At 67.0% G+C, this 54692-nt stretch carries 53 protein-coding genes and 1 tRNA gene; 32 read left to right on the top strand and 22 right to left on the bottom strand.

The annotated features are described in order from the left end of the window. Nucleotides 1-169: 169 nt before the first annotated feature. The 3 genes from H610_RS0115855 to H610_RS0115845 are packed head-to-tail and all read right to left on the bottom strand — an operon-like array spanning nucleotide 170 to nucleotide 3551. Entirely contained in the window at nucleotides 170-2017 is a 1848-nt protein-coding gene (locus H610_RS0115855; RefSeq protein WP_028240588.1) for an ABC transporter ATP-binding protein, read from the bottom strand. Between the two features lie 46 nt (nucleotides 2018-2063). Next, nucleotides 2064-2618, bottom strand: a complete 555-nt coding sequence (locus H610_RS0115850) for a peptidylprolyl isomerase (RefSeq protein ID WP_028240587.1) — start codon at nucleotides 2616-2618, stop codon at nucleotides 2064-2066. 24 nt (nucleotides 2619-2642) lie between these two features. Continuing rightward, nucleotides 2643-3551 carry a LysR family transcriptional regulator gene (locus tag H610_RS0115845; protein ID WP_028240586.1) on the bottom strand — a complete coding sequence of 303 codons (909 nt, stop codon included), beginning with the start codon at nucleotides 3549-3551 and terminating at the stop codon, nucleotides 2643-2645. Nucleotides 3552-3626: 75 nt separating this feature from the next. Here H610_RS0115845 and H610_RS0115840 point away from each other — a divergent pair, with 75 nt between their 5' ends. Continuing rightward, a complete protein-coding gene (locus H610_RS0115840) occupies nucleotides 3627-3950 on the top strand; it encodes a hypothetical protein (protein WP_028240585.1) in 324 nt (107 codons plus the stop codon). A gap of 126 nt (nucleotides 3951-4076) precedes the next feature. Then, nucleotides 4077-5399 carry a DEAD/DEAH box helicase gene (locus H610_RS0115835; RefSeq protein ID WP_028240584.1) on the top strand — a complete coding sequence of 441 codons (1323 nt, stop codon included), beginning with the start codon at nucleotides 4077-4079 and terminating at the stop codon, nucleotides 5397-5399. A 28-nt stretch (nucleotides 5400-5427) separates the two neighbouring features. Here H610_RS0115835 and H610_RS0115830 read toward each other — a convergent pair whose 3' ends face one another. After that, the gene (locus H610_RS0115830) at nucleotides 5428-5748 is read right to left on the bottom strand and encodes a hypothetical protein (protein WP_028240583.1); all 321 of its coding nucleotides are present in this window, start codon (nucleotides 5746-5748) and stop codon (nucleotides 5428-5430) included. 157 nt (nucleotides 5749-5905) lie between these two features. On the opposite strand from H610_RS0115830, the gene H610_RS0115825 reads away from it, so the two are divergent. Further along, nucleotides 5906-6286: a hypothetical protein gene (locus H610_RS0115825; RefSeq protein ID WP_028240582.1), complete on the top strand. Its 381-nt coding sequence runs from the start codon at nucleotides 5906-5908 to the stop codon at nucleotides 6284-6286. Nucleotides 6287-6295: 9 nt separating this feature from the next. On the opposite strand, the gene H610_RS0115820 is transcribed toward H610_RS0115825, so the two are convergent. From H610_RS0115820 to H610_RS0115800, 5 genes are all read right to left on the bottom strand, one after another. Beyond that, nucleotides 6296-7981 carry a S8/S53 family peptidase gene (locus tag H610_RS0115820; RefSeq protein WP_051231816.1) on the bottom strand — a complete coding sequence of 562 codons (1686 nt, stop codon included), beginning with the start codon at nucleotides 7979-7981 and terminating at the stop codon, nucleotides 6296-6298. 62 nt (nucleotides 7982-8043) lie between these two features. Beyond that, a complete protein-coding gene (gene egtD / locus H610_RS0115815) occupies nucleotides 8044-9015 on the bottom strand; it encodes an L-histidine N(alpha)-methyltransferase (RefSeq protein ID WP_028240580.1) in 972 nt (323 codons plus the stop codon). Between the two features lies 1 nt (nucleotide 9016). Then, complete coding sequence (gene egtB / locus H610_RS0115810) at nucleotides 9017-10282, bottom strand: ergothioneine biosynthesis protein EgtB (RefSeq protein WP_051231802.1); 1266 nt, start codon at nucleotides 10280-10282, stop codon at nucleotides 9017-9019. Nucleotides 10283-10438: 156 nt separating this feature from the next. Next, nucleotides 10439-10747 (bottom strand): hypothetical protein, encoded by a 309-nt coding sequence (locus H610_RS0115805; protein WP_028240578.1) that lies wholly within the window; start codon nucleotides 10745-10747, stop codon nucleotides 10439-10441. A 109-nt stretch (nucleotides 10748-10856) separates the two neighbouring features. Beyond that, nucleotides 10857-11732, bottom strand: coding sequence for a DUF6279 family lipoprotein (locus H610_RS0115800; protein WP_028240577.1), 876 nt, complete (start codon nucleotides 11730-11732; stop codon nucleotides 10857-10859). Nucleotides 11733-11883: 151 nt separating this feature from the next. On the opposite strand from H610_RS0115800, the gene H610_RS0115795 reads away from it, so the two are divergent. Continuing rightward, nucleotides 11884-12072 (top strand): hypothetical protein, encoded by a 189-nt coding sequence (locus H610_RS0115795; protein ID WP_028240576.1) that lies wholly within the window; start codon nucleotides 11884-11886, stop codon nucleotides 12070-12072. Between the two features lie 15 nt (nucleotides 12073-12087). On the opposite strand, the gene H610_RS0115790 is transcribed toward H610_RS0115795, so the two are convergent. Next, nucleotides 12088-12633 (bottom strand): hypothetical protein, encoded by a 546-nt coding sequence (locus tag H610_RS0115790; protein WP_028240575.1) that lies wholly within the window; start codon nucleotides 12631-12633, stop codon nucleotides 12088-12090. 206 nt (nucleotides 12634-12839) lie between these two features. Between H610_RS0115790 and H610_RS0115785 the strand changes: the two genes are divergently transcribed. The 8 genes from H610_RS0115785 (at nucleotide 12840) to H610_RS0115750 (ending at nucleotide 24098) form a co-directional block, all read left to right on the top strand. Further along, a complete protein-coding gene (locus tag H610_RS0115785) occupies nucleotides 12840-13982 on the top strand; it encodes a PQQ-dependent sugar dehydrogenase (protein WP_028240574.1) in 1143 nt (380 codons plus the stop codon). 76 nt (nucleotides 13983-14058) lie between these two features. Then, the gene (locus H610_RS0115780; protein ID WP_028240573.1) at nucleotides 14059-14895 is read left to right on the top strand and encodes a CvfB family protein; all 837 of its coding nucleotides are present in this window, start codon (nucleotides 14059-14061) and stop codon (nucleotides 14893-14895) included. 549 nt (nucleotides 14896-15444) lie between these two features. Next, the gene (locus H610_RS24040) at nucleotides 15445-17940 is read left to right on the top strand and encodes a cellulase family glycosylhydrolase (protein WP_028240572.1); all 2496 of its coding nucleotides are present in this window, start codon (nucleotides 15445-15447) and stop codon (nucleotides 17938-17940) included. A gap of 1293 nt (nucleotides 17941-19233) precedes the next feature. Then, nucleotides 19234-21438, top strand: coding sequence for a glycoside hydrolase family 5 protein (locus H610_RS0115770; protein WP_028240571.1), 2205 nt, complete (start codon nucleotides 19234-19236; stop codon nucleotides 21436-21438). Nucleotides 21439-21925: 487 nt separating this feature from the next. Then, complete coding sequence (locus H610_RS0115765) at nucleotides 21926-22699, top strand: hypothetical protein (RefSeq protein ID WP_028240570.1); 774 nt, start codon at nucleotides 21926-21928, stop codon at nucleotides 22697-22699. Next, the gene (locus H610_RS0115760; RefSeq protein WP_028240569.1) at nucleotides 22696-23130 is read left to right on the top strand and encodes a phage holin family protein; all 435 of its coding nucleotides are present in this window, start codon (nucleotides 22696-22698) and stop codon (nucleotides 23128-23130) included. Before H610_RS0115765 ends, H610_RS0115760 begins: the two co-directional genes overlap by 4 nt. Beyond that, nucleotides 23127-23906 (top strand): DUF3618 domain-containing protein, encoded by a 780-nt coding sequence (locus H610_RS0115755; RefSeq protein WP_028240568.1) that lies wholly within the window; start codon nucleotides 23127-23129, stop codon nucleotides 23904-23906. The genes H610_RS0115760 and H610_RS0115755 overlap by 4 nt, the downstream gene beginning before the upstream one ends. A 116-nt stretch (nucleotides 23907-24022) precedes the next feature. After that, nucleotides 24023-24098: transfer RNA gene (locus H610_RS0115750), tRNA-Thr, on the top strand. A 174-nt stretch (nucleotides 24099-24272) separates the two neighbouring features. On the opposite strand, the gene H610_RS0115745 is transcribed toward H610_RS0115750, so the two are convergent. Further along, nucleotides 24273-24587 (bottom strand): type II toxin-antitoxin system RelE family toxin, encoded by a 315-nt coding sequence (locus tag H610_RS0115745; RefSeq protein WP_043238767.1) that lies wholly within the window; start codon nucleotides 24585-24587, stop codon nucleotides 24273-24275. Then, nucleotides 24553-24825 carry a type II toxin-antitoxin system Phd/YefM family antitoxin gene (locus tag H610_RS25055; protein ID WP_201768374.1) on the bottom strand — a complete coding sequence of 91 codons (273 nt, stop codon included), beginning with the start codon at nucleotides 24823-24825 and terminating at the stop codon, nucleotides 24553-24555. The genes H610_RS0115745 and H610_RS25055 overlap by 35 nt, the downstream gene beginning before the upstream one ends. Nucleotides 24826-25639: 814 nt before the next feature. On the opposite strand from H610_RS25055, the gene H610_RS25535 reads away from it, so the two are divergent. The 3 genes from H610_RS25535 to H610_RS0115735 all read left to right on the top strand — a co-directional run bounded on the left by H610_RS25535 (nucleotide 25640) and on the right by H610_RS0115735 (nucleotide 29065). Further along, nucleotides 25640-25963, top strand: coding sequence for a hypothetical protein (locus H610_RS25535; RefSeq protein ID WP_152529112.1), 324 nt, complete (start codon nucleotides 25640-25642; stop codon nucleotides 25961-25963). A 113-nt stretch (nucleotides 25964-26076) separates the two neighbouring features. Further along, nucleotides 26077-27546, top strand: coding sequence for an OprD family outer membrane porin (locus tag H610_RS0115740; RefSeq protein WP_236614312.1), 1470 nt, complete (start codon nucleotides 26077-26079; stop codon nucleotides 27544-27546). A gap of 226 nt (nucleotides 27547-27772) precedes the next feature. Next, on the top strand, nucleotides 27773-29065 hold the full coding sequence (locus tag H610_RS0115735; protein ID WP_236614311.1) for a lipase family protein: 1293 nt from the start codon (nucleotides 27773-27775) through the stop codon (nucleotides 29063-29065). 53 nt (nucleotides 29066-29118) lie between these two features. Here the strand turns inward: H610_RS0115735 and H610_RS0115730 are convergent, their stop codons facing one another. Next, nucleotides 29119-30327, bottom strand: a complete 1209-nt coding sequence (locus H610_RS0115730) for a citrate synthase (protein WP_028240564.1) — start codon at nucleotides 30325-30327, stop codon at nucleotides 29119-29121. A 136-nt stretch (nucleotides 30328-30463) separates the two neighbouring features. Between H610_RS0115730 and H610_RS26085 the strand changes: the two genes are divergently transcribed. From H610_RS26085 to H610_RS24030, 7 genes are all read left to right on the top strand, one after another. Continuing rightward, on the top strand, nucleotides 30464-30919 hold the full coding sequence (locus tag H610_RS26085) for a MipA/OmpV family protein (protein ID WP_256380905.1): 456 nt from the start codon (nucleotides 30464-30466) through the stop codon (nucleotides 30917-30919). After that, a complete protein-coding gene (locus H610_RS26080; RefSeq protein WP_256380904.1) occupies nucleotides 30865-31245 on the top strand; it encodes a MipA/OmpV family protein in 381 nt (126 codons plus the stop codon). Before H610_RS26085 ends, H610_RS26080 begins: the two co-directional genes overlap by 55 nt. Nucleotides 31246-31379: 134 nt before the next feature. After that, a complete protein-coding gene (locus H610_RS0115720) occupies nucleotides 31380-32666 on the top strand; it encodes a CitMHS family transporter (protein ID WP_028240563.1) in 1287 nt (428 codons plus the stop codon). Between the two features lie 121 nt (nucleotides 32667-32787). Next, the gene (locus H610_RS0115715) at nucleotides 32788-33810 is read left to right on the top strand and encodes a phosphoglycerate dehydrogenase (protein WP_028240562.1); all 1023 of its coding nucleotides are present in this window, start codon (nucleotides 32788-32790) and stop codon (nucleotides 33808-33810) included. 2 nt (nucleotides 33811-33812) lie between these two features. Further along, entirely contained in the window at nucleotides 33813-35180 is a 1368-nt protein-coding gene (locus H610_RS0115710) for an acyclic terpene utilization AtuA family protein (protein ID WP_028240561.1), read from the top strand. Between the two features lie 2 nt (nucleotides 35181-35182). Continuing rightward, the gene (locus H610_RS0115705; RefSeq protein WP_043238763.1) at nucleotides 35183-35494 is read left to right on the top strand and encodes a DUF4387 family protein; all 312 of its coding nucleotides are present in this window, start codon (nucleotides 35183-35185) and stop codon (nucleotides 35492-35494) included. 108 nt (nucleotides 35495-35602) lie between these two features. Continuing rightward, on the top strand, nucleotides 35603-36970 hold the full coding sequence (locus H610_RS24030) for an MmgE/PrpD family protein (RefSeq protein ID WP_084166470.1): 1368 nt from the start codon (nucleotides 35603-35605) through the stop codon (nucleotides 36968-36970). A 28-nt stretch (nucleotides 36971-36998) separates the two neighbouring features. Here H610_RS24030 and H610_RS0115695 read toward each other — a convergent pair whose 3' ends face one another. Further along, on the bottom strand, nucleotides 36999-37925 hold the full coding sequence (locus tag H610_RS0115695) for a DMT family transporter (RefSeq protein ID WP_028240560.1): 927 nt from the start codon (nucleotides 37923-37925) through the stop codon (nucleotides 36999-37001). Nucleotides 37926-38012: 87 nt separating this feature from the next. Here H610_RS0115695 and H610_RS0115690 point away from each other — a divergent pair, with 87 nt between their 5' ends. Then, complete coding sequence (locus tag H610_RS0115690) at nucleotides 38013-38882, top strand: LysR family transcriptional regulator (protein ID WP_028240559.1); 870 nt, start codon at nucleotides 38013-38015, stop codon at nucleotides 38880-38882. Between the two features lie 88 nt (nucleotides 38883-38970). Here the strand turns inward: H610_RS0115690 and H610_RS0115685 are convergent, their stop codons facing one another. The 3 genes from H610_RS0115685 to H610_RS0115675 all read right to left on the bottom strand — a co-directional run bounded on the left by H610_RS0115685 (nucleotide 38971) and on the right by H610_RS0115675 (nucleotide 41778). Continuing rightward, on the bottom strand, nucleotides 38971-39360 hold the full coding sequence (locus H610_RS0115685) for a hypothetical protein (RefSeq protein WP_028240558.1): 390 nt from the start codon (nucleotides 39358-39360) through the stop codon (nucleotides 38971-38973). Beyond that, nucleotides 39357-40382, bottom strand: a complete 1026-nt coding sequence (locus H610_RS24025) for a hypothetical protein (RefSeq protein WP_236614310.1) — start codon at nucleotides 40380-40382, stop codon at nucleotides 39357-39359. The genes H610_RS0115685 and H610_RS24025 overlap by 4 nt, the downstream gene beginning before the upstream one ends. A gap of 481 nt (nucleotides 40383-40863) precedes the next feature. Further along, nucleotides 40864-41778, bottom strand: coding sequence for a LysR family transcriptional regulator (locus H610_RS0115675; RefSeq protein WP_028240557.1), 915 nt, complete (start codon nucleotides 41776-41778; stop codon nucleotides 40864-40866). Between the two features lie 103 nt (nucleotides 41779-41881). On the opposite strand from H610_RS0115675, the gene H610_RS0115670 reads away from it, so the two are divergent. Beyond that, entirely contained in the window at nucleotides 41882-42601 is a 720-nt protein-coding gene (locus H610_RS0115670) for a sulfite exporter TauE/SafE family protein (RefSeq protein WP_028240556.1), read from the top strand. Nucleotides 42602-42724: 123 nt separating this feature from the next. On the opposite strand, the gene H610_RS24020 is transcribed toward H610_RS0115670, so the two are convergent. Next, complete coding sequence (locus H610_RS24020) at nucleotides 42725-43000, bottom strand: hypothetical protein (protein ID WP_043238757.1); 276 nt, start codon at nucleotides 42998-43000, stop codon at nucleotides 42725-42727. A 225-nt stretch (nucleotides 43001-43225) separates the two neighbouring features. Between H610_RS24020 and H610_RS0115660 the strand changes: the two genes are divergently transcribed. The 5 genes from H610_RS0115660 to H610_RS0115640 all read left to right on the top strand — a co-directional run bounded on the left by H610_RS0115660 (nucleotide 43226) and on the right by H610_RS0115640 (nucleotide 47363). Further along, complete coding sequence (locus H610_RS0115660) at nucleotides 43226-44101, top strand: YihY/virulence factor BrkB family protein (protein ID WP_028240555.1); 876 nt, start codon at nucleotides 43226-43228, stop codon at nucleotides 44099-44101. A 144-nt stretch (nucleotides 44102-44245) separates the two neighbouring features. After that, a complete protein-coding gene (locus tag H610_RS0115655; protein ID WP_028240554.1) occupies nucleotides 44246-45361 on the top strand; it encodes a glycosyltransferase family 4 protein in 1116 nt (371 codons plus the stop codon). Beyond that, nucleotides 45354-46118 carry a DUF2334 domain-containing protein gene (locus H610_RS0115650; protein ID WP_028240553.1) on the top strand — a complete coding sequence of 255 codons (765 nt, stop codon included), beginning with the start codon at nucleotides 45354-45356 and terminating at the stop codon, nucleotides 46116-46118. The genes H610_RS0115655 and H610_RS0115650 overlap by 8 nt, the downstream gene beginning before the upstream one ends. Next, complete coding sequence (locus H610_RS0115645; RefSeq protein WP_028240552.1) at nucleotides 46115-47107, top strand: lysylphosphatidylglycerol synthase transmembrane domain-containing protein; 993 nt, start codon at nucleotides 46115-46117, stop codon at nucleotides 47105-47107. Before H610_RS0115650 ends, H610_RS0115645 begins: the two co-directional genes overlap by 4 nt. Nucleotides 47108-47171: 64 nt before the next feature. Further along, nucleotides 47172-47363, top strand: coding sequence for a CsbD family protein (locus H610_RS0115640; protein WP_028240551.1), 192 nt, complete (start codon nucleotides 47172-47174; stop codon nucleotides 47361-47363). Nucleotides 47364-47428: 65 nt separating this feature from the next. On the opposite strand, the gene fdxA is transcribed toward H610_RS0115640, so the two are convergent. The 4 genes from fdxA to H610_RS0115620 form a co-directional block, all read right to left on the bottom strand. Next, the gene (gene fdxA, locus H610_RS0115635; RefSeq protein ID WP_028240550.1) at nucleotides 47429-47752 is read right to left on the bottom strand and encodes a ferredoxin FdxA; all 324 of its coding nucleotides are present in this window, start codon (nucleotides 47750-47752) and stop codon (nucleotides 47429-47431) included. Between the two features lie 105 nt (nucleotides 47753-47857). Further along, nucleotides 47858-50431, bottom strand: a complete 2574-nt coding sequence (mutS, locus tag H610_RS0115630) for a DNA mismatch repair protein MutS (RefSeq protein ID WP_028240549.1) — start codon at nucleotides 50429-50431, stop codon at nucleotides 47858-47860. A gap of 167 nt (nucleotides 50432-50598) precedes the next feature. After that, nucleotides 50599-50838: a hypothetical protein gene (locus H610_RS0115625; protein ID WP_028240548.1), complete on the bottom strand. Its 240-nt coding sequence runs from the start codon at nucleotides 50836-50838 to the stop codon at nucleotides 50599-50601. 186 nt (nucleotides 50839-51024) lie between these two features. Continuing rightward, nucleotides 51025-52074: an acyltransferase family protein gene (locus H610_RS0115620; RefSeq protein ID WP_028240547.1), complete on the bottom strand. Its 1050-nt coding sequence runs from the start codon at nucleotides 52072-52074 to the stop codon at nucleotides 51025-51027. A gap of 270 nt (nucleotides 52075-52344) precedes the next feature. Here H610_RS0115620 and H610_RS0115615 point away from each other — a divergent pair, with 270 nt between their 5' ends. From H610_RS0115615 to recX, 3 genes are all read left to right on the top strand, one after another. Beyond that, nucleotides 52345-52845: a CinA family protein gene (locus tag H610_RS0115615; protein ID WP_028240546.1), complete on the top strand. Its 501-nt coding sequence runs from the start codon at nucleotides 52345-52347 to the stop codon at nucleotides 52843-52845. 85 nt (nucleotides 52846-52930) lie between these two features. Beyond that, the gene (recA, locus tag H610_RS0115610; RefSeq protein WP_028240545.1) at nucleotides 52931-53989 is read left to right on the top strand and encodes a recombinase RecA; all 1059 of its coding nucleotides are present in this window, start codon (nucleotides 52931-52933) and stop codon (nucleotides 53987-53989) included. A 4-nt stretch (nucleotides 53990-53993) separates the two neighbouring features. Continuing rightward, a complete protein-coding gene (gene recX, locus H610_RS0115605; RefSeq protein WP_028240544.1) occupies nucleotides 53994-54458 on the top strand; it encodes a recombination regulator RecX in 465 nt (154 codons plus the stop codon). Nucleotides 54459-54692: the final 234 nt, after the last annotated feature.

The following is a 54692-nucleotide window of genomic DNA, read 5'->3' as shown; positions in this document are numbered from 1 at the left end:
GGGGACTCGTTCGCGGTCGAGACCGCCCGCAAGAGCATCGCCCCGAGGGCGGGCCTCCCACGAAAGCAGACGGTGCCCACCGAATCCTATGGGAGGCGCGCCCTCGCGGCGACAGGGTCGGGCGACCTTGGCTGCGAACGGCATCGAGACTGGACCGGCCGCCCGTGGATCAGTCGACTCCGACGAACCCGCCGGTCTGGTGCTGCCAAAGCCGCGCGTAGAGGCCGCCGAGCGCCACCAGCTGGGCGTGCGTGCCGGTCTCGACGATGCGGCCGCGGTCCATCACCACCAGCCGGTCCATGCGCGCGATGGTGGACAGCCGGTGGGCGATGGCGATCACCGTCTTGCCTTCCATCAGAGTTTCCAGGCTTTCCTGGATGGCGGCCTCGATCTCCGAATCCAGCGCCGAGGTCGCTTCGTCGAGTATCAGGATCGGCGCGTTCTTCAGCAGCACCCGGGCGATGGCGATGCGCTGGCGCTGGCCGCCGGAGAGTTTCACGCCGCGTTCGCCGACCTGCGCGTCCAGCCCGGTGCGGCCGTCGGCGTCGCGCAGGGTGGCGACGAAGCCATCGGCGCGCGCCTTGCGCAGGGCCTCGAGGATGTCGGCGTCGCTCGCATACGGCCGCCCGTAGCGCAGGTTGTCACGGATCGACCGGTGCAGCAGCGAGGTGTCCTGGGTCACCACGCCGATCTGCGCGCGCAGGCTTTCCTGGGTCACCCCGGCGACGTCCTGGCCGTCGAGCAGGATGCGCCCGCCGGACAGGTCGTACAGGCGTAGCATGAGATTGACCAGCGTCGACTTGCCGGCGCCGGACGGGCCGACCAGGCCGATCTTCTCGCCCGGCGTGACCCTCAGTTCGAGCCCGTCGATCACCGCCGGCTGACCCTGCGCCGCCTCGCCGCCGTAGCGGAACCGCACCTGCTCGAAGCGCACCTCGCCGTGCCGGACCTCCAGCGGCCGGGCGTCCGGGCGATCGGTCACGTCCAGCGGTTGGACGATGCTGCGCATGCCATCCTGCACCGTGCCGACGTTGTCGAAGATGCCGCTGACCACCCACATGATCCATTCCGACATGCCGATGATGCGGATCACCAGGCCGGTGGCCAGGGCGATGGCGCCGGTGGAGATCTGCCCGATGCTCCACAGCCACAGCGCCAGGCCGACGGTGCTGGCGATCAGCAGGCCGTTGAGGCAGGTGATGCTGATGTCCATGCCGCTGATCACCCGCGACTGGCGGCGGAAGCGCTCGACCAGGTCCTGCATGGCGCCGCGGGCATAGCCTTCCTCCTCGCGGGTATGGGCGAACAGCTTGAGCGTCATGATGTTGGTGTAGCCGTCCACCACCCGCCCGGTCACTCGCGAGCGGCCTGCCGAGGCCTCGGCCGAGCGCCGCCGCACGCGCGGCACGAAGAGCCACAGCGCCAGCAGGTAGCCGAGGATCCACAGCATCAGCGGCAGCATCAGGCGCAGGTCGGCGCCGGCGAACAGCACCATCGCGCTGCCGGCGTAGACGATGACGTGCCAGAGCGCGTCGACCACCTGCACCGCCGAGTCGCGCAGCGACGGGCCGGTCTGCATCACCCGCTGGGCGATGCGCCCGGCGAAGTCGTTCTGGAAGAAGGCCAGGCTCTGGCGCAGCAGGTGGCGGTGGTTCTGCCAGCGGATCAGGCTGGTCAGGTTGGGCGTCAGCGCCTGGTGCAGCAGCAGGTCGTGCAGGGCGAAGGCCAGCGGGCGCAGCAGCAGGGTGACCACCGCCATCCAGATCAGTGCGTTGCGGTGCTCGGCGAAGAATTCGCTGGCCGGCGTCGTCTGCGCCAGATCGATCAGGCGGCCGAGGAACTCGAACAGGGCCACCTCGATCAGCGCGACGAAGAAGCCGATCACCAGCAGGCCGAGCATCACCGGCCAGACCTGCCGCAGGTAGTGCAGGTAGAAGCCGATGATCCCGGCCGGCGGCATCCCCGCCGGGCCTTCGCGGAAAGGATCGATCAGGCGTTCGAAGCGTCGGAATAGCATGCGCACGCTCGGCAGAGGCCGTCGTGGATCACGACGGCGTGAATCGTCACAGCCGCTTGGCCGAGAGGATGGTCACCGGCGTGCTCGGCACATTCTGATGCATGCCGCGGTTGCCGGTGGGCACCTGGGCGATGCGGTCGACCACGTCCATGCCGCGCACCACCTTGCCGAACACCGCGTAGCCGAAGTCGCGGCTGCCGTGGTCGAGGAAGGCGTTGTCGCGGTGGTTGATGAAGAACTGCGCGGTCGCCGAATCCTTCGCCTGGGTGCGCGCCATCGCCAGGGTGCCGCGCACGTTGTGCAGGCCGTTGTCGGCCTCGTTGCGGATGGGCGCGCGGGTGTCCTTCTGCCGCATGTCCTCGGTGAAGCCGCCGCCCTGGACCATGAAGCCCGGGATGACGCGGTGAAACACGGTGCCGTCGTAGAAGCCGCTGTCGACGTAGCCGAGGAAGTTCTCGACCGACACCGGCGCCTTGTCGGCGGCCAGCTCGATCTCGATTTCACCGAGGCTGGTGCTCAGCAGCACATGGGGGTTGTCGGCGGCCAGCAGGTGACCGGCCATCAGCAGGGAACAGGCAGCGAGAAGAAGACGTTTGAACATGGGACGTTTTCCTGGATGGGTGATTCAGCTCGCGCGGGTGACGAGCGGTTCGGCATCGTAGGCCTTGATGAGTTCGATGAGAATCCGCGTCGCCGGACCGAGCGGCTTGTCCTTGTTGCTGTAAAGGTAGAAGGTCGGCCGGCGGATGCCGCCCTGCACCAGCGGCAGCGGCTTGAGCACGCCCTCGGCGAGCTCGCGCTCGATCATGTGCCGCGGCAGCCAGGCGAAGCCCAGGCCGCTGCGCACGAAGGCCACCGAGGTCGCCAGGCTGCCGACCGTCCAGCGCTGCTCGGCGCCGAGCCAGCCGCTGTCGCGCGGCTGGCGGCGGCCGGAGTCGCGCACCACGATCTGCATCTGGTGCTGCAGGTCGTGGGCGCTGAGCTTGCGCTGCAACTGGTGCAGCGGGTGGTGGGCCTGGGCCACGGCGACGAACTCGACGCTGCCCAGCTGGGCGCCGAGGTAACCGGTGATGTCCAGGCCGCTGATCGCCAGGTCGGCGGTGCCGTCCTGTAGCACGTCCTCGACCCCGGAGAGCACCTCCTCGCGCAACAGCACGCGGCAGCCGCGGCTGTCGGGCATGAAGGCGGTGAGCGCGCGGATCAGCTTGGCGTTGGGATAGGCGGCGTCGACCACCAGGCGCACCTCGGCTTCCCAGCCCTGTTCCATGTGGTGGGCCAGGTCCTCCAGCTGGCTGGCCTGGCTGACCAGTTGCCGGGAGCGGCGCAGCAGCGCCTGGCCGGCCTCGGTGAGCACCGCCTTGCGCCCGTCGATGCGCAGCAGCGGCACGCCCAGCTGCTCCTGCATCCGCGCCACCGTGTAGCTGACCGACGACTGCGAGCGGTGCAGCGCCGCGGCGGCCTGGGCGAAGCCGCCGTGGTCGACCACCGCCTGCAGCGTTCGCCATTGATCGAGGGTGACACGAGGGGCTTTCATCGTCGCGGGCCTGCCTTCGCCGTGCATGCGGGTCTGTTAAGCTGGCCGCCGCTCTGTCGAGGAGACGCCGTCCACATGAAGAAACTCTGCTCCGTCCTGCTTGCCATGCTGCCGCTCGCTGCCTTCGCCGCGACCTATCCGGTGGAGGTGGACAAGTCGCTCAACGGCAGCGAGATCGGTGTCACCACCGAGACCATCGACCGCGACCTGGCCGGCCTGCTGCTGTACAACTACGGCGCCACCCCGGCGACCTGCACCGGGGTGTTCAGCAACGGCCCCGAGCCGGCGCGCACGCGCCGCGCGCAGATCCAGCCCGGCGAGCGCATTCCGATGACGGTGAAGTTCAAGCGCGACATCATCCGCCTGCGCGTGAAGCTCACCTGCGAGCCGCAGTCCTAGCGCAGGGCCGTGCCGCGGAGGCGCAAGCTTACCCGCGCTCCCACTTCTCCCGATAGGCCGCTTTATTTCCTATCGTGACGGGGTAACCTATGCGCCCGTTTTTTCCAGCCCTGCCGAGGTGATGCCTTGTTCGCCCAATTCAAGCTGCACGAACGCCTGCTCAAGGCCGTCGCCGAACTGGGGTTCGCCGACCCGACGCCGGTGCAGGCCGCGGCCATTCCCCCGGCGCTCGAAGGCCACGACCTGCGCGTCACCGCCCAGACCGGTAGCGGCAAGACCGCCGCCTTCGTGCTGCCCATGCTCAACCGCCTGATCGGCGACGCCCAGCCGCGGGTCGACGTGCGCGCGCTGATCCTGCTGCCGACCCGCGAACTGGCCCAGCAGACGCTCAAGGAAGTCGAGCGCTTCGCCCAGTTCACCTTCCTCAAGGCCGGGCTGATCACCGGCGGCGAGGACTTCAAGGTCCAGGCGGCCATGCTGCGGCGCGTGCCGGACGTGCTGATCGGCACGCCGGGACGGCTGATCGAGCACCTCGACGCCGGCAACCTGGTGCTCGGCGACGTCGAGATCCTGATCCTCGACGAGGCCGACCGGATGCTCGACATGGGTTTCGCCGAGAACGTCATGCGCCTGACCGAGGCCTGCGCCAGGCGCCAGCAGACCCTGCTGTTCTCCGCCACCACCGGCGGCGCCGGGCTGCGCGAGATGAGCATGCGCATCCTGCGCGAGCCGCAGCACCTGATGCTCAACCGGGTCAGCGAGCTGAACGAGAACGTCCGCCAGCAGATCATCACGGCCGACGATCCGGCGCACAAGGAACGCCTGGTGCACTGGCTGCTGGCCAACGAGACCTACGAGAAGGCGATCGTCTTCACCAACACCCGCGCCCAGGCCGACCGCCTCTACGGGCACCTGGTGGCCAGCGGCAGCAAGGTGTTCGTGCTGCACGGCGAGAAGGACCAGAAGGAGCGCAAGCTGGCCATCGAGCGGCTCAGGCAGGGTGGGGTGAAGGTGCTGGTGGCCACCGACGTGGCGGCGCGCGGGCTGGACGTCGAGGGGCTGGACCTGGTCATCAACTTCGACATGCCACGCTCGGGCGACGAATACGTGCACCGCATCGGCCGCACCGGCCGTGCCGGCGGCGAGGGCCTGGCCGTGTCGCTGATCACCCACAACGACTGGAACCTGATGTCCAGCATCGAGCGCTACCTCAAGCAGCACTTCGAGCGGCGGGTGATCAAGGGGCTAAAGGGCAGCTACCAGGGGCCGAAGCAGCTCAAGGCGTCCGGCAAGGCGGCCGGCGCCAAGAAGAAAAAGACCGACAGGAAACCCGGCGAGAAGAAGGCCAAGGCTGCGCGACCGAAGGCCCCGAAACGCTCGGAGCCGACCGTGGTGGTCAGCCAGGACGGCCTGGCGCCGCTGCGACGGCGCAAGCCGGCAGCCGAATGAAAGGCTCCGGCCGTTCGGCCGGGCGCGCTCAGCGCTGCTCGGACTTGGGCATGCCGGACTGCTGCTCGGCCTGCTCGAGATCGCGGATGCGCTGGTCGTAGGCCTCGCATTCATTGCCCAGCCTCCGCTGGGTGCGCTTGACGTTCATCTGCCGGATTTCCTCGTTCAGCTTCGCCGCCCGGTCGGGATCGCTCTTGCTGATTTCGCTCACCCGGTCGGCCAGTTCCTGGGCCTTGCGCTCCACCACGTCGGTCGTGCAGTCCTCGTTCGCGCTGGTCGGCGCCTGGGCGTAGGCGCCGGCGCTCATGGCGACCAGGACGCCGGCGATAACCGTTTGCAGTGCTTTCATGGGCGTGTTCCTCGCTCGCTGCCTTTCCCAGTGGACGGCGCCCGGCGGGCCTGAGTTCAGCCCCGGCGCCGGGCGGCCCGAACCGCGTCCGCCGCCCGGCGGTCGGAACAGTAACGGTTGCCGTCGCGGCGCCGGGCACCATTCGACGGAGGACGCCATGAGCTACAACTGGGACCTGATCCAGTACCTGCTGCACGAGGTGCAGCATTCGGCCAACGAGAATTTCAAGCCGCGCCTGGCCGCCGAAGCCTTCGCGCTGGCCCAGGAAGACGCCGGCCAGCCGCTGCCGAACATGGACCACCTGCGCGCCGAGGCGGCCGACTACGAAGATCTGCTGCTGAACGGCGGCTTCATCCAGCCGCGCCCGGAGGAAGCCGGCGGCATTGGCGAGAACTTCGTGCTCACCGAGCGCGGCGCCCGCCTGCTGGGCATGCTCGACAAGGATGCCGGCGGCGCGTCCATGCGCCGGTTGCTCGACGAGAAGGGCGAGGCGGTGCTGGTGCCGGAAGTCTTCGACCCGCTGGCCGAGGGCCGCTAGCCGGCCGGATCAGCGTGCGCGGTCGCGGCTGCGCACCGTCAGTTCCAGCGCCTGGCGCATGTCCAGCCGCGCCGAGCGGCCGACGTCGCGGTCGTCGAGCTGGTAGCCACGCTCCGACGGCAGGATCGGCGCGGTCAGGTCATCGGCGTCGGCGGCCTCGAAATCCGAATCACGGCCGATGGTCAGCGCGCTGCGACGCAACAGTTCGCGCAGTTGCTCGGGGCTCAGGGAGGGGTTGATCGAGGCCATGGCCGCCACCACGCCGGCGACCATCGGCGTGGCGTAGGAGGTGCCGCAGTGCGGCGCGCCCGGCTCGCCGGTCGGCGTCCAGGCATGCAGGCAGGCCGCGGCGGCGATGTCGACGCGGGTATCGAGGTTCGACGAGCGGCGCCGCACGCTGTAGTCCGGGTGGTCCACCGGCAGGTCGTGTCGTTCGCTGCGCTCGTGGCCACCGACCACCAGCAGCTGCTCGGTGACGAACGAGGAGGGCAGGCGGTAGTCGTCGGCGCTGGAAAAGGTCGAGCCGTTGCCCGCCGAGTTGACCACCAGCACCTGCGGATGCTCGCGGCGCAGCCAGAGAAAGAATTCCTCCAGCAGTTCCTCGTAGCCGCTCATGGCCACGCCGGAGCGGATCAGCGAATCCACCGGATCGCCCTCGACGTCGCGCATGCCGACCCGGTGGATGCCCCAGCTCCAGTTGAGGATGCGCACGCCATCCTCCACCAGGTTGACCGAGGCGGCGACGTTGGCGGTGATGCCGGCGTCCGAGTTGCGGTCGACGATCACCTCGAAGCCGGCGCCGGCCGGTTTCAGCGCGGCGAGAAAACCCGGCGTCGAGCGGTCGTCGGCCATCAGGATGCCGGCCACCAGGGTGCCGTGGCTGTCCGGCTCGGCGGCGTCGCGCGCATACAGGCAGCCGTGGTCGCGGGCGCGTTCGCAGGGCCCGAGGTAGCGGCGGAAGGCCGGCAGGTCGAAATCCAGGTCGCGTTCGATCAGGCCGATGCGCACCGGCTCGGTGGGCACCGGGTCACGCTGGGCGGGAATGCGGTGGCGGTAGTAGGCCACGGCGTCGAGAAAGCGGTTGGCGGCCCACTCGCCCTCCTGCGGCGCGTGCGGCCGCTCGCCGCCTTCGGCCGGCTCGGCGGACGAATCCTCGACCACCACGGCATCGACCGTGACCTCGTTGCCGATACGCAGCACCAGCGCGTCGCGCTCGATCAGGTCGCGCGCCGGCAGGCGCAGCTGGTAGGTATTCAGCGGGGGGATCGCCCCGACCACCTCGGCACCGTACTCGCGCGCCAGGTTGCGGGCTTCCTCGAGGCCGTCGTAGCGCTCCTCGATGACCACGCCGACCAGGTTGCGGTAGGTCTCGATGCCGTCGTCATTGCGGGCGATGCCTTCGGGCCCGGCCGCCAGCACGTGGGCGTCGCCGGCGGTGAGCCAGACCGGGTTGCTGCGCCGGCCGTCCTGTTCCAGCCAAAGCGGCGCGCCGCGGCGGTCGTCGCGACCGAAGTCGATGCGCAGGCGCTCGCCGTCGCGCCGGATGCGCGTGTCGGCCACCGGCTGGTCGCCGACGAACACTTGCAGGGGCGCGTCGGACAGGCCGCGCGCGGTCAGGCAGAACTGCACCGGTTCGCGGGCCAGCAGGTCGCCGCAACGCACCAGCCCGGCGATGCGTGGCTCGGGCGCCGCCATCGACGCCAATGGCGAGGCGGACAGGCAGCAGAGCAGGGCGGCGCGCAGGAGGTTGTGGTCGATCAAGCCCCGGGCGCCTCCCGCCGCAGCAGATGGACGCTGAACAGCCGCTGCGGGTCGGTCCAGACCGCCGCCGGGACGAAGCCGGCCCGGCGGCCGAGCGCGGTGAAGCCCTCGACGCTGTACTTGTACGAGCGTTCGGTGAGCAGGCTTTCGCCGGCCTCGAAGCGGAACGTCCGGCCTTCGAGCGTCACTTCCTGCGGCTCGCGGCTGACCAGGTGCATCTCGATGCAGGATTCGGCTTCGTCGAAGAAGGCCCGGTGCTCGAAGCGCGACGGATCGATGTCGCAGGCCAGCGTTTCGCGCAGACGCTCGAGCAGGTTCAGGTTGAAGGCCTTGGTCACCTGCGCCGCGTCGTTGTAGGCCGCCTCCAGCACGGCCTTGTCCTTCGGCAGGTCGACCCCGACCAGCAGCGCGCCGCCGGCCGGCAGCAGGGCGTGCAGGTGCTGCAGAAACGCCAGCGCCTGTTCAGGGGCGAAGTTGCCGATGCTCGAACCGGGGAAGAACAGCAGCGGGCGCGTCAGCGTGAACTCGCCCGGCAGGCGCAGGCCTTGGCTGTAGTCCAGGCAGGCCGCCGAGACCTCCAGCCAGGGATAGTCCGCGGCCAGGCGCTGGGTGCTCGACAGCAGGAAGTCGGTGGACAGGTCGATCGCCAGGTAGCGCGCCGGGCGCAGCGCGTCGAGCAGCAGACGTACCTTGCGACTGGCGCCGCTGCCGAGCTCGACCAGTTCGCCGCCCTGGCCGACCCGGCCGGCGAGGTCGTTGGCGGCGGCGGCGAGGATCGCCTCCTCGGTGCGCGTCAGGTAGTACTCCGGCTGCTGGCAGATACGCTCGAACAGTTCCGAACCGCGGCGATCGTAGAAGAACTTCGGCGCAATCGCCTTGGGCGTCGCCGCCAGGCCGGCGAGCGCGGCGTCACGCAGGGACGGCCCGGCCGGCTGCAGGTCGTCGTGGAAACGCACGCTGGTCGCCATCTCAGGCCTCCCGTGCCAGGCGCACGCCGGCGAACTGCCAGCGCATGGCCGGCTGGAAGAAGTTGCGGTAGCTGCTGCGGATGTGCGACTCGGGGGTGGCGCAACAGCCGCCGCGCAGCACCATCTGCCCGGACATGAACTTGCCGTTGTATTCGCCGAGCGTACCCTCCAGCGGCCGGAAGCCGGGATACGGGCGGTAGGCGCTGCCGGTCCATTCCCAGACGTCGCCGAACAGCTGCAGCGGGCCCTCGCCCTCGGGTTCGGCGGCGACCGGCTGCAGGTGGTCGCTCTCGAGGAAGTTGCCGCGCACCGCCAGGCCGTTGGCGGCCACTTCCCACTCGGCCTCGGTCGGCAGCCGCGCGCCGGACCAGCGGGCGTAGGCGTCGGCCTCGTAGAAGCTGAGGTGGCAGACCGGGGCGTCCAGGTCCAGCGGACGGAGCCCGCCGAGCGTCATCTCGTGCCAGGCGTCGTCGCGCCGCTGCCAGTACAGCGGGGCGTGCCAGCCGCCCTGGATGACCTGCGCCCAGCCGTCGGACAGCCACAGGTCGGAGCGGGCGTAGCCGCCGTCGGCGATGAAGGACAGGTACTCGCCGTTGGTGGCCGGGCGGCTGGCCAGCTGGAACGGCTCGACGAACTCGCGGTGGCGCGGCCGCTCGCAGTCGAAGGCGAAGCCCTCGCCACCGTGGCCGATGTTGTAGATGCCGCCGGCGTAGCCCAGCCAGCGCAGGTGCTCGTGCCCGAGCGGCGGCGGGCTCAGGTCGTCGCGGTAGACCGGGTGCAGCGGGTTCTGCGCGAGGATGTGCTTGATGTCCATCAGCAGCAGTTCCTGGTGCTGCTGCTCGTGCTGCAGGCCCAGCTCGACGCGGCGGACGATCTCGCCGGCGTGCTCGACCGGCGGCCGCGACAGCAACTGCTCCATGGCCTCGTCGACGTGTGCGCGGAACTGGTAGACCTCAAGGGTGCCGGGGCGCGAGATCAACCCGCGGCGGGCCCGCGGGAACGGCGTGCCGTGGGTTTCGTAATAGGAATTGAACAGGTGGTCGTAGGCTTCGTCGAGCGGCCGGTAGCCGTTCAGGTAGGGCCTGAGCAGGAATGCCTCGAAGAACCAGCTGACGTGCGCCAGGTGCCACTTCGGCGGGCTGACGTCGGGCATGCTCTGGACCACGTGGTCCTCGGCGCTGAGCGGGGCGCAGAGCGCCTCGCTGGTGGCGCGCACCTGGCGGTAGCAGGCGAGCAGGTGCTCGAGCTGGTCCAGTGCCGGCTGCATCCTGGGCCGGTAGGCCGGTTGACTCATGGGCGTTCTCCCTTTCATCGGATCCATCGAAGCGGCGGACGGTCGTGTCCGGCCGATGCGGTTCGGGCGTCCTGCACGGGCGGCAAGGGACGAACCCGCAGTGCCGCATCGTCCCCGTGCATCCCCCGCTCAGTAGTTCGGTGTGGTTTCCGGGATGCCGGTGTCGTCGCGCAGCGCCGGCGACCAGGGTTCCAGCCGGCAGCCGCGCTCCTCGAGGTCCCGCCGCGCCTGGCCGATCACCGCCGCCAGGCGGGTGTCGTCGGCATAGTCTTCCGGCGACACCTGGGCCACGCTGAGCAGCGTGTCGCCGTCGCCGTCGACCACCGAGAAGCCGAAGCTCTCGCCGTCGGGGTTGGCGCCGGTGACGCAGCCGAGCGGCACGAACGCTTCGGACACTAGTTTCATCGCGGTATCCAGTCCGGGCGGTGTGGGGGTCATGCGGCGCCTCCGATCGAAGCTTGGTGGGTTCACTAGAGACCGCCGCCGGCCGGCTGCGATTCATCCGGCCGACGGGTTGCAGTCACGGCGGGGCCTTCGCGCCCGCGTTTCAGCGCGGTCGCGCGGCGGACTTCTGCAGGCATTCGAGCCCCGAAAGGTCGCGGCGGATGGCGTCGATCCTGCCCGCCAGGTGACGGCGCTGGCGCTCGTCGGCCAGCGCGTAGACGTCGACCGCGAGATCGATGCCGGCGGTCTCGTTGCGGTGGAAGGCCTCGCGGTAGTCCGGCGCCCAGAAGGCCTCGCGGTCCTGCAGCAGGCGCTCGATGCGGGCGGGAAAGTCCGGCGCGTGGCGCTGCTCGATGGCTTCCTTGAACGCCTGCTGCCAGAGCGCGCGGCTGGCCAGCCAGCGGCTGTTGTGGTCGCCGAGTGCCTGTGCCCACTGGCGGATACGCGCGCGCTGGGCATCGTTGAGGCGGCCGAGCCAGTCGGCCAGGCGTTTCTCCACCCGTTCGGCGCGCTTTTCGATCTGCTCGTCGAGCGGCGGGTCGAGGTACTCGTCGAGGCGCTTGCGGTGGTCCTCGTCGAGCTTGGCCAGCAGCCTGCGGGCCTGCTCGTCGTCCAGCCGGCCCAGCAGGTCGACGGTGGTCGGGGTGACTTCGCGGGCGATCACGCCCAGCGCCTCGCGCGCCTCGAGGTAGCGCGCCCGCAGGTTTTCGTGGGTGACCGGGTCGTGCTCGAGGCGGTCCAGCCACTCGAGGTAGCGGGGCAGCTGGGTGCTGCAGTGCCAGGCCAGGTGATCGCGCAGGTAGCCGCGGAAGTCGCTTTCCTGGTCGCGGCTCATGTCCACATAGTCGTCGACCGACCAAGGGATCAGGGTGTCCAGGTTGCGGTAGACCAGGCCCACGCGGGTGCAGGCGGCCAGCAGCAGGGCGGTGGTCAGCAGGCAGAGCAGCGATCGATAGCGGGCAATCGGCGGGCGGGGCATGGCCACCTCGTTTTCTCCACAGTCGATCTAGAGAGTCGAAGCGGCGTCAGGGGTTCGGCTGGTCGTGCGCGTCGAGCAAACCGGGCCGCGCGTGGTCTGCTGTTTGAGTCCGCTCGCGGACGCAGGCATCGGGACAACCGAGGAGGACGCGATGAAGCCACAGACCCGACAACTGAGAGGCGATGAAATCCCGGACGCCTGGCGCCCGGCATGGGAAGTCTGCTGGGTGGTCGAGCTGGACGGCAAAGTGGTCGCCGGACCCTATGCCTCGCAGAGCGAGGCCCAGGCAGTGGCCGACAGCGAGAAGCGGCCGGACGAGTTCCAGACCCCGCTGCGCTGAAGCGGGGCGGGCGGCTCAGGAGCCGTCGAGCGCGGCCTGGGCCCGGGCTTCCTCGCCGCGCGGCGGCGGCTCGATCAGCAGGCCGACCACTTCGACCGCCTTGTCGAACGACGGATAGCCACTCTGGGCCACGTCCAGCGCGGCATAGGCGTCGCGATAGCGGGCCGCCCGCTCCGGATCGCGGGTGGGCAGCAGGTAGGGCTCGTCATAGATCCTGTAGAGCAACGCGATGGCGTGCGGATGACCCTTGTTGGCCGCCCGTTCCAGCTGTGCGATCACGTCGTGTGGCTGCGGGCCTTCGCGGATCATCAGCACGGCCCGGTAGAAATCCACCTCGCCCAGCTCGTCATGCGACTCGGCGCGCTTGAGCAGGGCATGGGCCAGTTCGTAACCCTCCTCGTCGGCGGCGGAGATCAGGATCTTGGCCTGGATCAGGTCGTTCTGGTAAAGCAGGTGCTGTTCGCGGCAGGGCGAGTCGCTCCAGGGCGTGTCGCAGGAAGGGCTGGCACAGCCGCCGAGGGCGAGCAGTACGGCCAGGGCCAGGGCATTCTTCGAGCGCACGCGAGTCTCCTTCTGGGCGGGTGGTTCCGGGGCGAGCGGGTTCTGGCCAGCTTGAGACCTGCCGGAACGCCTTCTGTTCATCGAGGGTCCGACCTGACGAGCGCGCGGCAGCCGCGTTCCAGGTGCTTGCGACAACTATAGCTGCCGCCCGCCCGGTTGCCCCGCGGCCGGGCGGCTGCGACCGATCACTTGCAGGGAGACGACCGATGCAGCCATTGCTCCGCCTTTTCCTCTGCGGCCTCGTGCTGGGCGCCGCGACCACCACCGCCACCGCCGCGCCCCAGCGGCTGGACAGCGAACTCGGCGCGCTCGAGGTGGCGACCCTCGCCGAGGGGCTGGCCTATCCCTGGGGCCTGGCCTTCCTGCCGGATGGCGAGCGCATGCTGGTCACCGAGCGCCCTGGGCGGCTGCGGGTGGTCGGCCTCGACGGCAGCGTCTCGGCGCCGCTGGGCGGCGTGCCGGAGGTGTTCGCCCAGGGCCAGGGCGGGCTGCTGGACGTGCGGCTGTCGCCGTCGTTCGACCAGGACCGGCTGGTCTACCTGAGCTACGCCGAGGCCGGCGAGGGCGGCCGGGCCGGCACGGCGGTGGGGCGCGGGCGGCTGGCCGAGGACCTGGCGACGCTCGAGGACTTCCAGGTGATTCTGCGCCAGGAGCCGAAGCTCTCCAGCGGCTTCCACTTCGGCTCGCGCCTGGTGTTCGACCGCCAGGGCGACCTGTTCGTGACGCTCGGCGACAACCACCAGAACGCCGCCGCGCAGGACCTCGACAAGCTGCAGGGCAAGCTGGTGCGCATCCACGCCGACGGCGGCATCCCCGAGGACAATCCCTTCGTCGACCGCCAGGGCGCGCGCCCGGAAATCTACAGCTACGGCCATCGCAACGCCCAGGGCGCCGCGCTCAATCCGTGGAGCGGCGAGCTGTGGCTCAACGAACACGGCCCGCGCGGCGGCGACGAAGTCAACCGGATCCAGGCCGGGGCGAACTACGGCTGGCCGCTGGCCACGCACGGCATCGACTACAGCGGCGAGCGGATCCCGCAGGCCAAGGGCAAGACCGTGGAGGGCACCGAACCGGCGCTGCACGTCTGGGAGCGTTCGCCGGCGGTCAGCGGCATGGCCTTCTACGACGCCGAGCGCTTCCCCGCCTGGCAGCGCAACCTGTTCGTCGGCGCCCTGGCGCAGCAGCAGCTGATCCGCCTGCAGCTCGATGGCGAGCGGGTGGTGGGCGAGGAGCGCCTGGCGCTGAACCAGCGCATCCGCGACGTGCGGCTGGGGCCGGACGGCTATCTTTATCTGCTGACCGGCGCCGGCGACGGTCGCCTGCTGCGGGTCGGCCTGCAGCAAGACTGAGCGCGACCGGCTGGCCGAACGATTGAACTCGGCGGACGGGCCACTACAATCGCCGCCTTCGCAACCGGAGCAGCACATGGCCGACATCGGGCAATACAACCGCTTGGCGATCGTCAAGCACACCGGCTTCGGCCTTTACCTCGACGGCGGCGCGCAGGGCGAGATCCTGCTGCCGAAGCGCTACATCCCCGGCGACCGGTCCACCGAGGTCGGCGAGGTGCTGGAAGTGTTCGTCTACCTCGACAGCGAGGACAAGCCGATCGCCACCACCGAGCGGCCGCGCGCGCAGGTCGGCCAGTTCGCCGGCCTCAAGGTGGTGGAGATCAACCGGGTCGGGCTGTTTCTCGACCGGGGCCTGCCGAAGGACCTGCTGCTGCCGCACTCCGAGGAAAAGCGCCCGCTGCAGGTGGGCGACACCTGCGTGGTCTACGTCTACCTGGACCCGCGCACCGGCCGCATCACCGCCACCGCACGGCTGGATCGCTTCCTCGACCGCACGCCGGCGCGCTACCGGGCCGGCCAGCCGGTCGAGCTGCTGGTGGTGGAGGCGACCGACCTCGGCTTCAAGGCCATCATCGAGGGGCGCCACTGGGGCCTGATCCATCGCAACGAGGCCTTCAAGCCGCTACGGCCCGGCCAGCGCGAGAAGGGCTTCATCCGTGAACTGCGCCCCGACGGCAAGATCAGCCTGACCCTGCAGGCGCAGGGGCGCGCAGCCGCGGACGCCCTGCAAACCCTCATCCTGGAGCGAATCGAGGCCGGGCAGGGCGTGCTGAAGGTCAGCGACAAGACGCCGCCGGAAGAGATCGCGCGGCTGTTCGGCGTCAGCAAGGGCAACTTCAAGAAAGCCATCGGCGGCCTGTACAAGCAAGGCCGCATCCGCATCCTCGACGACCGCATCGAGCTCGTCTGAGCCCGGCGCGCTTTCCTTCCCTACCGTTCACTGCATCACTGCACGCCTGGCGCGCTGCCAGGCGTGCAGCCGCCTGCGCGCGTCCTTCCCGTGGAGGGCCCAGGACGCGGCCGGCCCGCTGACAGCCCGACCGTTCGTCCGGTTTTCCAAAGCCCTTTCGGCATCTCCTGCGCACGCTTGTCACTTGATTGACGCCGAATTATCGCCGCCGCAGCGCCCAAACTAGAGCCGTTCCGGTTTGCGGTGATGGCGAACCCGCATTACCTGAAATTGATATCCAATTGATAGCAAATGCTTGATTTCAGACCGGTTTCGACAATTTTGTGGCGCCAGGAAAATTTTGCTTTGCTGGCGGAAACCGATATAAATGCGCCCCACACAGCGGCTGATTCCAAAAGATCAGGCTTCGGTTAGTTCGGAATAGTCACTGTGTCGAATTCGGTTGCTTACTTGGGGCAAGGCGGTCTACGCAAATATTCCAGGTTCAATGCTCCCGTACTTTTTAAAGGCGCCCCGGCCTTTTGCAGTATTAAGTTTCGGAGTTGTTAAATGTCTATCAATGCATTCACTGGCGCCCGCAAGGCGCTCGTCGCAGCCGTTGCCGTGGCTGCCGTACTGGGTAGCGTAACCACTGTCGGTCAGGTCCAGGCCGCAACTACTACTGCCGCCGTCACTTCCGCTGCAGTGTCCACTCAACTGACCAACCGCACCAACGGCGAATGGCTCAATGGCGTTCTGCGCAGTGCCGGCGGTTTCGCCGTACCTGCAACTGCCGCCAACAAGGCCGCGTTCGTAGTGGGCGCGTCGGTCAAGTTCGCCGACGGCCAAGTTCGCAAGATCACCAAGGGCTATGTCGTCGGTAGCGATATCAGCGTATTTACCGAAGGCGCCGCACTCGACGGCAATAAAGTGGGTTATCCCAATGTTGTCGCGACCGTTGCCGCCGGTAGTGCGCCTGCGCCATCCACGCCCTCGGCGACCACCGGCGTCAGCGCCGGCATCAACAGCTTCACCAACACCGATTGGCTGAACGGTATCTGGCGCAAGTCCGCCGGTTTCTCGATCCCCGCGACCGCCGCCAACAAGGCCGCCTTCGTCAAGGGTGCGAGCGTCAAGATGTCGGACGGCCAGGTGCGTAACGTCGTGGCCGTCTATCTGTCGGGCGCCAACATGAGCGTCATGCTCGACGGCGCTACCCTCGACGGCAACAAGGTCGGCGCTCCGCAGGCGGCCGTGGCCGTCGGCGCCGATACCGGCAGCGGCAGCCAGGCCCCGGCTCCGAGCCCGTCCACGCCTTCGACCGGCATCAGCTACTCGAGCGCGATCAACAACTTCACCAACAGCGACTGGCTGAACGGCGTTTGGCGCAAGTCCGCCGGCTTCTCCGTCCCTGCGACCGACGCGGCTAAGTCCGCTTTCGTCAAGGGCGCGCGCGTCACCCTGGCCGACGGCCAGGTGCGCAACGTCGTGGCCGTCTACCTGTCGGGCGCCAACATGAGCGTCATGCTCGACGGCGCCACCCTGGACGCCGCCAAGGTCGGCTATCCGAACAAGCTGGCGGCGGGCACCTCGTCCGGCGCCAACACGCCGAGCACCCCGGCCCCGGCTCCGTCGACGCCCGGCACCGGCCAGGTCCTGGCCAGCAGCGCGATCAATAACTTCACCAACACCGACTGGCTGAACGGTGTGTGGCGCAAGTCCGCCGGCTTCTCCATCCCGGCCACCAGCGCCAACCAGGCCGCCTTCAAGTCCGGCGCCATGGTCGAGGCCGCCGACGGCCAGGTGCGCAAGATCACTGCCGTCTACGTGGTCGGCGGCAACATGAGCGTGATGCTCGAAGGCGCTGCCCTGAACGGCAGCACGGTCGGCTATCCGAAGACCGTGGCGGTTGTCAGCGGCACCACCAGCGGTGGCAGCACCGGCGGCACGGGCGGTAGCACCGGCGGTTCGACCGGTGGCTCGACTGGCGGCAGCACTGGCGGTTCCACCGGAGGCTCGACCGGCGACACCGGCTCGACCCCGGCTCCGACCCCGACGCCCACTCCGACGCCCGGCAACCCGGCCACCGGCGGCCAGCCCATCACCCTGGTCGGCGTGAACCTGGCTGGCGCCGAGTTCGGCCACCACGTGATCCTGCCGGGTGTGTACAACAAGCATTACACCTATCCGACGGAGGCCAACTTCAAGAAGTACGCCGACCTGAAGATGAACCTGGTGCGCCTGCCGTTCCGCTGGGAACGCCTGCAGCCGAAGCTGAACACCGAACTGAATGCGGCCGAACTGTCGCGCATGTTGCAGACGCTGGACTACGCCAAGAAGTACAACGTCAAGGTCATCCTCGACATGCACAACTACTACCGCTACTACGACAAGCTGATCGCCACCAGCGAAGTACCGATTGCCTCGTTCGCCGACACCTGGAAGCGCATCGCGCAGAAAGTGGTCAACCATCCGGCCGTGTACGCCTACGGTCTGATGAACGAGCCGTACTCGACCAACGGTTACTGGCCGCAGGCGGCCATGGCCGCGGCCAAGGCCATCCGCAGCGTGGACGCGAACCGCTGGATCTTCGTCGCCGGCGACCGCTACTCGAGCGCCTACCACTGGGAAGCGTATAACCCGAAGCTGGCCACCGACGCCTGGATGCGCGATCCGAAGAACAACCTGGTATACGAAGCGCACATGTACATCGACAAGGACTTCTCGGGCAGCTTCGCCGACCGCAACGCGGTCTACGATCCGAACGTCGGCGTGCAACGCGTCAAGCCCTTCGTCGAGTGGCTGAAGAAGAACGGCCTGCGCGGTCACCTGGGTGAGCACGGTATCCCGGACTTCTCGCCGTCGGCGGTGGTCGCGACCGACAACCTGCTGACCTACCTGCGGCAGAACTGCGTATCGAGCACCTACTGGGCCGGCGGCCCGTGGTGGGGCGAGTACGCGCTGTCGCTGGACGTGTCGAGCGGCAAGCACCGCCCGCAACTGCCGATGCTGCAGAAGCAGGCCGCGGCGAGCCACAGCTGCACCAGCATCGGCCCGCTCCGGTAACGCCGGCCGCCGGCATGCCTGACCGGTTCACGCCCGCCAGGCACCCCGGGACCCTCAAGCCAGGGGCCGTCTTCCGAAAGGGGACGGCCCCTGGCTTTTTTGTGGAGTGGGGCAGGGGCTCTGCCTGCGACGCCATGGCTCGGAAGGAAAAGGCCGGGGGAGCGTGGGCTCGCATGGCCTTGCCTCCCTCATCCGACCCTGCGGGCCACTTCTCCCGCGGGGAGAAGGGAAAGGCGCGGCGTTGCCTGCCACTTCGGCGGGCACCTGTAGGAGCAGGCTCTGCCTGCGACCGGGCCAGCGCCATGCCAGATATCAGCACGGAGTCGGCCCTCTCTCCGTCCCGGGAGATGGCCGGGGCGAGGGCTGGCGTGCAGAAACCCTCCCTCATCCGACCCTGCGGGCCACCTTCTCCCGAGGGGAGAAGGGAAAGGCGCGGCGTTGCCTGCCACTTCGGCGGGCACCTGTAGGAGCAGGCTCTGCCTGCGACCGGGCCAGCGCCATGCCAGATATCAGCACGGAGCCGGCCCTCTCTCCGTCCCGGGAGATGGCCGGGCGAAGGCTGGCGTGCTGGAGCCCTCCCTCATCCGGCCCTGCGGGTCACCTTCTCGCGGAGGGAAGAGGGGAAAAGCATGGGCGCGGCCCGGGGATTCGGCGCGGGTCCGTAGGAGCGAGCTTGCTCGCGAACCAGGTCTGCACAACGTCCGCCTGCGCATGAAACGCCACCCATGCCCTTGCACGGTCGCCTGTTCTCTCGACCGAATGAGCCCCTCAAGACAATCGTCCGCCCGCCGATAGCCACGTCACCCCTGCCGCGGCACACCAAGCGAAACGGCGTTCTAGAGGGGTTTGCGCGTGGGAAACGCCTTCAGCGCCTACCGTTCGTCGGCAAAAAAAGCGCCCTCTGCCGACTCTTTTCGATGTCTTTTCGAAAAATTGACGCCAGCTCTTCGACTAAAAACCGCGCTAAATCAAGGCATCCATGCTCGTGCCTATTAGTGGCACTAAGCCATGTCGCGATATCAGCACGATATTAAACCTTGTTTTTTGCCGGCTTTCTGACGCTTTAGTGGCGTCAAAAAAATTTTGCTTTTTCTCCGGAAGGCCTAATAATTCGCCCCGCACCGCGACTCATCCCAACACTTAAAGAGTTCACTAGTTCGGATCGGCGCGCTGTTTTAATCCGGTTGCGTACTTGGCTGGTCGTGCAAAGGTCTGGCGCCAGTTAATTAGATGCTCCCCACTTTTTAAAAGGCATGACGCCCTTTTGCAGTATTAAGTTTCGGAGAGATTTCAATGTCTGTTAATGCATTTGCTGGTGCCCGTAAAGCACTCGTCGCTGCTGTCGCCATGGCCGTAGTTCTGGGCAGCGTGACCACCGTGGGCCAGGCTCAGGCCGCCACCACCACCGCTGCTGTTGCTTCTGTTTCCGCTTCCACCGTACTGACCAACCGCACCAATGCGGAATGGCTCAACGGTGTTCTGCGTAGTGCTGGCGGTTTTGCCGTTCCGGCAACTGCTGCAAACAAGGCCGCCTTTGTTGCTGGTGCTTCGGTGAAGTTCGCCGACGGCCAGGTTCGCAAGATCACCAAAGGCTATGTAGTTGGTAGCGACATCAGCATCTTCACTGAAGGCGCTGCACTCGACGCCAGCAAAGTTGGTTATCCGAATGTTGTAACCATCGGTTCTGGCAGCACTGCAACCAGTTCGTCCTCTACCACTACTACCTCGACACAAAGTGGCTCGACTCAGACGGCCGGCAGTGTCGCCGCCACCATCAATAACTTCACCAACACCGATTGGCTGAATGGTGTATGGCGTACCAAGCCGATGTTCTCCATCGCGGCCACCGCTGCCAACCAGGCGGCCTTCAAGGTCGGTACTTCGGTCACCCTGGCTGACGGCCAGGTGCGCAAGGTCGCGGCCATCTATCCGTCCGGCACGAACATGAGCGTCGTACTCGATGGCGCCAACGTGAACGCGAGCGTCGTGGGTTATCCGAAGACACTGGTTGCCGGCACAGCCACCAGCACTAGCACTGGTACTTCGACTTCCAATACCGCTGAGTCGAGCACGACGGTCACCGAACAGGTACTGGCTACCAGCGCGATCAACAACTTCACCAACACCGATTGGCTGAATGGTGTGTGGCGTTCCAAGCCGATGTTCTCCATCGCTGCCAGCACCGCCAACCAGAGCGCGTTCAAGGCCGGTGCCTCGGTCAAGCTGGCCGACGGCCAGGTGCGCAAGGTCGCGGCCATCTACATGGCGGGCGCCAACATGAGCGTCGCCCTCGATGGTGCCGCCGTCAACGCCAGCGCCGTGGGCTACCCGAAGACCCTGGCCGTGGTCACCACCGGCAGCACCAGTTCGTCGACCCCTTCCACCAGCACGGGCGGCAGCACCAGCGGCAGCACCAGTGGCAGTGGCACTACCAGCGGCAGCACCAGCGGTAGCACGAGTGGCAGCAGCAGCGGTAGCACCAGTGATAGCACCGCACCGAGCACCGGTTCGGGTTCGACCACTCCGGTCGCCAACCCGATCCAACTGGTGGGCGTGAACCTGTCGGGCGCCGGTTTCGGTCCCTCGGTGGTTCCGGGTGTGCATGGCGTCAACTACACCTACCCGGCCGAGTCGTACTACAAGAAGTACGCCGACCTGGGGATGGGCCTGGTCCGCCTGCCGTTCTTGTGGGAGCGTATCCAGCCCAAGCTGGACACCGAACTGAACGCGGCCGAACTGGCTCGCCTGATGCAGTCGCTGGATTTCGCGCAGAAGCACGGCGTGAAGGTCATCCTCGACATGCACAACTACTACCGCTACTACAACAAGCTGATCGCCACCAGCGAAGTGCCGATCGCCTCGTTCGCCAGCGCCTGGCAGCGGATCGTGCAGAAGACCATGAACCACCCGGCTGTGTACGGCTACGGCCTGATGAACGAGCCGCACGACACCAACGGTTACTGGCCGCAGGCCGCCGCGGCAGCTGCCAAGGCGATCCGCAACGTGGACAAGCAGCGCTGGATCTTCGTGGCCGGCGACCGCTACTCGAGCGCCATGCACTGGCCTCAGTTCAACGGCAGCCTGATCAACGATCCGTGGATGCGTGACGCGAGCAACAACCTGGTGTACGAAGCACACATGTACATCGACAGCGACACCTCGGGTACTTACGCGAACCGTAACGAGACCTTCGCTCCGAACATCGGTGTAGATCGTGTCAAGCCGTTCGTCACCTGGCTGAAGCAGAACAAACTGCGCGGCTACATCGGTGAGCACGGTATCCCGGACTTCGCACCGTCGGCAGTGACTGCAATGGACAACCTGCTGGGTTACCTGCGCGAGAACTGCATCCCGATGACCTACTGGGCGGCCGGTCCGTGGTGGGGCGAGTACTCGATGAGCCTGGATGTGTCGAGCAACAAGGCCCGTCCGCAGCTTCCGGTTCTCCAGAAGCATGCAGCCGCCAAGAGCAGCTGCTCCACTATCGGCCCGATGTAATCGCGAGTCGGTAGACAAAAGAAACGGGCCTTCGGGCCCGTTTTCTTTTGCCCGCGAAAAAAGGAACTTCGATTCGACTGTTGTTTGCTGCTTTATATATTTTCCATTTTTTACCAACCCCGCCGGCGCTTTCCGTTTCGCTTGTAATCGCATAATGCCAAGTGCGGCATGCGGTGCCTTCCCTGGTCGCCGAAAACCCCTCTAGAACGCTGCGTACGTGCCTCCTTCCAGGGCGCGACGAGCTCTTTTTCGAACATTCGCTACCGTTCGTCGTATCTGTATCAAGTGGCCACTAGAACTTCCGTCCGACAACTTCGGCAGGCTCGCCAGACGCATGCCGTTGCGCATATCGGCTTGACGGAACTCACATATAGCGCCCCTGTCACCTTTTATGTGCACACCAACTGGCATGGCGCGCGACAAGCTGCGCTGTCATGTATCCACGGACACGGTCAACCGGCCAAAGCCCAATAGAAGGTGAATGATCATGGCGACACCCGATGAAAACATCACAGGTTATGGCGGCCAGCCTCAGACCGGCCTCTCGACGTCATCGAGCATGGATACGCCACGCCATTCTTCGGCTCCGGCGACGGAAGACATGAAGAACAAGGCACACGAGGCCAGCCAGCACCTCACCGAGCAGGCGAAGACGCAGGGCAGGGAGCAGTTCGAGCGCTATCGCGGCAGCGCCGCGGGCGAGATCGAGAAGATCGCGCAGAGCGCCAAGGCTGCCGCCACCGAGCTCGAGAACCAGGACCGGCCCGGCCTCTCGCAGTACGTCACCAGCGCCGCGCAGTACCTCAGCGAGTTTGCCGACGACGTGCGTGCCAAGAATGCCGACGAACTGTTCCACGACGTCACCCGCATGGCCCGCAACAACCCGGGGCTGTTCATCGCCGGCAGCGTGGCGCTCGGCTTCGGCCTGATGCGCTTCGCCAAGGCCTCCAGCGAGCGCGCGCAGAGCGGTGACTACGGCTCGCATCGTCCGCACCTGCGCCGCGATCACCATGATCGCGCGTCGACGCACTACGGTGATGCCGGCCACCTGCCGAGCCAGCGCGAGCTCGACGAGCACATCGGCAGCGGCGCCGGCGTGGGCACGGTCGGCAGCGTCAGCAATGCCGGCCATTCCGACCTGACCCGGCCGACCCCGACATCCCCGGCCGGCGCCAGCGCCGCGGGTTCACCCCTGACCACCGGTTCCGGCTCCACCGCCGGGCGCAACGGCAAAGGTACTGACGGAGGGCTCCTGCCATGAACGAACAGCAACGTCACACTGCGACCACCAGCCATCTTTCCGATCACCCGGAATACGACAACTCGGTCGGCGGCCTGCTGCGCCAGCTGACCCGTGAGGTGCCGTCGCTCTTCACCAAGGAGCTGGCGCTGGCCAAGGCCGAACTCAGCGAGTCGATCCGCTCCACCAAGGCCGGCGCGGCCAGTGTCGCTACCGGTGGCGCCGTGCTTCTGGCCGGATTCATCGTGCTGTTGATGGCCGGTGTCTACGGCCTGAGCAACGTGATGGCGCCCTGGCTGGCAGCGCTGATCGTCGGCGGCGTGGTGGTGATCGTCGGGCTGGTCATGGTTTCGGCCGGCAAGAAAAAGTTCGAGGCCACGAATTTCAAACCCGAACGCACCATCGATTCGATCAACAAGGACAAGGACGTGGTGAGAGGGCATAAAGCATGAGCACAGCCAACGATATCGACCGCGAAGCACAGAAGGACCCGGAAACGCTCGAGCGCGAGATCGACCAGCAGCGCGCCGACATCTCCAACATCGTCCATGCCCTGGAAGACAAGCTGTCGCCCGGGCAGATGATCGACACGGTGCTGGGCTACGCCAAGGGCAACGGGGGCGAGTTCGTCACCAACCTCGGCAATACGCTCAAGGCCAATCCGGTACCCACCGTCCTGACCGGTGTCGGCCTGGTCTGGCTGATGGCCGGGCAGAACCGCCAGCCAGCCTCGACCTACTCGACCTCGACCGGCCCCTCGATGCGCGACCGCCTCTCCGAGAAGACCACCGGTCTGAAGGAGCAGGGGGCGAGCCTGAAGGACCGCGCCGGGCAGATGACCCACAACCTGTCCAGTTCGGTCAGCAGTACGCGCGCACGGCTCAGCGACTCCAGCCGGCATGCCGGCGAGAACCTGCGCTACCGTGCCGACCAGGCGCGCGGCGGCTTCAACCGCATGCTCAACGAGCAGCCGCTGGCCCTCGGGGCGATCGGCGTTGCGCTGGGTGCGCTGGTCGCCGCCTGCATCCCGCCGACCCGGCGCGAGGACGAGCTGATGGGCGAAGCTCGAGACGAGATGGCCCATCGCGCCCGCGAGAAAGCGGAGGAGGGCTACGAGCGCGCCTCGGCGGTCGGGCAGGACGTCGCCGAGCAGGTCAAGCACGAGCTCAAGCGCGACATGAACGACGGTGCCACCCAGCACCAGGCCAGCGCCTCGCGCCCGCATTGACCGGGCCGGCACGGAAAAACGCCCGCCAGCCTGGCTGACGGGCGTTTTTCCGTTGTTTTCCATGGCTTACGGGGCTTGAGTCCGGCCCAACAAACTTCGATAATGCGCCGCCTGTCGCCGGTGTAGCTCAGTAGGTAGAGCAGCGCATTCGTAATGCGAAGGTCGGGGGTTCGACTCCTCTCACCGGCACCAAGGATCTCGAAAAGGGCTAGCGCAAGCTGGCCCTTTTTCTTTTGGGATCGCGTCTCTCGACGCCCTTCGCCTATGCCAGCCGGTACATTCGTGGCATGTGCGGGACCCCTAGGCCTGGGACGATGCATTAGCCGGTCAACTCTCAGCGGCAGGCTGCGCATGGTTCGACGCTCCCTACAGGCGGCTTGCGGCACTGCCATATGCCTTGCTTCGCTCTCGCTTGCCTACGGCGATCACTGTGACGACCAGACGGCTGTCGATCACCTGGTAGACCAAGCGGTAGCCAATGGCACGGAGCTTGATCTTGTAGCAGTCGGGCATGTCCCTGAGCCTGTCGGCCTCCACTCGAGGGTTCTCGAGGCGCTCTTTGAGCTTCTTGGCGAACTGTAGCTGGATGGTGTTACCCAGCTTGCCCCACTCCTTGAGTGCCTGGGCGTTGAACTCCAGGGCGTACTTAGTCGGCTCCGCCGGCTTGCGCAACGAGGTCATCGATATCTACTCGTACAGTAGGTTCACCAGCACGAGCGCGTACGATTTCAGCTAGCCGCAGATCGTCGATCAGTTCCAGCATGGCTTCGTAGCGTGCGGGTGGCACGGCATAAAACGCTGGTTCGTTTCGATTGAGGATCACGATCGTCTCGCCGCCACCTTCTCGGATGGTACCCATTGGGTCCTTTTTTAGTTCTGTCACCGACGCCGCAATGTCAGCCAGTACCGTGTAAGTCATCGCCATATCCCCTGTTCTCTACTATCCGCGCTTCTAGGGTGCCCGAGCTCATATCCACAGGGCCGAACCATCAAGCTTCGTTGAGCTAATCCGGGTTCTCTATTGTGGCCGGGCTGTCTTGATCAAAGTCTTCGTAAGGTCACCTGTGAAGGGTAGGTAGATGAATAGTAGCCCCATTAAAAGCACTCTTGAAGATCTTTTTGGAGCGACTCGGCTACGCTGGGGGCCGGTGAGTAGGAGCCCCTAAAACGGCCGAGGCATGCCGATAGCCACATCCGGTTGTATAGAGGGTGCGCTGGAAGCGCCCGGAATTTACTGGCTTCCAGCTTTGGCGATGACAGGTGCCGATCTTTCGTAATGCGAAGGTCAGGGTTCGACTCCTCTAACCGGCACCACGGATCTCGAAAAGGGCTAGCGCAAGCTGGCCCTTTTCCTTTTGGGACGGTGTCTCTTTGAGGGCCGTTCTCGCTACAGGCGCTTGCAGCACTGCCATGCACCTTGCTCCGCTCCTGCCTGCCTACTGACAACGATCCGGGTTCTTGGGGCCGAGCTGTCGTGGTCAGGAGTTCTTCACAACGGCGTGACCAGCATCCCGGGTCTCAGCCCCAGCCCCCAGTGCCGCCCGGACAGCCCGGCCGACCTTCTCGCCTTTCAGGCATCTGTAGCCGGGCTCTCCGACCAGCCTGTCGGATACGACCACGCCTCTCCAACACTTTTATCGCTTCACGCCAGTTGATGATTAGTTGACGGAAAAAATCAATATTTACACGAAGGGTTTCTCGAATATAGATTCACAGAGAGAATTTCTCTGTATATGTTGATTATTTCCATCCACGTTGACAAAAATAAGAAGGTACAACGCATGGCTTGGTTGGGTTTTGCGAAAGTCGCCACCTTCATGGCGCCGATCGTTGGCAAGCGATCGTCAGCGCTGACCGTGCCGATACCGGTGCCGCTCGCATTCGGTTTGACTGGCGGTATGGGTTCCGACCCTGGCGATATGGTCCTGAGTGGGGGGACTGAAGTTGCGCCCACTGCACTCATGTCGATGTTCTCACCATTGTGTTTCGGGCTCCTGCGCTCTCGTCAGGCGTTTTTTGGGTTCGATGTGAGAAGTTCGTCGGCTGCGTCTTTTTAATCAACGAGCGGCATTCTAAAGAGGTTCTGTTTCCAGGCATGTCGGGAGGTTTTTTAACTCGATGGTTGCTTGTGCGGGCGCTTGTGAATGTCTGGATAAGTAAGAGTAGTTGTTTGATCGTTGCGGGCTTCGCACAGGCCTGCAGGGAAAGCCTTGTTCAAATAAAAACAATAGAAGAGGTTCGTATGCTGGCGAAAAGAATGACGCTGATGGCCTGTTCGGTATTGCTTGCGAGTGCCGGTAGTTCTCTGGCGGCAACCATCGAATATCCCGAGCGGCTCCAGGATGAAGGGAAGTTGAATCTTTATATCCGCGCCTTGCAGATAGACACCGAAATATACAACGACCTGGTGGAGGACCAGTTTGGGGGATTTCCGGACGGATCGAAGTTGGGGGGTACCGGTATCGGCGCCATCGTGGATTACAGCTCCGGTTACTGGGGCGGATTCGTCGGATTCGATGCGTCGCTTTATGGCGTGGCCAAGATCGATTCCAGGCAGAACAGCCGGGATATCTTTGACGATACGAGTGGAAGCAACAAGGGCTTCGCCAAGCTGGGGCAGGGCTACCTGAAGTTTCGGCATGGCGGTACGGACTGGGAGGCGGACATGCAGGTCGGCCGGGGTCGCTTCGATGCCGGCACGCTGGCAACGCTGGACACCCGGATCGCACCGGGGGCCTATCAGGGCGCGCGTGCGCGCCTCAGCTTCACCGACCTCGGAGTCGGCCCGCTGCCGGGCGAACTGGACTTCGACGTCGCCTACGTCAACCGCAGTTCGCCCCGGGACCGGGAAGACTTCGAGCGCCTGATGAGCAACACCGGCGAAACGATAGGTGGCCTGTATACCTATGGCTTCAATTATGACCTGAAGGCCGTTGAGTTCAGCTACCGGCATGGTGTGGCGAAGGACTTCAACGAGAACAGGCGCTATGAACTCACCTTGCAGGCCCCGGTCGGCGAAAACGGGGGAATCGTATTGAATACCCAGTATTACGACTTCAAACGTGCGGGCGATATATGGCGGCGTGACTGGTTGGAGGGTGAGGCCGCCTACGACGACAAGGCCAGTTGGTTGAACGTGAATCTCGGCATTCTGATGAATCGCCTGCGCCTCGGGCTTTCCTACTCCGAAACGGATGCGAAGTTGAGCAACGGGCTACTTGGCTACGCCTTTTACGATCATGGCGATAACGTCGACGGGCTGATGGACGCCTGGACGGAAGCAGGAAATGACTTCAACAATGACGGCGAAACAACCTGGCAGGTCGGGGCCGAATATGACTTCAGCGGGCTTTCCTTGTTCGATGTGCCTCTTGATGGCGTAAAGGCAATGGTCATCCACAAGCGAGGGAAGTTCGATGCGGACAATCCCTTTACAGGGGTGTCGACGGATATCACTGAGCGTCAAACGGAATATCGTCTTTATTATCGTTTCGATGAAAAGGACTATGCCGGTTTGTCGGTGGGCATCATTTATACGGACTACCGGATCGACGAGGGCTTCGTTTCCCTGGTCTCCGCCCAACCGGAGAACGTGGTGACGGGCAAGGAACTGCGGACCTATATCGACTACGCCTTCTAGTTCTAGGGAGAAGCGTTACGCCCGATCGCGGTCGAGACTAGGCGCCCCGACCGCTCCCACAAAAGCTGCGCAGAACCCTGTGGGAGCGGTCTTGACCGCGAAAAGCGTTCGAGCCGGCAGGCGATGCCCCGGTCAGGTTTGCCTGCCGAGTTGGCCTCAAGGTCGAGTGAGTTCTCACAAGCTGCCGCGGCTGGATCCCGGCCGCGCTTGAGGAAGGGACGGCTACATGATGCGGATATTCGGAATTTTCCAGGCGGCACCGGCCATCGTTCGATTCGGACTCGGGGCCATCGCTGCACTCTGCCTGGTCGTGGCGGCTCAGGCGAAGGGGCCGGCGCTGCCCGTCGGTCCCGACGCGGGGGACATGGAGCTGTCGCCCTTTTATCGTTGGTCCGGCCCGGTGCCGAATACCCCTGGAACCCTGCTGAGACAGGAGGCGGTGGCGCGTCAGGAGGACATGCCGGCAGCATCGGCAGCCATCCGCATCCTCTACAGCTCGCGGGACGAGCGCTGGAACTCGGGGGCGATTCCCGTCAGCGGCACCCTGTTCCTGCCGGCAGGGGAACCGCCTGCCGGTGGCTGGCCGCTGTTGGCTTGGGCGCACGGCACGCTGGGCATAGCCGACAGCTGCGCGCCGTCCTGGGCGGGGTTCAGGCGCCGCGATGCGTCCTACCTGAACCGCTGGCTGGCGCAGGGCTTTGCGGTGGTCGCTACCGACTACCAGGGCCTGGGAGGACCCGGGCCGCACCCTTATTCCTACTGGCAAGCGGAAGGGCGCTCGGTGCTGGATTCGATCCGCGCCGCCCAGGCCGTCGCGCCCGGCGCGCTTTCGGGCCGGACGCTGCTCGCCGGGCAATCCCAGGGCGGAGGGGCGGCGCTGGGGGCTGCGACGCTGGCTGACACCCATGCCAGGGACCTGGATATCCGCGGCGCGGTGATCACCGGACCCAACAGTACCTTTCCCGAAGGGCCGATCGCCTTGCCGAGGCGCAACTCGCTGACCATGTTCTTGGGATTCGCGACCGGCGCATTGAAGGACGGGGCGCCTCCGATAGAGGACATTCTGAGCGCCAAGGGACGGGCGCTGCTCGGCGTTGCGCGCCAGGGCTGCACGGGCGATATCGCGCGCAAGGCGCGGGAGTTCGAGGTCGGCTCGTTCGAGGATCTGCTGGCCATTAGCCCGCAGGAGCTGGCGCCCCTGCGCGTGCCCACCACCGACATGCCGCTGTCGTCGATCCGCTTTCCGCTGCTGATCGCAACCGGCAAGGCCGACCGAACCATCACGCCCATGGAGCAGTACGCGGTCGCCGCCGCCTTGTGCGCGGCCGGCAACGAGGTCACCTGGCGGCTTCTCGAGGGGATGGGGCATGACGGGGCGATGCACGGCTCCCTGGACGAGGCCTTCGCGTTCGCCAGCGCCCGGCTCGAAGGGAGAGCGGTCAGCGCCAATTGCGCCGACCTTCAACCGCCCGGCCCTCCCGGCGAGCGGGACCCGCTGGCGCCCTTCAACGATGACTGAGGTGCGCTGAGCCCAGCATGAGGGGCGGGGCGTCGGCCCGCACTCGCCGAAGCTCAGCCCGGCAGCGCGCCGGTATAGCGGGCGCGGTGCCGGACCAGCGGCTGCTGGTTGTACTGCTCGCAGGCGTGGGCGATCCAGCCGATCAGGCGGGCGACGGCGGCGAGCGTCAGTTCCTGGCCATCCAGGCCCAGCTTGCGACCGACGAAACTGACCAGCAGGATGAACTCGGCCGGGCGCTGCACCAGTTCCTCGGCCACCTTCATCGCCTTGAGCAGGCGCAGGTACTCCGCGTCCTCGGCGAACATCGCGTCCAGCGTTCTTTTCAGGCTGATGGCGCGCGGGTCGGCGATGCTGTGCACGCGGTGCGCCGAGTGCGCGTTGGCGCAGAACCCGGGGATGTCCCCACCCTGGCTGTAGTACTGCAGGATGGGCTCGGCCGGATCCTTGGCATTGCACACATCGGACAGCAGGCGGCTGACCGCCTCGCTGCGGCCATAGGCGATGCGCCGGCCCCGAGCGGCGGCCAGGCCCGTGATCGCGGCGTAGTAGGGCGTGACGCCGGTATTGGCCGCCGCGCGCACGCTGTAGGTGGAGTGGTCCAGCTCGTGATCGATGCAGAGGATCAGCAGGCGCCGGATGAGGTCGGCGAAGCGCTCATCGACGCCGCAGGAGGAGGCGATGAATTCGTGCAGCGGGCGGGTGTCGGGAGCCGTCGCGCCGACCACCAGCGCGGCGAACCAGCGCACCACGTCGGCGCCGGTGCGTGCGTAGCCTTCCGGTGACAGGTCGAACGCCTTCGGGTTTTCCCGCTCCACCAGCGGAAACAGGGCGATGGCCTTCTCGGTCACCGTGGTGTGGGCGTACAGCTCGAGCAGCGGCGCGACCCCCTCGGGCATGTGCGGCAGGGTGTCGCCGAAGGCGCCCGGCACCTGCCAGAACATCTCCGCGACTTCTTCCACGGTGGCCTGTTCCACCAGCTCGTTGACGTCCCGGCCGCGGTAATACAGGCCGTCTTCGGTCAGCAGCGTCAGCGAGCTGTTGGAGTCGGGGCTGGCGCGTCGGGTCGATGGGCTGTCGCCGCCCCGGTTGCCCTTGACCAGGCGGTGGATATCCGCGGCCCAGTAGCGCCGTTTGCGCGAGCCCTCGACCTTCATCGAGCGGATGTTCTTGCGGCCCACGTAGGCATACAGGGTCGTCAGGTTGACGCCGAGCAGGCTGGCGGCCTCTTCGGCGGAGAGGTAGAGCTCATCTTGATTGGCCATGGCGCCCTTATGTAGACGACTTCCGTACAGATTTACCGATCTTAGTCCTCTGTATACAGTCCTGCAAATCCTCCTTCGGAACGTCTAGATCGGGGCACTCCGCGCATAATCCACCCCCTGATCAGAGGCTTTCCTCATGAAATCGCTGTGTCTTGCTGTGTCTGTCGCTCAGGCTGCTCTGCTGCTGCCCCTTACGGCCCTGGCGGATAGGGAGCCCGGCTTCCAGTCCATCGGTCTGGGGGTAGCGGCGTCGGACAGCCTCTACGCCGGCGCGGACAGATCCGTATCGGTGCTGCCCTTGCTGCACTACGAAGGGGAGCGCTTCTTCGTGCGGGGCGTGACGGCCGGCATGCGGCTGGTCGAGCGCGAGGGCTTCGGCCTGGAGGCGATCGTCGCCGGGCGCTTCGAGGGGATCGACCGCAGCGACTTCGGGCGCGCCGAACTGGCCAGGAACGGCATCGACCGCGACCTGCTGGACGATCGTGACGATGGCGTCGACCTCGGCTTGCGGGCGAACTGGAAAAGCCTCGGGGCGAGGTGCGCCTGTCCGCCCGTGCCGACGTCAGCGGCGCCAGCGAGGGTTACGAGCTGACCCTGGGCTATGGCTATCCGATGCAGCTGGCGGGCATGACGGTGACGCCGTCGCTGGCGGTGAGCTACCTGTCGGACAAGCTCGCCGACTACTACTACGGCACCCTGAGCGACGAGGAGGCGCGCGGCGTGAGCCGCTATCGTCCGGGCGGCGCCGTGGTGCCCGGCGTGGCGCTGGGCCTGGCCAAGCCGCTCGGCGAGCGCTGGCTGCTCAGTGCCGAGGCCAGCTACCGCAGGCTGCCGGACCGCATCACCGACAGCCCGCTGGTGGACAGTGATTCCAGCCACGTCGGATTCAGGTTGGGAGTGTCCTGGCTGTTCGACTGAATGGTGTACGGAAAAAATCAAGATTTACGGGAAAAACGTCAATGTGTATGTTTGTCCCGTCGTACATCTTGGCCGGCTTCCTAGCCGCCTGATGGTTCGCACCCCCACCTGAATTCCTAAGAACAAGGACAAAAATAATGGCTTGGGTTGGTTTCGCGATGGTTTCGGTGTTCATGCTGCTGATCCTCACGCGACGATTGTCGGCGATCGTCGCGCTGATCCTGGTGCCGGTGGTCTTCGGCCTCGGCATCGGGCTCGGTCCGCAGATGGGCGAGATGATCATGGACGGCGTCCTCAAGGTGACGCCCACCGCGATGATGCTGATGTTCGCGCTGCTGTACTTCGCGGTGATGTTCGACGCGGGCCTGTTCGAGCCGGCGGTGAAGCGGATCATCCGCTGGGTCGGTGACGACCCGCTGCGCATCACCCTGGGCACCGCCGCGCTGTCGGCGATCATCTCGCTGGACGGTGACGGCGCGACCACGGTGCTGGTGGTGGTGACCTCGTTCCTTCCGGTGTACCTGCGGCTGGGCCTGAACCCGCTGATCCTGGCGGTGATGCTGCTGCTGACCAACACGGTGATGAACATCGTGCCCTGGGGCGGGCCGACGGCGCGGGCTGCCAGTGCGCTGCACCTGGACGCGCTGGACGTGTTCCTCGGCCTGATCCCGACCATGGTGATCGGCCTGGTCTATGCCTTCGCCGCCGCCTGGTGGCTGGGCATGCGCGAGCGCAAGCGCCTCGGCTGGGTGCCCGGCCGGGCGACGGACGCGGGCCCGCTGCTGGTGCGCGAGCCCAAGGCCAGCCACCGGCCCAGGCTGTTCTGGGTCAACCTGGCGCTGACCCTGGGGCTGATCGTGTCCATGGGGGCGGGGCTGGGGCCCTTGCCGATGCTGATGATGATCGGCCTCGCCCTGGCGCTGGTGATCAACTACCCACGCCTGGCCGAGCAGCGCGAACGGATCGCCGCCCATTCCGAAAGCGTGCTGAGCGTGGTGGCCCTGATCTTCGCCGCCGGCGCCTTCACCGGCATCCTCACCGGCTCGGGCATGGTCGACGGCATGTCCCAGGCGCTGCTCAGGGTGGTGCCGGAACACGCCGGTCCCTACATGGGCTTCATCACGGCGCTGGCGAGCGTGCCCTTCACCTTCTTCATGTCCAACGACGCTTTCTTCTTCGGGATCCTGCCGATCCTGGGTGTCGCCGCCGCGGAGTACGGCGTGGACCCGATCCACATCGCCCGCGCCTCGGTGCTGGGGCTGCCGGTGCACGCGATGAGCCCGCTGGTGGCGGCGCCCTACCTGCTGGCGGGGTTGCTCAAGCGCGACCTGGGCGAGTTGCAGCGTTACTGCCTGGGCTGGGCCCTGGGCTGCTCCGGGGTGCTGATCGTGGGTGCGCTGGTCACCGGCGCCATCCTCTAGCGAGCCCCTGTACAGAGAACCGCCACGCGCCCGGCCGCTGACGCCGGGACGGGGAGCGGCTTGCCGAAAGAAACGCCGGGCCCTGGCGGGACGGCAACCACGCGGAAGGACGAGCGACACCATGAGCGAGCAATTCCCGCGCAAGGTCGTGGTGACCCAGCGCTTCTTCGATCCTGAAAGCCTGGCCTACCTGCAGGCCAACGGCTGCGAGGTAGAGATCGCCCCGCTGGCCGACGGGCAGGCCGATGGCGATCTCGACGAAGCCCGGCTGCTGGCGCTGCTGGCCGATGCCGACGCCTGGATCGTCGGCCACGCCTGGATCACCGCCTCGCTGCTGGCCGGGCTGCCGCGGCTGAAGGTGATCGCCCGCCGCGGCGTCGGCTACGAGCGCGTCGATGTCGAGGCGGTGCGCGCCAGCGGCAAGGTGGCGACCATCGCGGTGGGCGGCAACGATGCCAGCGTGGCCGATCATGCCGTGGCCATGATGCTGGCGCTCGGGCGCCGACTGGGCGAATCGAAGGCGCGCATGGCGGCTGGCGACTGGTCCATCACCCTCGGCCACGACCTCTGCGGCAAGACCGTCGGCATCGTCGGCCTGGGCCGCATCGGCTGCGGGGTCGCCAAGCGCCTGGTCGGCTTCGATGCCCTGGTGATGGCCTGCACCCCGCACCCGGACCGGCGCCCCGGTTGGGCCCTGGGGGTGAACTACGTCGAGCTGGACACGCTGCTGGCCGAGAGCGACTACGTGACGCTGCATGCGCCGCTGCGCGAGGACACGCGCTTTCTCATCGACGCCGATGCGCTGCGCCGGATGAAACCCACGGCCTTCCTGATCAACACCGCCCGCGGCGGCCTGGTGGACGACGGCGCGCTGCTCGAAGCCCTGCAGGCGGGCGTCATCGCGGGGGCCGGCCTGGACGTGTTCCTCAGCGAGACCGATCACCTTCATCGACCCACCACCCAGGCGCTGCTCGCCCTGCCCAACGTCGTGGCCACCCCGCACAGCGGCGCCTCGACCCACGAAGGCCTGCAGCGCACCAACCTGATCGCCGCGCAGTGCGTCGTCGCGGTGCTGAACGGCGACACGCCGCCAGCGTCCTGCGTCATCGCCGACGGGCGCGGCCAGCTTTCACACGAGGAATGACGATGAAAAACAGCATCAAGGTGCTCGTCCCGACCGGCTGCATCGGCTCGGGCCTACGACTGGACCTGTTCGAACAGGCCCTGCTGGAAAAACCGGACGTGATTGCCATGGACGGCGGCTCGACGGATTCCGGCCCCTACTACCTCGGCACCGGCAAGACCAAGGGCTCGGCGGCCGTGCTCAAGGCCGAGCTGCTGGTGTACATGCGCGCCCGCGCCGAGCTGGGCGTGCCGCTGATCATCGGCAGCAGCGGCACCTGCGGCTCCGACGCCGGCGTCGACCTGCTGCGCGGGCTGTGCCTGGAAGTGGCCGCCGAGCTGGGGCAGAACGTCAAGATCGCTGCCATCTACGGCGAGCAGGACGCCGCCACGGTGACCCAGGCGCTGGCCGACGGCCGGGTGCTGCCGCTCAATCCGGTGCGCCCGATCGACGAGGCGCTGATCGAACGCTGCACGCACATCGTCGCGGCGATGGGCGTCGAGCCCTTCATCCACGCGCTGCAGCAGGGCGCGGACATCATCGTCGCCGGCCGCGCCACCGACACCGCGGTGCTCGCCTGCCTGCCGGTCATGCGCGGCGCGCCGGCGGGGCCGGCCTGGCACGCCGGCAAGACCATGGAGTGCGGCGCCCAGTGCACCACCACGCCGGCCGACGCCATGGTCATGGCCGAGATCGACGACCGCGGCTTCACCATCACCGCGATCGGCGACCAGGCGCGCCTGACCCCGCAGTCGGTGATGGCGCACATGCTCTACGAGAACAGCAACCCGCTGCTGCTGGTCGAGCCGGGCGGCGCGCTGAACGTCGAGGCGGCCACCTACACCGCGCTCAGCGAGCGGAGCGTGCGGGTGGAAGGCTCGGTCTGGGAGCCGGCCGAGCGCTACACGGTCAAGCTCGAAGGGGCGGCGCCGGCCGGCTATCAGTCGGTGCTGCTGAGCGTGGTGCGCGGGCCGGAATACATCGCGCGTTTCGATGAATGGCTGGGGCAGCTGGACGACGTGATGCGCAAGCGCATCGAGAAGAACCTGGGCATCGGCCCGGCGGACTACGACCTGCAGTTCCGCGCCATCGGCAAGAACTCGGCCTTGGGCGCGCTGGAGCCGCAGGTCGGCACGCCGGTGGAAATCGGCGTGCTGGCCATCGCCACCAGTCCGGACGAATCGCGTACCCGCGACATCCTAGCGCTGCTCAACCCCTACATGCTGCATTTCCCGCTGCCCGAGGACGAAGAGCTGCCGACCCACGCCTTCCCGCTGTCGCCGGCGTCCATGGATCGCGGGCTGATCTACGAGTTCGCCCTCAATCACGTGATGGTGGTGCCGGACCCGCTGAGCCCGTTCCGTTTCGATTTCACCGTGACAGGAGCCTGAACATGAGCCGTTCCCAGGGTTACGAGATCCGTTCGAAGAGCGCCGGGCCGTTCTGGCTGACCTTCGACGTCTTCTGTGCCGACGCCGAGACCTTCGGCAGGCTGTGCGGCGACCCGCACCTGAGCGCGCCGTCCATGGCCGCGCTGTTCCACAGCGACCCCGAGCAGGTGCGGATCTTCCACATGGCGCCGCTCAACGTGATCAAGATCAGCTTGCCGCGCCCGGTGGTACAGGGTTCGGTGGCCGATCGCGACATGCACGGCGCGCAGTGGGGCTACGTGCTGGCGGAGGAACTGGCCCGGGCCGGCGTCTGACCGGCGCGGCTGCCGGCAGCGCGATCCCGGCGGGTCCGCGCTGCCGGCCTGGTTCCCGAACCCCCGAGCGCTCGATGCAGCGCGCAGAGGAGCAATGGAGAAATTCCCATGTCCGACCCTACACTGGCCCGGCATCTCGCACGCTATGCCTGCGAACTGTCCGCCGAGGACATACCCGAATCCGTGACCGCCTGCGTGCGCCGGCGCCTGGTCGACAGCCTGGCCTGCATCCTGGGTGCCTACGGCGCCGGTCCGGTGCAGGTCGCGCTGGCGATGGCTGCCCAGACGCCGCTGCCGGCTGCCAGCGTGTTCGGCACCAACCTGCGCACCACGCCTGAGCTGGCGGCGTTCGCCAACGGCGTCATGGTGCGCTTTCTCGACTACAACGACGGCTACATGGGCCGCGAGCCGGGCCATCCGAGCGACAACATTCCCGCCTGCCTCGCCCTGGCGGAGGCCGAGGGCGCGACTGGGAGCGAGCTGATCGCGGCCATCGTGGTCGCCTACGAGATCCAGATGCGGCTGCAGGACGCGGCCAGTCTGAACAAGCGCGGCTGGGATCACGTCAACTACATCAACGTCGCCATGGCCGCGGCCGCGTCCCGGCTGCTGCAGCTGGACGAAGCGCGGGCGGAACAGGCGATCAACATCGCGCTTGGCGCACACCTGGCCACGCGCCAGGTGCGCTCGGGCTCGCTGTCGGACTGGAAGGGCTGCTCGGCCGCCAACGCGGCGCGCAGCGCGATCTTCGCCGCGCAGCTGGCGCGCCACGGCATGACCGGGCCAGCCCCGGCGTTCGAAGGCGAGATGGGCTTCTTCCGGCAGGTGTCGGGCGAGTTCGAACTTGACGTCGAAGGTTTCGGAAACCGTGCGAACGGCGACTTCGCCATCCTGCGCTCGCTCACCAAGACCTTCCCCACCAATGGGGAGCTGCACACGGCAGTATGGGCGGCCATCGACCTGCGCTCGCGAATCCCTGACCTCAAGGCCATCGAGTCCATTCGGATCGAGACATCCGAATTCAATCGCCGGGTGCTGGCCGACCCGGAGAAATGGCAGCCCAGAACGCGCGAGACGGCCGACCACAGCCTGCCCTACAACGTGGCGCGGGCGCTGCTGGACGGGGACATCACCCTGGATTCCTATTCGATGGAGCGGATCTGCGACCCGCGCGCCATCGCCCTGATGGGCAGGACGACGGTGAGCGAGGACGCCGGGCTGACCCGGCTGTTCCCCCGCTACCTGGCGAACCGGGTGAGCGTGACCCTGGTGTCGGGCGAACGATTGACCTGCGAGATGATCAGCGGCCCCGGCTCCCTGGAAACGCCGATGACCGACGGGGACTTCGAGCGCAAGTTTCGCCGCATGGCGGCGCCGCACCTCGACCCGTCGGCGCAGGATCGGGTCCTGGGATTCGTCGCCAGCCTGGAGCGGCAGAGCGACTACGCCGCGCTGTTCGACGCGATGAGACCCTGACGGCCGGGCAGGCGGGCGGCCCTGTCGCTTAGGGCTTCGGCGCGCGCTCGGTGAACCAGATGGCGACTACCATGATCGCGACGCCGATCAGTTGCAGCGTCCCCAGGCGCTGCCCGTAGGCCAGCCAGTCGATGAGGATGGCGACCGCCGGGTAGAGAAACTGGTAGACCGCGATACGGTCGCTGCTCAGGCGCGCCATGCCGGCATACAGCAGCGCATAGGCCAGCCCCGTGTGGATCAGCCCGAGGCTCGAGAGCCAGACCCAGGACGCGCCCCATTCGGGCCAGCCATTGAGCGTCGGCCAGGCCAGCAGGGCCAACGTGCCGATCGCGCATTGCCACCATGCCAGAATGCCGGTCGGCATGTCCCGCAGTTGGCGGGCGATGATGGTGACCCAGGCCGTGCAGAGGGCGCCGAACAGGCAGAAGCCCACGCCCAGCCAGTAGCCCGCCTGCGATGGCTGGCCGGCACCGAACGGCGAAAGGCGTTCGAGCACCCCGGTGGCCAGCACCAGTCCCAGCATGGCGATCCCCACCGAGGCGATGCGTTGCGGGGCGACGGATTCCTTCAGGTACCAGGCCCCCAGGAGCAGCACCCACAGCGGCTGCATGTGGAACAGCACGGTGGCCACCCCGGCGGATGTGCGTTCGATGGCGGCGAAGAACAACCCCCAGCCCAGCACCATCAGCCCCCCGGCGGCGAGCACCCCGCGCCAGCTCGCCCGGCTCGGACGCAGGCGGCCGAGCTGCCGGCGCCAGCCTATCCAGAGCGTCAGGCCGAGCAGGCCGAAGGCGCAGCGGAACCAGGTCGCCGTCAGCGGATCGGTGCCGGCCTCGTGCACGAAGATGCCGATGGTGCCCAGGATGACGCTGCCCAGGATGAAGGGCAGGGCGCCGCCTGCGTGCCGCCTGTCGTGCCTGCCGAGTGCCCCGGGGTTCTGTTGGTCGGTGTTCATGCGCTCATCATCGGGCTGGCTCGCCGAGGCGAGAAGCGCATAATCTTTCAGGCAGGTATTCGAATATCGAATGGAAGGACGGCGCCGATGATGCCCCGCGATTTGCAGATGGACTGGCTCAAGTGCTTCGTCGCGGTGGTCGACGCCGGCTCGCTGTCGAGCGCGGCCGGCGAGGTGCATCGCTCGCAGTCCGCGGTGAGCATGCAACTGAAGAAGCTGGAAACGGCCCTCGGGCGCCAACTGCTGGTGCGCGGCCCACGGCATCTACAACTGACGGCCGACGGGCAGACGCTCCTGGGTTACGCCCGGCGCATGCTCGACCTGCACGCCGAGACCCAGGCCGCCTTCGGTGGCGAGACGCTCACCGGTCGGGTCCGGCTCGGCGTGCCCGACGACTACGCCACCCGCTACATCACCCCGGTGCTCAAGCGCTTCGCCCCGCGGCACGGCGGGGTCGAGATCGAGCTGAACTGCGAACAGTCGACGGCGCTCATCCCGCGGGTGGCCAGCGGCGACCTGGACCTGGCGCTGGTCTCCCGCGATCACGCCCGTCGCGGCACGCTGCTGTTCCACGAGCCGATGGTGTGGGTGGGCTCGGCGCACTTCGAGCTGTGGCGCCGCGACCCGCTGCCGATCGCCGTCTACGAGGCCGCCAGCCTCGCGCGCCGCAGCGCGATCAACGCACTCGCATTGCAGGGGCGCCGCTACAAGGTGGTCTACAACAGCTCCAGCCTGGCCGGCCAGATCGCCGCGGTCGAGAGCGGCCTGGCGGTGGCGGTGCTGACCCAGTGCAGCGCACCCGAGCACCTGCAGATCCTCGGCAGCGAGCACGGCCTGGGCCCGCTGGAACCGATGCAGGTCGCGGTCTACCGAAGCCGCGCCTCGCAAGGCTCCAAGGCCGTGGACAGCCTCAGGGACCTGATCATCAGGACGCTCAGGTCGTCCGGTTCGGATTGAGCGGGAAGGCGAACGTCCGTTCGCAGAGCCACCCCGGGACCTTGCCGGTCAGGAATCGTGATCGCCCAGTCCTTGGCCGCAAAGCCGTTTAGCCTCTGGTGAGCTTGAGCAGACCAACCGCCAGGAACAGCCAGGCCATGCCGACAGCACAAAGCCACCAGGCAACAACCATTCGGCGCCTAATCGAGTGAGGCAGGTTTCGGACTTCATCCTCATCGAGCTCTCCGCGCTTGATATGCCCGTTTGGCCACAAGGCTACGGCCGCCAAGCTGCTGGTCAGCATGAAGCGCGAGCGCAAGCCATTGCCACCCCACAGCAATTTTTGCCTTTTGACATACGTACTGTTAGGGAACAGCCAGAGGAGCGTTTCGAGATTTCGGTAGGCCATGAAAAGAAACATGAACACGCCAGAGAGCGCGATCACGAAGGGGGCCAACATAAAGGCAAATGCCCACCAAGAGTTCCAGAACGTACTCATTGCTTGGTCTGCTCGTATAAGAACTCGCCCATCCATTCCCCAGCTGCCGCTCCACCAGCTCCGCCAGCCATCGAAGCTCCACCGACTACGATCAAGCCGCAAACGACTCCGCCTATACCTCCCGAACCGATTCCAATGGCTGCGCAAATCGAGCCAGCTACGGATCCGGTCAACGCCGCGGCAGCCGATCCACCACCCACCCCCCCGCCAAAGCTGCCCGCCTCGGTGAAGCGGATCTTCTGGCAGGCCTCGGCCTCCCCGGCGCGGCAGACGTCCTGAACCGTCATGGCGGAGGCGGTTCCGGACAGGGCGATGCCGATGTGGCCGCCGTATTTGAGGTACTTGGCCGCTTTGGCGACCTCATCCATGTGGGTGGCGTAGCCGGGTATCTGGCCGGGAGCGCCGCCTTTGCTCCAGTGGTGTACCAGGCTGCGGGTGGAGATGCCGAGGTCGCGGCGCAGCGTCGGGTAGCTGCCCAGGCCCAGTTGCTTGCCGAGCAAGGTCGCCTTCAGCTGGTTGTCGAGCTGGCGGTATAGCTGTTGGCGTGTGGCGAAAAACTGCGGGCTTTTCAGGTGGCCGTGGGTGGTGAATTCACGTTGATGCAGGTATTCGACGTCACGCAGGGTGCCTGCGATCTGTTTCAGCCCGTTCTCCAGCACGTCCTTGCCGACCCCGAGCGCTCCACCGGCACCGCCGAGCATCAGCGCGATTTCGGCCTGATGCTCAGTCATGAAGTCGGCCTCGTCTTCGCTCAGCGGTTCCAGGGCGTCACGCACCTTGGTGGCCGCGGCCATCAGGTCGGCTTCTTCGCGCAAGCAGGCGGTCGGGTTGAGCAGGTTGCCGATGATGAACATTTCGCCCGCCTTGAAGCCTTGGGCGAAGGTGGGATTGAGCGACTTGATGCGGTTGACCAGATGAGTGTGAGGCCTGTCGGTGAACAGCCTGGCGAGCACCTGCTCGCCGGACATGCTGCGCGGTACGACGTAGAAGCCAGGAGGCAGGGGCTCGGGGAGCTTGAGCATGTCGGGCGGCGGCCAGTCCGAAAGCTCGGGCGTGGCTTCGGCTTTCTGTTCCCAGGCGGCAAACGAGGCACCACCGTTTCCAGGCTTGGTCTGCGGTAATTCGGCCTGACGGCTCCACCCACGATCAGGCCCCCAGCTGGCGTCGCGGTTTCGGTGCTACCGGTCTTCCAGCCAGTGTCCAAATCCCAGTCCCGATCGAACGGGTAGGCCAGGGCCTTGAGGTCGTCCTTTTCCATGAAACTTCTTATAAATCAGTCCGGCAGGCCGACTCTCGGTTGGTTCAGCGGGCCAACGTCATCAGCGCCTACGTGCTTTGCTTCGATCTGTCCGATAGTGACCTGTGAACCGAGCGAGCGAAACCGCTTGGTTCACATTCAGCCGGAACCGGGGCTGGCCCTCTACTACTCGGGCCACAGGCAGGTGCCGGCCCCGCTACGCGCGTTCATCGACATGCTGAAGGCTGTGTGAGCGAGGCCGGGTTTTACTCATTACTGGCCCGGCACTTGCCGGCCTCGCTATCCGTCAGACACTCCGCCAGCCTCCGCGCCGCCGGCGACAATCGCGAAAAATCCCGTGCGCAGAGCCGTAGGGCGCGGGTGGCCCAGCCGTCGGCGAGTGGGGTGCAGCTCAATCGGTATGTGGAGGCGTGGCGTCCGGCGGCGCTTTCCGGCATCACTGCGATGCCTACCAGGCGGCTTGCCAGCAGGCACTGTGCGGCGAAGTCGCCGACAGTGGCGCGCAGCCGCAGCGGGGCGCCGGCGTCCAGTGCGCGGGCGAGGAGTTCACGTTGCAGCGCCGAGCCGCGGCCGAGGGCGATGAAGGGCTGTTTCAGCAACGCTTCGAAGGGCAGGGCGGATTGCCCGGCCAGGGGATGGCCGGGCGGCAGCACCGCCACCAGCCGGTCGGTACGGAAGGGGCGGGTCTGCAGGCCCTGGGTATCCACGTGGGCAGCGAGCACGCCCAGTTCCGCCTGGCCGCGGCGCAGCGCCTGGGCGATCAGCGCGCTGGGCTGCTCTTCCAGCTCGACGTCGGTCGTGGGCTCGGCGGCGAGGAAGTCGGCCAGGGGCGCCGGCAGGTGCTCGACCAGCGCGGCGCTGTTGGCCAGCAGGCGCACCTGGGCGCGCAGCGCCGAGGCCTGTCCGGCCAGCTCGTCGGCCATCAGCTGCAATTGATGCAGCACCGCCCGGGCATGGCTGGACAGGGTCTGCCCGGCGACCGTCGGACGGACGCCCCGGGCGTTGCGCACCAGCAGGGGCGCACCGACGGCATCCTCCAGGCCCTTGATGCGCACGCTGGCCGAGGCCGTCGACAGATGGCTGCGCGCGGCGCCGTGGGTGATGCTGCCGGCTTCGATCACGTGGATGAAGAGGCGCAGGTCCGTGAGGTCGTAGGTCATGGTGTAAGCCTTTGGATTTGCCTAAGGCTCGCTTCGCCGCATACCGCTGGTCAAGCCTGCGGGGCGGCCCGACACTGGCGCGGTTTCCGATCTGGGAGTGGTCATGTTCGTCGCACTGTGCGGGTTGATCTTCGTGATGGCGGGCCTGGTCAAGGGGCTGCTCGGCATGGGCCTGCCGACCCTGGCCATGGCGCTTCTGGTGATCCTCATGCCGTCGCCCGAGGCGGCGGCGCTGTTGCTGCTGCCTTCGGTGCTGACGAACCTCTGGCAGATGGGCGCGCCGGCGTCGGCGCTGCGGATGTGCCGGCGGCTGTTGCCGCTACTGGCGGGCATCACCCTGGCGACCCTGGTCGCCACGCGCTGGCTGACGCAGGGCAACAGCGAGGTGATCCATCCCGTGCTGGGCACTGTCCTGATGGCCTACGCCCTGGCGGGGCTCTTTCGCCTCCGCCTGCCGCAGCCCGGGCGGCTGGAAGGCTGGCTGTCGTTCCCGGTGGGGCTGGCGACCGGTGCGCTGAGCGGCGTCACCGGGGTATTCGTCATCCCCGCGGTGCCCTGGCTGCAGGCACTGCGCCTGGGCAAGGACGACCTCGTCCAGGCCCTGGCGATCTGCTTCCTGGTCGCCACCCTGGCGCTGGGCGCGGGCCTGTGGCTGCACGGGGAGGGCCGCCGCCTGGATCTCTGGGGCTCGGCGGCGATGGTTCCGCCCACGCTGCTGGGCATGTACCTCGGCCAGCGGCTGCGCCGGCACATTACCGAGGCGCTCTTTCAACGGCTGTTCTACCTTGGGCTGCTGGGCCTGGGGCTAGCCGCCTGGTGGTGAGGAACCCAGGGTCGCCGGTGCCATGACCGCGGGGAAAGCAGGACGCTTGGCCGTAGGGTGGGCCGGGCGGCGTTCCGCTTCAGCCCACCAGCCATCGCCTTCACTATGGCGTCCGTTCGGCGGTCAATCCAACGGATCGGCCCCGAGCGGCAGCAGCCGCTGCTGCATCGCCCGGTCGGGCGCTTCGAAGGGCAGGGCGCGGCCGGGAAGTTCGATGAGGGCGGGGCTTTCGGTCTGCTCGAGCTTGCGCTGCAGGTGCGCGACGGTGCGTCTCAGGCGAGTCACCTTGTCTTCCAGCCTGAACACCCGGCGGTGGTTGTAGAACAGGCCGAGCACGAACCCGGCGGAGGCGAAGATCAGGCTGTAGAGCAGCAGCAGGTCGTGAATGTCGGTCAGCATCGTTGTTGTCCCTTATCGGTTGCGCGTTCCCTTGTGCGATGCGTGGCGCGCGGCCAGGGCCGCGGTGCAACGCCCGATACGTGTACTGCCAGAGGTGAGACAGGCGTCACGGCGGGACGTTCCCTGGCCGGCACGCAGGGCAGGGCGGGCCGTCTGGGACGCCGAACTCCTACGGACGGCCATCGTCGGAAAAGGACAGAGTCGGCTAACGAGAGGCTGCAGACGATGGCTTTTCTGAACATGCGGGGCGTGGGTCCTTTCGAGATTCTCAAGCGCACCCTCCGGGAATTCAACAACGACGACATGTCCACCTATGCGTCGGCGCTGGCCTACCGGGCGCTGTTCTCGCTGTTTCCCTTCGTGCTGTTCCTGATGTCCATGCTGGGCTTCCTGCATCTGCCGAACTTCTTCGACTGGCTGCGCGAGCAGGCGGCGCTGGCCCTGCCGCCGATGGCGGTGGACCAGGTCAACGGGGTCATCGACCAGCTGCAGCAGCAGGAGCGCGGTTTCCTCTCGCTGGGGATCCTGGTGGCCCTGTGGACCGCCTCGACCGGCGTGCGCTCGCTGATGAACGCGATGAACGCGGCCTACGACGTGAAGGAGGAGCGGCCGTCGTGGAAGCTTTTCATTCTCTCGTTCGTCTACACCATCGGCATCGCGATCATGCTGCTGCTGGCGGCAGGCCTGATGATCGTCGGCCCGCAGGTCATGCAGTGGCTCGCCGGGCAGGTCGGGCTCGAACAGGTGGTAGTGGTGCTCTGGACCTGGCTGCGCTGGCCGGTGGTGGTGCTGCTGATGATGCTGGCGGTAGCGCTGCTGTACTACTTCGCGCCGAACGTCGAGCAGCAGTTCCGCTTCCTCACGCCCGGCTCGGTGCTGGCGGTGCTGGTGTGGATCATCGCCTCGCTGGGCTTCGGCATCTACGTGCAGAACTTCTCCAACTACGGCGCCACCTACGGAAGCATCGGCGCGATCATCGTGCTGCTGCTGTATTTCTACATCTCCGCCGCGGTGCTGCTGTTCGGCGCGGAGCTCAACGCGGTGATCGAGCATGCCTCGGCCGAGGGCAAGGACCCGGGCGACAAGCGCCTGGAATCCTGACCAGCCCAGCGTCGGCGCTCGAACGTCTGTCGTTCCGAACGGTCCATTGATTCCATCACAGGGCCCTTCACGGCGAGCGAGCCGATCGATGTCTTCTCGCGCCGTGCGCGGCTCTGCGCTATGGCCAAACGGAGACGCTTCACCTTGCATATCGCCGATATGACCATGTTCTACGCCCCGGCAAGCGGTGGCGTGCGTACTTATCTGGAAGCAAAGCATCGCCGGCTCCGACTCTATCCGGGCGTTCGACACAGCGTGCTGGTGCCCGGCAGCGACTATCGCCAGCACGATGGCGTCTACGAGATCCCGGCGCCGATGCTGCCGTTCGGGCGCGGTCACCGCTTCCCGGTGCGCCGCGGCCCCTGGCGCGAGCAGCTGCGGGCGCTGCGCCCCGACCTGATCGAGGTCGGCGATCCCTACATGACGGCCTGGGCCGCACTCGACGCCGGCCGGCGCCTGGACATTCCGGTGATCGGCTTCTACCACTCGGACCTGCCGCTGCTGGCGTCCAAGCGCATGGGCGCCTGGTTCGGCGCGAACATGGCGCAGTACGTCTCGCGCCTGTACCGCAGCTTCGACCGCGTGCTGGCGCCGAGCCAGGTGATGGCCGACAAGCTCGACAGCCTGGGCGTGCACAACGTGCACGTGCAGCCGCTGGGCGTCGACCTGCAGACGTTCCGTCCGCAGCGCCGCGATCCGCAGCTGCGCGCCAGGCTCGGGCTCGCCGATGACGCCCGCCTGCTGATCTTCGCCGGCCGCGGCTCGAGGGAGAAGAACCTGCCGGTGCTGCTGGAGGCCGCGCGCCTGCTGGGCAGGCCGTATCACCTGCTGCTGGTCGGTTCGACCATGCCGCGAAAGGTGCCGGACAACGTCACGGTGATCGACCGCTTCTGTGGCCGCGAGGAAGTGGCGACCTACATGGCCAGCAGCGACCTGCTGCTGCACGCCGGCGATCAGGAGACCTTTGGCCTGGTCGCGCTCGAGGCCATGGCCAGCGGCATCCCCGTGGTCGCCGCGCGGGCCGGCGCCCTGCCGGAGATCGTACCCTTCCACTGCGGGCGGCTGTGCCGGCCGCTGGATGCGCGCAGCATGGCGCAGACGGTGCGCGAGCTGTTCACCGGCAACGTGCGGCTGCTCGGCCAGCAGGCGCGCCAGCACGTCGAGGCGCACCACGCCTGGGACGCGGTGGTGGCCGGGCTGCTCGCCCACTACCAGGCGGTCCGCGGGACGCTCGACCTGCCGGTCGCCGTGCATGGCTGAGCGGGAGCTGGTGCTGGTGCTGCACGACGTGGCGCCGGAGACCTGGCCCGACTACCAGCCTTTCGTCGAAGCGGTCGATGCCCTGGGCGAGGTGCCGATCAACTGGCTGGTGGTGCCCGATTTCCACCGGCGCAACCCGCTGGAGCGGCACCCGGGCTTCTGCCGGATGCTCGATGCGCGGCTGGCGCGCGGCGACGAGCTGATCCTGCACGGCTGCTTCCATGCCGACAACGGGCCGTCGCCACGCACCCCGCGGGAATGGTTCATGCGCCGGGTGTTCACCCACGAGGGCGAGTTCTACGTCCTCGACCGGGACGAGGCGGCGCGTCGCCTGGCGCTTGGCATGGCGCTGTTCGGCCGGCTGGGCTGGCCGCTGCAGGGCTTCGTCGCACCGGCCTGGCTGATGAGCGCCGGAACCCGCCAGGCGCTGGCCCGGACGGGACTGGCCTACACCAGCGACACGCGCCGGCTCTATCAGCTGCCGGACTTCGAGGCGGTGCCCGCGCCGGGGCTGGTATGGAGCGCCGGCTCGGCCTGGCGCCGCGGGCTGTCGCGGCTGTATTGCGAATCCCTGCGGCTGCGTTACCAGCAGGTTCCCCTGCTGCGGCTCGGGCTGCACCCGGTGGACATGCGCCACGAGTTCTCCCGCCGCTACTGGTTCGAACTGCTGGTGCGCCTGCTGCGCGAGGGCCGCACGGCGACCACCAAGCACCAGTGGATGAAGCGCCAGGTCGCCTTGGCAGGCGCGGTGGCATGAGTCGTGGCTTCTGGCTTTTGCTCTGCGGACTGACGGCTGCGACGCTGGTTCCCCTGCTGCTCGGCGGCACCGGCCTGTTCGAGAGGCTGCTCAGCTTTCCGCCGGAGCTGCTGCTGACGATGCTCGGCATGATCGCGCTCGGCTGGTACCTCAACGCCTGGCGCCTGCGCCTGCTGCTCGGCCGCCGGCACATCGCCGCCGGGCGCTCGGTCGGCATCGTCATGGCCACCGAATTCGCCATCTGCGCGACGCCGGGCGGCGCCGGCGGGCCGCTGACGATGATGGCGCTGCTGATGCGCGACGGCGTGCCGCCGGCGCGCGGCACGGCGATCTTCGCGGTGGAGCACCTGTGCGACCTGCTGTTCTTCCTCTGCGCGCTGATCGGCGTGCTGATCTACGCACTGACCCACGCGCTCAATCCCTACATCGGCAGCCTGCTGGGGCTCGCCGCGGCGCTGCTGGTCGGCGGCCTGGCGCTGCTGGGGCTGCTCGGGCGCTTCCACCGGCAGGTGTTCCGGCTCAACGGCCGGCTGGCCAGTCGCCTGGGTGTGAGCCGGCGCCGCAAGCACCGCTGGGCGCGCAAGGTACTGGGCTTCCGCAACGCGCTGCGCGCCTCGCTGCGCCTGCCGTACCCCATCCTGCTCGCGGTGTTCGCGGTGACCGTGCTGCATTGGCTGCTGCGCTACAGCGTGCTCTACCTGACCCTGCGCGGCCTCGGCAGCGAACTCGCCTGGGCCTGGACCTTCCTGGTGCAGATGCTGGCGCTCACCGCCGGCCAACTGAGCCTGCTGCCCGGCGGGGCGGGCAGCGCCGAGCTCGCCTCGGCGGCGCTGTTGACGCCGCTGGTCGGCGCTTCCACTTCGGCTGCGGCGATCCTCATCTGGCGCTTCGTGACCTACTACTTCTACCTCATCGCCGGGGCTCCGGTATTCCTGCATCTGGCCGGGCGGCCGCTGCTGGCGCGGCTGGTTCGTGCCCGTCAGTCGTAAAAACGCAACCGATGGCGCTTCGGCGGGTCAATCGAATACCTGACAACGAGAGAGGAGACCCGATATGAGCAGCTCCGAAGACAAGCTCAAGGGCAACACCAACGAAGCCGTCGGCAAGATCAAGCAGGGTGTCGGCGAAGCCACTGACAATCCGCGCCTGAAGGGCGAAGGCCAGCGTCAGGAAACCAAGGGCGAGGCCCAGCAGCTCAAGGGCGAGGTGAAGGACACCATCAAGCGCGGCATCGATCGCGCCTGACAGCACGCCCGCCCAGAAAGACGAATGCCCGCGTGAGCGGGCATTCGCGCGTCGGGGGGAAGGACTCAGCGTTCCAGGTACTGCCGCTTGCCCTTCTTGCCGTCCCACTCCTCGGCGTCCGGCAGCGGGTCCTTCTTCTCGGTGATGTTCGGCCAGACTTCGGCCAGCTCGGCGTTGAGCTCGAGGAATTCCTGCATGTCGTCCGGCACCTCGTCCTCGGAGAAGATCGCCTGCGCCGGGCACTCGGGCTCGCAGAGGGCGCAGTCGATGCACTCGTCCGGGTGGATCACGAGGAAATTGGGGCCCTCGTAGAAGCAGTCCACCGGACAGACTTCCACGCAGTCCGTGTATTTGCACTTGATGCAGTTGTCGGTGACGACGAAGGTCATTCCAGCTATCTCCTCATGCGTGTCGGTGGCAATGGCAGTCGCCCCCGGAGGCGCGGCCCAGGCAGCCGCGCCATCGAAAAAATGCGCGCGATTCTAGCAGCTTTATCAGGCCCCGATACGCGATTTGAGGCCGTATATCAGCTCCAGTGCCGCGCGCGGCGTCAGTTCGTCGGGGTTCAGCCGCGACAGCTCCTCGATCACCGGATGCGGCAGCGCGGCGAACAGGTCGCTCTGCATCGGCGGCGCCGGCTGGCCGGGTTCGGCGCGCGGCGCCTCGTGCGGCAGGCTGGTGGTCTCCAGCCGCGACAGGTGGTCGCGGGCACGCTGGATCACCGGGGCCGGCACGCCGGCGAGCTGCGCCACCGCCAGGCCGTAGCTCTGGCTGGCCGGGCCGGGCAGGACCTGGTGTAGGAACACGATGCGCTCGTTGTGCTCGGTCGCGGTCAGGTGCACGTTGGCCACCACCGGCTGGCTCTCCGGCAGCACGGTCAGCTCGAAGTAGTGGGTGGCGAACAGGGTGAAGGCACGCAGCCCGGCCAGGTGCTCGGCCGCCGCCCAGGCCAGCGACAGGCCGTCGAAGGTGCTGGTGCCGCGGCCGACCTCGTCCATCAGCACCAGGCTCCTGTCGGTCGCGTTGTGCAGGATGTTGGCGGTCTCGCTCATTTCCACCATGAAGGTCGAGCGCCCGCCGGCCAGGTCGTCGGAGGAGCCGATGCGGGTGAAGATGCGGTCCACCAGCGACAGTTCGCAGGCCCTGGCCGGGACGAAGCTGCCGATCTGCGCCAGCAGCACGATCAGCGCGGTCTGGCGCATGTAGGTGGACTTGCCGCCCATGTTCGGCCCGGTGATCACCAGCATGCGGGTGCTGTCGTCGAGCGAGAGGTCGTTGGCCACGAAGGGCGTGTCCAGCACCTGCTCGACCACCGGATGACGGCCCTGGTCGATCTTCAGGCAGGGCTCGTCGACGAAGCGCGGGCGGTTCAGGTCGAGGTTCAGCGCGCGCTCGGCGAGGTTGCTTAGCACGTCCAGCTCGGCCAGCGCCGCGGCGCTTTCCTGCAGCGGCGCCAGGTGCTCGATGAGGGTTTCCAGCAGCGCGTCGTACAGCGCCTTTTCGCGCGCCAGCGCGCGGCTCTTGGCCGACAGCGCCTTGTCCTCGAAGGCCTTGAGTTCGGGGGTGATGAAGCGTTCGGCGCCCTTGAGCGTCTGCCGGCGGATGTAGTCGGCCGGCGCCGATTCGGCCTGCCGGGTGGGCAGCTCGATGAAGTAGCCGTGCACGCGGTTGTAGCCGACCTTGAGGTTCGCCAGCCCGGTGCGCTCGCGCTCGCGCGTCTCCAGGTCCATCAGGTACTGGCCGGCGTTCTCGCTGATCGACAGCAGTTCGTCGAGCTCCGCGTCGTAGCCGCTCTTCAGCACGCCGCCGTCGCGGATCACCGCCGGTGGGTTGTCGATGATCGCCCGCGCCAGCAGGTCGGCCAGCTCCGGATAGGTGCGGATGCTGGCGGCCAGCGCGCTCAGGTGTGGGGCGACCAGCGCCTGCATCGCCTCCTGCAGGGCCGGCAGCGCCGCCAGCGCGTCGCGCAGCCGGGCCAGGTCGCGCGGGCGGGCGTTGCGCAGGCCGATGCGCGCGAGGATGCGCTCGAGGTCGCCGATGTCCTTGAGCTGCGGCTGGATGAGTTCGAAGCGATAGTGCTCGAGCAGGCAGATGATCGAATCCTGGCGGGCCTCCAGCGCCGCGCGGTCGCGCAGCGGGCGGTTCAGCCAGCGGGTCAGCAGGCGCGAGCCCATGGCGGTCTGGCAGCGGTCCATGACCGACTGCAGGGTGTTGTCGCGGCCGCCGGAGAGGTTGACGTCCAGTTCCAGGTTGCGGCGGGTGGCGCCGTCGAGGACCACGGTGTCGTCGAGCCGCTCGTGGCGCAGGCTGCGCAGGTGGGGCAGGGCGGTGCGCTGGGTTTCCTTGGCGTAGGCGAGCAGGCAGCCGGCGGCGCCGATGGCCAGGGTCAGCTTCTCGCAGCCGAAGCCCTTGAGGTCCTGGGTGGCGAACTGCTGGCAGAGGCTCTTGAAGGCGCTGTCACGGTCGAAGTCCCAGGGCGCGCGGCGGCGCACGCCGCGGCGCTTGTCCAGCGGCAGGCCCTGCGGCCAGTCGTCAGGCACCAGCAGTTCGGCCGGGTTGAGGCGCTCGACCTCGGCCAGCAGGGTTTCCCAGCCCTTGAGTTCCTGCACGCTGAAGCGCCCGCTGGTGATGTCCAGCACCGACAGGCCGAACAGCTTCTCGTCGCCCAGCACGGCGGCCAGCAGGTTGTCGCGGCGTTCGTCGAGCAACGCCTCGTCGCTGACCGTGCCCGGCGTGATGATGCGCACCACCTGGCGCTCGACCGGCCCCTTGCTGGTGGCCGGGTCGCCGATCTGTTCGCAGATCACCACCGACTCGCCGAGCTTCACCAGCCGCGCCAGGTAGCCCTCCGCCGAGTGGAAGGGAATGCCTGCCATCGGGATCGCCTTGCCGGCCGACTGGCCGCGGGCGGTGAGGGTGATGTCCAGCAGCGCGGCGGCGCGCTTGGCGTCTTCGTAGAAGAGTTCGTAGAAGTCGCCCATGCGGTAGAACATCAGCTGGTCCGGATGCTCGCGCTTGAGCTTCCAGTACTGCTGCATCATCGGGGTGTGCTGGGAAAGGTCGTCCATTGGCTGCGCAGGTCGATCGGGAAAAGTCGCCAATACTACCTGCCCGGGCCGGTCATTTCCTTACCCGGTGAACAACTCGCGGCGTTGCGTCGCAAGCGCGGCAGCGGGCCGGCGCTCGCGTGGCCGCCTCGGCGGGCGCTGCGCGGCGGATGCCCGTTGGGCGGGGCTCACTCCTGGAGGATGTACGCCCTCGACAGCTCGTCGGCGATCGAACGGTAGATCGCCTTGGCGCGGGCCCAGGTCTCTTCGGCGCCGTCGCCGACGTCCCATTCGCCCAGCAGTTCGAAGCGGTCGCCATAGGGCTTGAGGTCGTACACCCGCATGCCGGGAATGGCGTCGGGGTCGAGCCGCACGAGTTCGTTCGCAAGCGCCAGGAGACGCTCGCGGTCTGCACGCAACTTGTCCATAACACCTCGGCATGGCGCGCGGCAGGTTGCCGGCGCCTTTTCTTTTTCTGGACTTTTCTGGCTGTTCCAGCGCCCATGGCATGGGTGTCACTGGAAGATGACGGTTAGAGTTCGACTTTCACGGCGGTTCGCCGGCCTTCCGTCGTGCAGACGGGCGGCCGGGAGCCTTCCGTCTGCGACGGGGCCTCAGTGCGCCGAACGCATGTGCGGCAGGTTGGCCAGACGCTTGAGGCGCAGCGCCGGTTCTTCCACCAGCTTCCACGACAGCACGGCGAAGCAGAGGGTGATCGCCAGGCTCAGCAGGGCGAAGCCGGGGATGCCGATGTGCGGGCCGAACCAGTGCATGATCAGTTGCTGCACCGGAAAGCCGAAGATGTACATGCCGTAGGAGAAGTCGCCGTACCTGCCGAAGCTGGCCAGGTGGGGCACCGGCATGTAGGCGAAGTAGATCACTAGGTAGGGCAGGGTCACCACGTGCACGGCGAACCAGCCGTCATTGCCCAGGGCGAGCAGCCAGCCGGCGAGCAGGGCCACGGCGATGCGGCCGTCCCAGGGAATCGAGTTGCGGCAGATGTACAGCGCCGATCCGGCGAGGAAGAACATGCTCAGCCGGGACAGCTTGGTCAGGGTCAGGCTGTCGATTTCCAGCGCCGGCAGCAGCATGAAGTAGCCCACCACGGCGGCGGCCAGGGCGACGAACACCATGTCCCCGCGCAGCAGCCGGAACATGCCCAGGAACAGCACGCCGCAGTACATCAGGCCCTCCAGCGGCAGCGTCCAGAACGAGCCGTTGACCGCCTCGGGGAAGGGATTGCCGGCGAACACCCCGGGCAGGTTGTAGTTGGTGAGCATGAACAGGTTGGTGAGGAAGGCGGCCGTCTGCGGATGGGTGAAGTACTCGACCAGCGACAGCTGGGTGGAGAGCGGGCCGATGATCAGCAAGGCGAACATCACCGAGAAGGCCAGGCCGGGAAAGATCCGCAGCGCCCGCTTGACCACGAAGCTGACGTTGCCGCTGCCGTGCAGGTAGGAGGCGGTCACCAGGAAGCCGCTGATCACGAAGAAGACGTCCACCGCCAGGTCGGCGACGTCCGTGTTCCCGGTGAGCTGGCGCAGCGGCTCTTCGGGCAAGCGGCCGCTGAGCCAGTAGCAGTGCCCGACCAGCACCAGGCTGGCGGCGAGGAAGCGAAGAAAATCGAAATTATTCTCGCGGACACCAAAGGACATCTTCTGCATCTTGCACCTCCCTGTTGCGTTCATCGCTGACCTTATTGATCGGATGGCCAGAAAAACGGTTCCTTCCGTTCACCGGTGTTTGGCCGTTATCCCACCAGGCCTACCGGGACGAAAATACAAGTCCATGAAGAAGAAAGGGTTTTTATCCCGGCCGTTCGTCCGAAGGCCGCAGCGGCCGTTGCGCCTGGCCGTCACCGATGAACGGACGCCTGATCGTGGCCGGGAAATGCGGTAGGGTGCTCGGTCTGGCCGTCTGCACAGGAGCGACCGATGGATGAACTGACCCGCCTGGCCGAGGAGCTGGGGGCGCGGCTGCAGGCCTGCGCCGCCCAGGTGACCACGGCCGAATCATGCACCGGTGGCGGCATCGCCGAGGCGATCACCCGCGTGGCCGGCAGCTCGGCCTGGTTCGAAGCCGGCTACGTGACCTATTCCAATGTTCAGAAGACCCGCCAGTTGCAGGTGCCGGAGGTGCTGTTCGAGCAGGTCGGTGCGGTCAGTCGGGAGGTGGTCGAGGCCATGGTGGCCGGGGCCCGCCGGCACAGCGGGGCGCGCTTCGCCGTGGCGGTGAGCGGTGTCGCCGGCCCCGGCGGCGGCTCGGCCGAGAAGCCGGTGGGCACCGTGTGGCTGGCCTGGGCCGACGGCGACCGCCCGTTCGCCCAGCGCTGCCTGTTCGACGGCGATCGGCAGGCGGTCAGGAGGCAGACGGCCGAGCGCGCGCTGGCCGGGCTGATCCGATTGACGGCCGGAGAAAATCCGGTCGAGGGCTAGGCGAGTTCCCGGAGCCTGTGTTTAAATACTGGCTACTTATACAGTTGTCGTGGCCTCCGGCCCTCTTGATCAAGTGAGGATTCCAATGGACGAGAACAAGAAGCGCGCCTTGGCTGCAGCCCTGGGCCAGATCGAACGCCAGTTCGGCAAGGGCGCGGTCATGCGCATGGGCGATCACGATCGCCCCGCGATTCCCGCCATTTCCACCGGCTCCCTGGGCCTCGACATCGCGCTGGGCATCGGCGGCCTGCCGAAGGGCCGGATCGTCGAGATCTACGGTCCGGAATCCTCGGGCAAGACGACTATGACTTTGTCGGTCATCGCCGAGGCCCAGAAGCTCGGCGCCACCTGCGCCTTCGTCGACGCCGAACACGCCCTCGACCCGGACTACGCCGGCAAGCTGGGCGTCAATGTCGACGACCTGCTGGTCTCGCAGCCGGACACCGGCGAGCAGGCCCTGGAAATCACCGACATGCTGGTGCGCTCCAACGCGGTGGACGTGATCATCGTCGACTCCGTGGCGGCGCTGGTGCCCAAGGCGGAGATCGAAGGCGAGATGGGCGACGCCCACGTCGGCCTGCAGGCCCGCCTGATGTCGCAGGCGCTGCGCAAGATCACCGGCAACATCAAGAACGCCAACTGCCTGGTCATCTTCATCAACCAGATCCGCATGAAGATCGGCGTGATGTTCGGCAGCCCGGAAACGACCACCGGCGGTAACGCGCTCAAGTTCTACGCCTCGGTTCGTCTCGACATTCGCCGCACCGGCGCGGTGAAGGAAGGCGACGAGGTGGTCGGCAGCGAAACCCGCGTCAAGGTGGTGAAGAACAAGGTCGCCCCGCCGTTCCGCCAGGCCGAGTTCCAGATCCTCTACGGCAAGGGCATCTACCGCAACGGCGAGATCATCGACCTCGGCGTGCAGCAGGGGCTGGTGGAGAAGTCCGGTGCCTGGTACAGCTACCAGGGCAACAAGATCGGCCAGGGCAAGGCGAACGCTGCCAAGTACCTGGAAGACAACCCGGAAGTGGCCCGTACCATCGAGCAGCAGATCCGCGACAAGCTGCTGGTCACCGCTGGCGGCAGCAGCAAGGCGGCCGCCGCGGCGGCTTCGACCGCCGACGACCTGGTCGACGCCGACCTCTAAGTCCATGCCCGTCGTGCTCGACAGCACCGCTGCGGTACGGCGCGCGGCAATGGATCTACTGGCTCGACGCGAGCATGGCCGCGTCGAGCTTTCGCGCAAGCTGCGCCAGCGCGGCGCCCAGTCCGAGCACATCGAGGCTGCACTCGACCGGTTGGCCGAGGAAGGCCTGCTCTCCGAAGCCCGTTATCTCGAAAGCTACGTGCGCAGCCGGTGCAATGCCGGCTACGGGCCGTTGCGCATTCGCGAGGAACTGGCCCAGCGCGGCCTGCCGCGCGAAGCCATCGAAGCCGCGTTGCGGCAGAGCGGCTTCGACTGGAACGAACAGTTGCGTGAAATCTGGCAACGCAGGTTCGGCGAACTCCCGCAGGACCCCAGGGAGCGCGCAAGGCAAGGGCGCTTTCTCGCCTATCGCGGCTATTCGCCGGCGGCGATCGGCCGCTTGCTGAGCGGCCATCTCGCCGACGACTGAGGAGCGGTTTCGCGGTCGAGACCACAAAAGCATCGCCCCGAGGTCGGGCCTCCCACAAAAGCAAGCGGTGCTGCACGGACCTGCGGGAGGCGCGCCCTCGCGGCGACTGTCCACGAAAGCCGGGAGCTCTGCAGGCGCAGGTTGGCCGGAACGCGTTCCGTAGGGTGGGCCGGGCGGCGTTCCGCTTCAGCCCACCAGCTCGCGGTCGAGACCCACAAGAGCATCGCCCCGAGG

This window comes from Stutzerimonas azotifigens DSM 17556 (genome assembly GCF_000425625.1).
Classification (GTDB): Bacteria; Pseudomonadota; Gammaproteobacteria; order Pseudomonadales; family Pseudomonadaceae; genus Stutzerimonas; species Stutzerimonas azotifigens.
The sequence above is the reverse complement of the archived record's forward strand: the minus strand, read 5'-3'. Positions and strand labels throughout refer to the sequence as shown.

What these genes read in the sequence shown, in the direction of transcription:
- H610_RS24020 (WP_043238757.1), bottom strand. Translation starts at nt 43,000, where the DNA reads ATGCTGACCGACATTCACGACCTGCTGCTGCTCTACAGCCTGATCTTC.
- H610_RS0115645 (WP_028240552.1), top strand. Translation starts at nt 46,115, where the DNA reads ATGAGTCGTGGCTTCTGGCTTTTGCTCTGCGGACTGACGGCTGCGACG.
- H610_RS25055 (WP_201768374.1), bottom strand. Translation starts at nt 24,825, where the DNA reads ATGACTTACACGGTACTGGCTGACATTGCGGCGTCGGTGACAGAACTA.
- H610_RS0115650 (WP_028240553.1), top strand. Translation starts at nt 45,354, where the DNA reads ATGGCTGAGCGGGAGCTGGTGCTGGTGCTGCACGACGTGGCGCCGGAG.
- H610_RS0115735 (WP_236614311.1), top strand. Translation starts at nt 27,773, where the DNA reads ATGATGCGGATATTCGGAATTTTCCAGGCGGCACCGGCCATCGTTCGA.
- H610_RS0115675 (WP_028240557.1), bottom strand. Translation starts at nt 41,778, where the DNA reads ATGACCTACGACCTCACGGACCTGCGCCTCTTCATCCACGTGATCGAA.
- H610_RS0115710 (WP_028240561.1), top strand. Translation starts at nt 33,813, where the DNA reads ATGAAAAACAGCATCAAGGTGCTCGTCCCGACCGGCTGCATCGGCTCG.
- H610_RS0115615 (WP_028240546.1), top strand. Translation starts at nt 52,345, where the DNA reads ATGGATGAACTGACCCGCCTGGCCGAGGAGCTGGGGGCGCGGCTGCAG.
- H610_RS0115825 (WP_028240582.1), top strand. Translation starts at nt 5,906, where the DNA reads ATGAGCTACAACTGGGACCTGATCCAGTACCTGCTGCACGAGGTGCAG.
- H610_RS24040 (WP_028240572.1), top strand. Translation starts at nt 15,445, where the DNA reads ATGTCTATCAATGCATTCACTGGCGCCCGCAAGGCGCTCGTCGCAGCC.
- H610_RS0115820 (WP_051231816.1), bottom strand. Translation starts at nt 7,981, where the DNA reads ATGGCGGCGCCCGAGCCACGCATCGCCGGGCTGGTGCGTTGCGGCGAC.
- H610_RS0115765 (WP_028240570.1), top strand. Translation starts at nt 21,926, where the DNA reads ATGGCGACACCCGATGAAAACATCACAGGTTATGGCGGCCAGCCTCAG.
- H610_RS0115705 (WP_043238763.1), top strand. Translation starts at nt 35,183, where the DNA reads ATGAGCCGTTCCCAGGGTTACGAGATCCGTTCGAAGAGCGCCGGGCCG.
- H610_RS0115690 (WP_028240559.1), top strand. Translation starts at nt 38,013, where the DNA reads ATGATGCCCCGCGATTTGCAGATGGACTGGCTCAAGTGCTTCGTCGCG.
- H610_RS0115620 (WP_028240547.1), bottom strand. Translation starts at nt 52,074, where the DNA reads ATGCAGAAGATGTCCTTTGGTGTCCGCGAGAATAATTTCGATTTTCTT.
- H610_RS0115660 (WP_028240555.1), top strand. Translation starts at nt 43,226, where the DNA reads ATGGCTTTTCTGAACATGCGGGGCGTGGGTCCTTTCGAGATTCTCAAG.
- H610_RS0115830 (WP_028240583.1), bottom strand. Translation starts at nt 5,748, where the DNA reads ATGAAAGCACTGCAAACGGTTATCGCCGGCGTCCTGGTCGCCATGAGC.
- H610_RS0115745 (WP_043238767.1), bottom strand. Translation starts at nt 24,587, where the DNA reads ATGACCTCGTTGCGCAAGCCGGCGGAGCCGACTAAGTACGCCCTGGAG.
- H610_RS0115850 (WP_028240587.1), bottom strand. Translation starts at nt 2,618, where the DNA reads ATGTTCAAACGTCTTCTTCTCGCTGCCTGTTCCCTGCTGATGGCCGGT.
- mutS (WP_028240549.1), bottom strand. Translation starts at nt 50,431, where the DNA reads ATGGACGACCTTTCCCAGCACACCCCGATGATGCAGCAGTACTGGAAG.
- H610_RS0115780 (WP_028240573.1), top strand. Translation starts at nt 14,059, where the DNA reads ATGGCCGACATCGGGCAATACAACCGCTTGGCGATCGTCAAGCACACC.
- egtD (WP_028240580.1), bottom strand. Translation starts at nt 9,015, where the DNA reads ATGGCGACCAGCGTGCGTTTCCACGACGACCTGCAGCCGGCCGGGCCG.
- H610_RS0115625 (WP_028240548.1), bottom strand. Translation starts at nt 50,838, where the DNA reads ATGGACAAGTTGCGTGCAGACCGCGAGCGTCTCCTGGCGCTTGCGAAC.
- H610_RS0115760 (WP_028240569.1), top strand. Translation starts at nt 22,696, where the DNA reads ATGAACGAACAGCAACGTCACACTGCGACCACCAGCCATCTTTCCGAT.
- H610_RS0115840 (WP_028240585.1), top strand. Translation starts at nt 3,627, where the DNA reads ATGAAGAAACTCTGCTCCGTCCTGCTTGCCATGCTGCCGCTCGCTGCC.
- H610_RS0115770 (WP_028240571.1), top strand. Translation starts at nt 19,234, where the DNA reads ATGTCTGTTAATGCATTTGCTGGTGCCCGTAAAGCACTCGTCGCTGCT.
- H610_RS25535 (WP_152529112.1), top strand. Translation starts at nt 25,640, where the DNA reads ATGTTGATTATTTCCATCCACGTTGACAAAAATAAGAAGGTACAACGC.
- H610_RS0115715 (WP_028240562.1), top strand. Translation starts at nt 32,788, where the DNA reads ATGAGCGAGCAATTCCCGCGCAAGGTCGTGGTGACCCAGCGCTTCTTC.
- H610_RS0115670 (WP_028240556.1), top strand. Translation starts at nt 41,882, where the DNA reads ATGTTCGTCGCACTGTGCGGGTTGATCTTCGTGATGGCGGGCCTGGTC.
- H610_RS26085 (WP_256380905.1), top strand. Translation starts at nt 30,464, where the DNA reads ATGAAATCGCTGTGTCTTGCTGTGTCTGTCGCTCAGGCTGCTCTGCTG.
- H610_RS0115640 (WP_028240551.1), top strand. Translation starts at nt 47,172, where the DNA reads ATGAGCAGCTCCGAAGACAAGCTCAAGGGCAACACCAACGAAGCCGTC.
- H610_RS24025 (WP_236614310.1), bottom strand. Translation starts at nt 40,382, where the DNA reads ATGCTCAAGCTCCCCGAGCCCCTGCCTCCTGGCTTCTACGTCGTACCG.
- H610_RS0115785 (WP_028240574.1), top strand. Translation starts at nt 12,840, where the DNA reads ATGCAGCCATTGCTCCGCCTTTTCCTCTGCGGCCTCGTGCTGGGCGCC.
- H610_RS0115795 (WP_028240576.1), top strand. Translation starts at nt 11,884, where the DNA reads ATGAAGCCACAGACCCGACAACTGAGAGGCGATGAAATCCCGGACGCC.
- H610_RS0115730 (WP_028240564.1), bottom strand. Translation starts at nt 30,327, where the DNA reads ATGGCCAATCAAGATGAGCTCTACCTCTCCGCCGAAGAGGCCGCCAGC.
- egtB (WP_051231802.1), bottom strand. Translation starts at nt 10,282, where the DNA reads ATGCAGCCGGCACTGGACCAGCTCGAGCACCTGCTCGCCTGCTACCGC.
- H610_RS0115800 (WP_028240577.1), bottom strand. Translation starts at nt 11,732, where the DNA reads ATGCCCCGCCCGCCGATTGCCCGCTATCGATCGCTGCTCTGCCTGCTG.
- H610_RS0115805 (WP_028240578.1), bottom strand. Translation starts at nt 10,747, where the DNA reads ATGACCCCCACACCGCCCGGACTGGATACCGCGATGAAACTAGTGTCC.
- recA (WP_028240545.1), top strand. Translation starts at nt 52,931, where the DNA reads ATGGACGAGAACAAGAAGCGCGCCTTGGCTGCAGCCCTGGGCCAGATC.
- H610_RS0115755 (WP_028240568.1), top strand. Translation starts at nt 23,127, where the DNA reads ATGAGCACAGCCAACGATATCGACCGCGAAGCACAGAAGGACCCGGAA.
- H610_RS0115855 (WP_028240588.1), bottom strand. Translation starts at nt 2,017, where the DNA reads ATGCTATTCCGACGCTTCGAACGCCTGATCGATCCTTTCCGCGAAGGC.
- H610_RS0115685 (WP_028240558.1), bottom strand. Translation starts at nt 39,360, where the DNA reads ATGAGTACGTTCTGGAACTCTTGGTGGGCATTTGCCTTTATGTTGGCC.
- recX (WP_028240544.1), top strand. Translation starts at nt 53,994, where the DNA reads ATGCCCGTCGTGCTCGACAGCACCGCTGCGGTACGGCGCGCGGCAATG.
- H610_RS0115845 (WP_028240586.1), bottom strand. Translation starts at nt 3,551, where the DNA reads ATGAAAGCCCCTCGTGTCACCCTCGATCAATGGCGAACGCTGCAGGCG.
- fdxA (WP_028240550.1), bottom strand. Translation starts at nt 47,752, where the DNA reads ATGACCTTCGTCGTCACCGACAACTGCATCAAGTGCAAATACACGGAC.
- H610_RS0115695 (WP_028240560.1), bottom strand. Translation starts at nt 37,925, where the DNA reads ATGAACACCGACCAACAGAACCCCGGGGCACTCGGCAGGCACGACAGG.
- H610_RS24030 (WP_084166470.1), top strand. Translation starts at nt 35,603, where the DNA reads ATGTCCGACCCTACACTGGCCCGGCATCTCGCACGCTATGCCTGCGAA.